This is a genomic window from Lentimicrobiaceae bacterium, assembly GCA_023227965.1.
Lineage (GTDB): Bacteria > Bacteroidota > Bacteroidia > Bacteroidales > JALOCA01 > JALOCA01.
In genome coordinates, this window is sequence record JALOCA010000030.1 from 1 (window position 1) to 45,296 (window position 45,296).

Consider the following 45,296-nt stretch of genomic DNA (forward strand, 5'->3'; position numbering starts at 1 on the left):
GCGCCTCCAGCGACAAAGTTCATCACCATTTGCCAGGTCACGTCTTTTGGAAATGGGCTGATGCCTTCATCAGTCAGTCCGTGATCGCCGGCAAAAACTAGTACAGTCGGATTCTTCAGCTCGGGGGTCAACGTGCCTTGAATCAGCCCGATTTGCAGGGCGAGGTCTTCAAGCAAACCAAGCGCTCCCAACGGTTTGGTCTTGAAATCGATTTTGTGTCTGAGTTGTTCTTTTAATGTCATAGTTGTTGCTTTTTTTTGAACACAATGACACGAAGAATTTTATTTCGTGTCTTCGTGTCATTGTGTTTAAATCATGTCTTTTATTTTCACTGGTATTCCGGATATCATCAGGAAAACTTCGCCGGACTGTTGGGCGATGTACTGGTTCATCCAACCCTGAAGGTCGGCAAATTTGCGTGCCGATTCTTCCACCGGATGAACCCCCATGCCCAGTTCGTTGCTTACCACAATCAGGTTCATTTCCTTTTGTACAAATCGGTCCCACTCGGATTTGGCCTCTTCGAGCGAACGGTCAGCATCGAACTGGTTATCGAAAAAGATGTTGGTCAGCCAAAGGGTGATGCAGTCGAGCAAAACGGTTTGGCCTTCCACGTCGCAGGCAGAAAGTACTTTCTCCTGTTCGATGTTGACCCAATGCGGGCCGCGGTCGTTCTGGTGGCGCTTGATGCGGCGGCGAAAATTCTCGTCCCAAACCCGTGCCGTTGCCAGGTAAACCGGGTTCTTGCTTCCCGCCTCGGCCATTTTCTGCGCGAAACTGCTTTTCCCTGAACGGGTGCCCCCGGTGATGAATGTAATTTGAGCCATTGATTGTGAATATTTAAACCATCCAGGTTTTTAAATCCTTGAAAGTATTGTAAATGAAATGAACCGTCAATTGATCATTAACTTGCCGCTAATTCAGGAAAATAGCCATTGTTGGAGATGCCCCAACAGCTTTTTCAGCAAAAGCTTTTCCATCTTCTGAATAAATCTTCATCAATCCGTTGCTGGTTGTTGACGGGCTTACAAAAACATAAATATTTCCATCAACCGGATTGACCGAAACTCCCTTTAATCCTGAAATTCCACTTACCAGACTGTTCTGCTCAAATTTTTTGGTGGCTACATTAAAGACTTGAATACCTCCAACCATCACCCAATTGGCATCATAGGAAGCAGCAGCGATATAAATTTTGGATTTGTCTTTACTGAAAGCCATGATTGAGGCATATTCGGTACTTACATTATCCAGGGGAGTAACTTTCAGTATATTGTTGTTTGTTGTAATATAGCCCAATCCGGTTTGTGTTGCAGGAGTTGAATAGGAACTGATTAAAGAAACATACAGGTTTCCGCTATTGTCTTTCAGAAAATAAGAACAAACGGCCGGCGTTTCGATGTAGCTGATCGCTTCTGTCGTTAAATCCATGACAGCTACTGCCTTTTTAAAATTAAGGGCGGCGTAAAGTTTTCCATTTGAAATTTCAAGTCCTTCAGGTCCGCCGGCCAATGCAATTTTTTTCTCCACCATACGGGTTTCGATGTTGTATTTGGCAATGTAACTGTTAGGCATTAAATTCCAATCGGGATTTTCGCCCCAGCACGATATGTAAAGGTATATGCCTTCGGCAACGCAATTACGAGGTTTGACAATTTTATCGGTTACCCCATTTTTTGCCTGAACAAAAAGAGGGTCAAGTGAAATCACCTGGTCAGGGGAATTGGCCATCAGGAAAATGTTATCGCCTGATTTGTAGATAAATTGAATATTTGAGGCCCAAACAGTTCCTTTGTTTTGTTGCTGATCGAAGAAATTAGTTACTTCTCTTTTTTCATAGTCGTATTTAGAAATACTCGAACCACCTTTGTCAAACGATCCATAATTTACGATGTAAGCGCCTTTAACAAGCTCGCTTGGGAATAACTCAGGTTCATCCTTTTTGCAAGAACTATAAATAGCCAGTGAAAAAAGGGAAAGCAATAAATAATTGAAGTACTTTTTCATGTTTATAAATTTTAATGTTTAGTGAATATTAATATTTGTTGAAATGCCTATCCGGAAATTGCGCCCGGGCATAGCGTAAAATCGCTCGTTTTGGTAATCGGTATTAAAAATATTATTGAGCACCAACGACAGAAAAACTGACTGTTTTAATAAGGTCAGCTTTCGCGATATTCCACAGTTCATCAGAAAGTAAGGGTCGAGTTCGTACCCATCGGGCATGGAATAAGACCCGGAGTAATCGGCAAATCGTTTTCCGGTGTAGCTGCCATCGGTAAAAAAATTCCACGACTGGTAATTCAACTTCAGGTAGAGATTGCCGATATGTTTTGGAACGTAGAGTAACTGGCGGCCGGTTACTCCGGTTGGCGATTCGTCCTTTATTGTTTCAACCGGATTAAAACTGTAATTTATCCTGGAATTGAAATTCAGCTTATTCATCGTCCAATCGGTGTTCGACTGAAATTCCAGGCCTTTGCTTTCAATCTCCATCACATTTTGGGCAGTCCATTCTACGGCTCCCAGGCGCCATTCGATCCAGTTTTTCACATCCATGTAAAACACGTTCAGCTTTACCTCTGACTGAATATTCTCTTTGCACAACGCGTAATTTAGTCCGAGTTCATAATTCATTCCATCTTCCGGCTTCAGGTTTGGATTGCCTTGTTTGCCCCAGTAGCGATCGTTAAACGTAGGGATCCTGTAAGAGCGCGAAATATTTCCGTTCACTTTAAAAACGGAATAATCATTGCTGAAAATCCGGTATTCCGAACCTATTGAAGGGGTAAACGGGGCCTCAAAATCGGTAACAAGCAATTGTCGCAGATTTAAAGTCAGTTTAAGCCGGTCCCAAGCGGTATAAAACGAAGAAAAATAGAAGTCGGCCTGTTGCTCCCGTTTAATTATTTCATCGGAATAAGCATAAACTTCAGGTTTGATGTATTGATATTTCACACCTATTTTGTACCCTAACCGGGTACTGATATCTTGTTTCCCTTCAATTTCGGTGATTAAACGATTGGACCCAATTTTTTGCTTTTTATCGCCGTCGTACACCTCCATATCATGCACAAAACCCAGTCCGCCCCTGATGTTTAGGGGATTTTTGCGATTTTCATATTCCGACCAGAAACGGATATGTTTATCGTCCAATGTTTCAGGGGTCATTGATGTGCTAATCTCTTTCGTTGTCAGTTGTATTTCGTGCCAGTCTTGCTCAAGCCACAAGGCCGATTTTAGGGTTTCTTTCTCATTAAAACGGTAGTTCAATTCCTGGATCATGCCTTTGTTTTCAATGGCAGCGCCACGTTGACGGTCGCGCACAGTTCCGGGATGTTCAATGTCGCCAATTTTCGGGTTGTTGAAGGGGAAATCATTTCGAAGACTAAAATAAAACAGGCGTGTGACCGACTCCAGGCGACCATTTCCGGCAAATAATTTGGCACCGTATAATTGTTCGCCGAAGGATCCTTCCGAGAGGATCGTTTTCAATTTCATCCCATTGGTCCAGTTGTTGGCCAACCCAAGGTGAAGTGCCCCGCCTATTGACCCCGAACCATTTATGGCCGATGAACTTCCGTATTGCAAATAGATCTCATCGAATAGAAAAACAGGAACTTCAGACATATTGGAATGCCCGAGCGTTAGTGAATTGATGTTGATCCCTCCAAAATTTACCGAGGTGTGATTGGGCGACGTGCCACGTAAATGAATGGTGGATAATCCTCCGGCATTTGATTTCAGGTAAACCGGGGTAAAACGCATCAATAACTGGTCGATGGAACCGGCCTGCCCAATAATAATCTGGTCGCCAGGGATAGAGACAATTTTGGCGCCGGCCTGATACTTCTTTAGAGGGGCATAGGTAACCACCTCAAGCAACATGATCGTGTCTGACAAACTGCTGTGTTGGGCAAATGCACCCGAGGCAATTATCAGGATTACCTGAATCAGAATAATTCTTCTCATTTCTTTAAACAGAATATGAGCTTTGGATAAAATTGTGAAATAGATTGAATTGTATTTCACCAGCTTTTTTCCCGAAGCTTTTGTTGATACTGATTGAAATTGGCAGGTCTTCTGGCTCGCCTTGCTTTTTGAGGCCTTCCCGTCCGTTGGTTGACAGACAGTGGCAGGAGTTTCAAAAAGTTTGTATTAAGGCTTACAGCTGCGGGTACAGCTCCGGTTTTTCACCGGATTCCCTATTAATCCATGTTGGCGTTAACCAACGTTGGAACCATTTCTAAATGCAAAAGTAACGAATAATTTAAGTGATAAAATGTTATATTAAATATTAATTCAGAATAAATGATAAATAAAAATTAACCCAATCATTACCAAACAACTGAAAAAATTGATCAGATAGGCCCGGTAAGAATCTTTGTTGGTAAATGTTCGCTCGGTTTTTCCGATGAAAGCTTTTTCGACCACAAAACCGTGATACACATTGGGTCCGCCAAAGCGGCAATTCAATATTCCGGCCATAGCGGCTTCAGGATAACCTGAGTTCGGGCTGCTATGGTGATGTCCAAACCGGAAAATAAAAGCCAGTCCGCGCGGACTTAAACTGAGAATGACCATCAGTAGTGCGGTTATCCGTGCCGGAATGAAGTTCAACACATCATCGGTCCGGGCGGAAAACCAGCCGAATTGCCGAAACGGCTCGTTTTTGTACCCAATCATCGAATCAAGCGTGTTGGCCATTTTGTAAGCCATCATTGCCGGAACTCCTCCCAGTGCATAGAAAAACAGTGGAGCAATCACCCCATCACTGAGGTTTTCTGCCAGGGTTTCGAGTACTGCTGTGCGTATCTGCTGTTCATTCAGGTTTTTCGTTTCACGGCCAACGATGTAACCCAGCTGCTTGCGACCGGCTTCCAGCCCTTTGGTTTCAAGAGTCCTGATGACTTTGTGTGCTTCCCGGATCAGGCTGCGATTGGCCAGTCCAAGGAAAACGCCCAGGCTCACCAATCCAATGTACAGCGGTTCGGAGGGTTTGGCCAGATGAAGCAATAACCAGATAATTCCAAAAGTCGAAGTAATTAACCCGGCAGCCATTGCAGCGCCTTTCAATTTTCGATATTTTCCTGAATTCAGCTTTTCAGTAAAAAAGGATATTAAATTACCGAAAAGACGAATTGGATGAGGCAGCCAGAGCGGATCGCCCAGAAGTGAATCGAGCAAAAAACCAATGAGTAATGGGATGAGAATAAGTAGTTCCGAATTCATGACATATTTGTTTTAGAATAATTCTTCAATGCCTCAAGCAAAAACCGGTTATCACTTTCATCCCGTGAGCAAATCCGAAAGTAGTTTGGGTTCAAGCCCCTGAAATTGGAGGCATCGCGTATCAAAATCCCATGTTTGTCAAGCAAAAACTGTTTCAGTGCGTCCGCAGTTCCCGATTGCATTTCGACCAAAAAGAATGGAGCATAGGATGGAATAACCCTTAATGTCTCTAATTGGTCGATTGACTGTTGCAGATCAAAAGAAAGTTTGCTGATAATTCGCGTGTTCAACGGATATTTTTCCATGTGTCCAATTAAAAATTTGCCAGCTTCCTGAGCCAATGCGTTCACCGACCAGGGTTGTTGAAATTTTCGCAACCGGTTGGCCTGCTTTTCCGAAGCGACCACATAGCCCAGCCGCAAACCGGGAATGGCGCAACATTTGGTTAACGAGCGAACCACGATCAGGTTCGGATAAACTTTGGTTAACGGAATAGAGGATTCAAATTCGGTAATAAATGCGGCGTAGGCTTCGTCAACAACAAACACTGTTTCAGGATAAGCCACAAGTGCTTTTTCGATTTGTGAAGTACAGAAGATAGTCCCATCCGGATTATTCGGATTACCAATCCAAAACAGTCCAGGTCCCGATTTCAGAACAGTTCTCCATTCATCTTTCCTGAAAAACTGAATTTGATGGTCGTGCATTTGGCAAGCATCTTCGTATTCGGCAAAAGCGGGTACCAAAATGGCCGAAACCGATTTGCGAAAAGCCAGCGCGATGGTATAAAACCCTTCAGTCGATCCGTTAAACGCCAGAACCTGATTTGTGTTTACCTTGTGCGAGTCTGCGATTTTCTGACAAAAACAGGTGGCGTCGGGTTCAGGATAATTCCCTATTAAATGCAGGTTTTGCCGTAAATGACTGATTAGTTCCGGAGATGTTCCGCCAAACCATACATTTGAGCTAAAGTCGGTCTGAATTGCTTGCTGATAGTGATGGCGGTCATCGCCGTGTCCAAAAATCATATCTCAGATGGATTTTCTTTGTAAATTAAGCGGATTATCTCTTCCAAAGCATCAACAAACAAAACAGGAGTTGGACTACAGGTTTTGTCTGAATCAAGAATATAAATCTGATTGTTTTTGCTGGCCGATAAAACCGGATATTTGAGCCATGCATCTTTTTCTTCCCGGGCAACCATGCCCATCGTGACAATAAAGATGAAATCCGGATTTTGTTTCAGTACATATTCGCGGGTAATGTTGCCGGTATTTAATTCAGCAGCAATATTTTTCCCTCCCGAAAACTGGATAAAATCATCAATGAACGTATTCGGAACCGCACAAAACAACGGTTTGGCTCCTATTTGTATAAATATCTTCGGATTTTTACCAGCCGGAACACTTGCTTTCAGCTTCGCCAGCCGCTCTTTTTGTTGAGTTACTATGGCTTTTGCTTTAGTACTTTGACCTACCAACTCACCAATCCGGATAAAATCGGTACAGATTTCATCAAACGATTTTGGGTAGGACATGTATTCGACTTTGAGGTTCAGCTTTTTCAGGTTGTCAATGGTTTCTGGTTTGATGAGCGACGAGGCAAAAACCAGATCGGGTTTCCTGGTCAGAACCTTTTCGATGTTGACACTTACTGCCGAAGCCACTACCGGAATCTTGTCGGCAACCGCTACCGGGCAATAATTGGTGCAGCCAACCAGCCTCTCCTGTTCGCCCATCAGGTATATGCTTCTGGTCATCCACGGAACCAATGATACAATACGTCTGGCTTCCTGTGCCTGGCTAACAAGTTGGATAAGAAGAAATATGACCAAACTCAAATGCGATTTTTTCATATACTTGAAACTAAATTATTTCCAGGAACCAATGGTTTTCGCGAAAACTCACTGCACCTTTTTGGAACGAAACCGGATGATTAAAATTGGGCCCATCATAAACAAACGAATGAAACTCGCCCAATTCGGCGCAAAGGTCAACTCCCTCTATTTGTGAAAGCTCTTCTATAAAAACAGCATCGTAAACCCGCCCGAGAAAATATTTGGACTGCCGGATGACATGGGAACGGGACAAATCTGAACTGGCATCGCACATGTTCAGCAGAACTTTTACCTGATGGGTTCCTGATTTTTGGATTCGGTACAGCGCCAGCATACAGTCCTTACCTCCACTCCATGATGAAAATAGTTGCATTGGATTAAATGTTATTCCGGAAAAAATGAAATGGGAACAGGATGTACCTTTCACTCGAATGTAAATCAGTTGCCAATTTCAACATCTTTACGTTCTTGTGGAACTCTCCCCGATAAACAGGGGTTCGTTTCACCGATCTTTTTTCCCGAAGATTCGACTACAATTTGTTTGTTTTGGCAGGTCTTCTGGCTCACCTCTCTTTTTGTGGCCTTCCCGTCAGTCAATAGACAGACAGTGGCAGGGATTACAAAAAGTTTTTACAAAGGCTTACAGCTGCGGGTACAGCTCCGGTTTCGCACCGGATTCCCTTTTCAGACGCTTCCCTTTTAGGGGGAGTTGGTCACCAACACAGGACAAAAATAGAAAAACTAATTCAGACAAAATCAATGGCGTGAATTTCACTGGGAATTATTTCTTTTACCATTAATCTTTATTTGAATCGAACTTACTTTCATCAATTTAGAAAGTAGTACAATAAGAATCTGCAATTAAGCAATGCACTTTTCAATTTGTTTGTTGAATTCTTCCTTTTGTATTGATTCATTTTTTCGGAAGATAATAACAATTTCATTCTGTTCTTTTGCCTGACAAGGCTCAAAATTGCATCCTGAAAGTGTATAATTAAATAGCGCCCAGCCGCTTGTGGTGTTTAAATGTCCTTTAGACCGGATGATGGAATGATATTTATTGATCAAACCGATAAGCTTTTCCGGATCAAAAATGTGTTCAATCCCAAATTGGAAAACCCTCCCCTGAAAATTTTCATCAGTCAGGTGAGGTGCAGGCAAAAAATTATTTTTAGAATTCAGCCCTTCCGCTTTTTTCTCGAGGTCAATCGAGCTTAAAACTGAGATTGTCAATTTTGTGCCAACAAAGCATGAATATTTATCAGGAAATGATGATTTGAATTTGACAACCAATTCATCTTGCCGTTCGGGAGAATCCAGCAGGTCGCATTTGCTGAAGATAATCATGTCCGACATTCTGATTTGGGCATTGTATATCGGAATCCGTTGAAATTTGGGATTTTCGAGACTGGTGATATCCACCATACAAATTACCGGCATCAGGCTGAGCTGAGGAATTAAGCCAACCATTTCTGAAACCATTTCAATGCCTCCCAATCCGCTGGGTTCGATGAGGATGCGGTCGAATTTTTCAGTTTCAACAATCTTTTCAAGATTCTCTTTCAGGTAGATTTTGGCCGAACAGCAAATACACCCACCCAAAATGTCGAAAACCGACCCTGCAACAGATTTTGATTGAAGGGTTTGCCCGTCGATGGAAACTTTCCCGAATTCGTTCACTACAATGGCCCAATATTCCTTCGGAGGTTTTTGCTCCAAAAGCCGTATGATTGTCGTTGTTTTTCCTGAACCCAGGAACCCTGAAATGATATTTACCGGAATTTTTCCCATAATGCTAAAAGAGCCGGTCAAATATTAGTCCGGCTTAATAGGTTATAATTTTATAGTCCGTATTCGGATGGAATGAATTTGCTCTGGTCAATAAGCGGAAGCATCATCTCCACAAAATCGCTTTCATTTTCAGGGATACTGTTGAGTTCGTCTCGCAGAATTGGCAGGTAACTGGTTTCTAATTCTGAAAGTTTCATCTTTCCGGAACGGAGTGCTTCTTCGATAATGTCGAGTGCCGCCAGCGCACCGTTTTTGGCATTTGCCACATACGAATCGCCTTTAACAAGCTCTTTCGAAATACGAATCACATTTTCGGGTGAAAGGATCAAGGCCTGAGGATCGGTATAGACATCAGAAGCAACCAGTAATTGCTGCAAAATACGACTGGGAACCGTTCCGGCGATTAATGCCTGGTTCATCAGTCGGGCATCGTATTCCAGCTGTTCCATGTAAGCTGTTGGCGCCATGCCGGATAATAATTTGATGTTCTGGACTGATTCGTTGCTCCACAAATCGCAGCAGGCTGAAGCAATATTTCCGATCGGGCTCAGATGGGCGCAGGCGGCTGTTTTGCCTTCCATTGAAATGGGGATGCCAGTAATGGCTTTCAGGAACGGGCCTTCATATCCACAATCTTTATCAGGGCCAACCGCGCCTTCTTCCATAGCGACAATTGAACGGACCACAGAGATTACCCTTACCAAGGAAGCAAATACCCTTGGAATATATTTTTTCTCAGCTAAAACCATGGCCGTGTTGGCAAATCCGCAGGCAGAGTCGCCTGCCGCAATTTTACCGTGGTTATTGGCCAATGCAACAATTTTTTTCCATAAAAACTGCATATCCCGTACACCTAAAACGGCCAGGGCAAACACCATGCCTTTTACGTCGCACATCATCAGTGCTTCGTCCGAAACTTCTTTTCCTCCGGTGCTTTCAATCGATAATAAGTCTCCGCCTTCAATCATGCCCTTTTCAAAAAGTTCCATCATGGGCTCTAAATAGGCAGAGGTACGTTGTTTTGCAGGTCTTTCAAATTCGCGCAAATCGTTAGGTGTCAGCCTGATTTCTGAAGCAAGACCGTGTTTTTGATAGTATTTTTCACAGATTTCGTTCATGATTTTCACGATTTCCACGCCGATATCTGGTGTCTTGGTCATCTCCAGAAGGGTTTCAAATTCGAGTACAACACCTTTAGAGTTCAGGTGGACAGCGCGTTCGAGTGCTCCTTCAGCGATTTCACGGTAATGTCCATATACCTCGTTTAAAGTGTTGCTATTAATGCTCATCATCGGTAAGGTGAAATTCAGTTCGGCATAGACCTGTCCACCGCCGATGACCAGTCCTCGGGGTGTTTTCACTGGATGAGGTGCCAAACCAAACATCAGGTCTTCTGCGTTGTTAATGATCAGACTTTTGTATTTCATAGCATTAAAATTTGTATATCAGTGTTTTGTGCATTTGTAAAATTGACATATTTCTTCCATTACCCTCATAAAGGGTCTATTTTTCTTTGATCAATGTTCAAAATAATCGGCTTATTAAGAAGCTAGCTTATTGAGGTATTCAACGGCCTTTTGCGGGTCCGGTGCATAAAAGTCAGCACCGATGCTGCGACAGAAATCCGCATTGACAGGAGCACCTCCGATCAGAATCTTCGTATCGGGCACAAAACCCCTTATTCCAGCTACTATATCGCCCATGTTCACCATAGTGGTAGTAAGCAGAGCCGAGAGTCCAACAACGGCACCTGGATTATTCTTCAATGCCTCAATAAAACGCTCTGAACCAACATCCACTCCAAGGTCGACGATTGTCCATCCGCCACCTTCCACCATCATGGCTACCAAGTTCTTGCCGATGTCGTGGAGGTCGCCCTTTACCGTTCCAATAATAAAAGTTCCCTTGGATTTCATCTGGCCGGATGCGAAAAATGGCTTCAGTTGAATCATGGAAGCGCCCATTGCTTTGGCAGACATCAGCATTTGCGGGACGAAAATCTTGTTTTCCGAAAACTTTTTCCCTACTCTGCCCATTGCAGGAATAAGTGCTTCTTCCAGAATTCTTTGCGGATTAATCCCTGTTTCGAGAGCCTTCTGGGTCAGCTCTTGTGAACCATCCATCCCCCGAAGCTGAGGAGGATAGGGAGATTTCAAATCAATTTTTCCAAATTCTACTGCTTCGAGTAGTTTTTCAATTAGTTCGCTCATTTTATTGTTGTTTAATGTTTGATTTAAAAATAATAGCAAATATAAGATCACACCATTTTTTTTTATACGTCAATATTTACTAATTATGATGCGATATTCACTTAAATCACTTATTTTGTGCGATAATTACCACTATTATTTTGTGCGATAATAACCACTATGTCGGCTAAATATGAACAAATAGTCTTACGGGAAGATGAATCTTTTTTCATCGGGATTTTCCAGGATAATCTGGATAAGAGCTCCTGGCACTATCACAATAACTATGAAATAAGCTTCATCACAGAAGGGATGGGCAAGCGGATTGTGGCCGATTCGATCGAGGAATTTCAGCCTGGCGACCTGGTATTTATTGGACCTAACCTACCGCATATTTGGATTGCAGAAAAGGAGCACAAGTTCATGTCTGAGCGGACCCTCGAAATGGTTTTTCTCCAGTTTTCTGCCAATATTTTCTTTTCCCAGATGTTGGCTCTGCCTGAATTCAAAAATGTACGCATAGCTCTCGAACTATCGGAAAGAGGGATTCAGATCGTTGGACAAACGCTTAATGAAGTAAGCGAGATTATGCTGCAGCTCCCGTACCTGAAGGGCTTCGATCGCATGAACAATTTCTTTAGGCTGATGGATATCATTGGGAAAAGTAGCTCCAACTGCAATCTGGCCAGTGACCAATACATGAGAAAGCGGTTCACTACAGGGAACAAACGCATAGCACTATTGCACGATTACCTGATGAACCACTACCGTGAAGAAATTGATCTGAAGAAGTTGGCAGATCTGGTCAGCATGGCGGAAGGATCTCTATGCAGGTTTTTCAAGAGTAATATGGGTACCTCCATTTTCGAATATCTGAACGAAATTAAGGTTGATTTTGCATGCAAACTACTAATGAACAATGAATTATCAATCGTGAATGCCTGCTATGACAGCGGGTTCAACAACCTAAGTCATTTCAATAAGCAGTTCAGAAAAAATACCGGAGTAACTCCATCAGAATACCGGAAACGGTTTAAGTGGTTGGTGTAGATCAGCATGTCTAGGATTTAGATGATGACTGATTCCCTCTGAATGTAAATTCTTCGATTTTCCCAAGGTCAATTTTTAAGTCTAAAAACAAAATGCTTCGGTAGGGTTACATTAGTAAATAAAAATGCTTCGATAAAATGCTGTATTTCTGATTATTATCTAATCTTCTTAGTACCCGTGGCGGGCCTACTTCTTAATTCCTTAACTATATTTGTAAAGACTGCTTGTGAATTCACTTATATCCATTTATGTGCTTGCAAAGTCTGCGATTTCCGAATGATTTATAGAAATACACGAATCTTTCCCTATTCATTCCCAATTAATAACAAAACCCACTGAAATTCAGTGGGTTTTGTATCATTGTGGTGCCCAGAACAAGACGCCAGCTTTTATTGTAAGTACAAAACATGATTCCTTAGATGATCGTGTCTGTATTGGAGCTGGATGCCGGAAAGAATCTCCGGGTTACGGGCAAAAAGAAAGCAAAGACAGCTTAATGCGTTAAAGTTTTGTCTTTGCATACTTTTTTCATGCGCGTAATCATATCACCTTTTGTTTGGTGATTTTCCGGTGATTTCCGGGTGATGACCAACACCGGCAATTCACCGGAAGGTATGGTCGTTATCCTTTTTCCTATACTTCCCGGTTTATACTTTCCTCCACATCAGTCTATGCGCCGGAAAGCGGTGCGGAGTTAACCGGTTTACAGAGGCGAAGGTATATCCGTGTTCTTCATGCCGCCGCAAGTTCAAGCCCTATGGGTTTTGCAAAAAATCTCCACGCCTTCGCTACGCTTCGGGTTGTTTTTTATTGCAAAAAAACCTGTCAGCAGCTAAACACGAACCTTCTTTTAGCCCCTGAAACACGATAACTCCGACCGGCTCCGATACGGCATAAAAAAAATGTCAGAAATTATGGAAAGGATAGAAAAAAATAGGAAACAACGATTCACATTTAAAATTTGCAGATATGACAAGATTAGTTTCATTATTCGGAGGTACTGTTTGGCGACTCTCCCCGTCAAATTACTATGAACCGCAGGGCATACGACAGAGGACAGTTTAGAGTATTTCATGTAATTTCCATGCCTGAATATGCCTGATACCTTTATTGGAAGGCAGTGAAATGTCATCGAGTGAAACAACAGCTTTTTCATAATTATCCGATATTGCTTCCAGCGGAGCATATTCGCGTTGTGTTGTTTGCTCGTCAACCAAAAGATAGGTGCTTTGAAGGTAGATAAGCCGATCCCCTTTTTTAGCGACAAAGTCCACTTCTTTATCACGCATCGCGCCAACATAAACCTCGTATCCTGCCCTGCGGAGTTCCAAATAAACAAGATTTTCCAACTTATAACCCACCCCATAACCGAATCCGGGATAAAGATAATTTTTGAATGACAAGTCGTTTATATAATATTTACAGTTGCCAGAGATTGTTTCCTTTCCTCTGATGTCATAGCGTTCAACTTTGTGTATCAAGAATGTATCTTCAATATAACCGATGTAATTAGCAACTGTATCATATGTGGTTTTTCTCCCGTTACTTTTGAAATAGTTCGCAATATTGGCTATTGAGACCAGGTTGGAAGCATTATTGACCAGGTAAATAAAAATATCTTCCAGCAGCTTTGGGTCTTTTATACTGTGCCGTTGTATAATATCGCGAAGCAATACGGTGTCTTTTATAGCAGATATATAATTGCGCTTTGTTTGGTCATTTGGCAATACGAACAACTCAGGCAATGCTCCGCTCTCCATATAGTCGATGTAACTTTGCTTTTTTAATTCTATTCGGGTTATTCCAGTGTATTCCGCATAACTAAAAGGGAATACCTCAAAATTGACATAACGACCGGAAAGTAGCGTAGCCAATTCCATTGAAAGCATTTTGGAATTGGAGCCACTGATGAATATTTCATAGCTGTCAACGAAATTCTGCGAATGAGAGTTCACAAAATGTTCCCATCCGCTGATATTTTGTACTTCGTCTATAAAAAGCCAGACTTTACCTTCAGGCTTAAGTTTTTCCCGATATAGCTTCAGCAGTACCTCAAGTTCTTTATAATTGCTGATAAAATCGAAATCAGTAAATTCTTTGTTGATATAAAAGATATTCCGGGGATTTACACCACCCTCGATCAGTCTGTGGGCTATCTGACGGAGAATATAGCTTTTACCCGTACGGCGCTGGCCTACCAGCACTTTGACAAGCCTACTGCCTGTATAGTCAAATATTTTGTCAGTATAATCTTTGCGGTAATATCCCAGTTCAGGAACATTGCCTTCCCAAAAATTATACTTCTTTAAGGCTGTGAAATTTTCTTCCATACTCGAATTCATTTACGCAAATGTATAAATATTCTTTCACACTCGAATATTTTAAAAAAACAAAAAGGTGAATAAACTGCATGAGGAGGCCGTCCCAATTTATGTTTCGAGACGGCTTTAATTTTTATTCAATTTCCCGATCCCCAAATTCAACGTCGGGTGAGGCATTTATTATCGAAAAGGCCATATATAACCAGCAAAGGATCTAAAGTACAATACAAGCTGAAGTCATTGGAAATTACATTCACTGTACTTTTAGTTTGCTTATGCTTTTTGCCCGCACCAGATCAGCATTTTCCACTACAAAAGATTGATGCCGCCCACCGTTTTTTTCGTTCAGCTCAACAAGCAGTTTTTTACCTTCCGCAACGGTAAACTGGGGCAGGGTAAACACTGTGCGTTCTGTTTTCCGGCCATTAATCACCATCATTTGGTTGTAAGCCCTTAGCGGTGAAATGGACTGTTCCTGAATGGCCGTGCGTTTGGCCACTTTCTTATCGACAATTTTGAATGAGATGTAATCCACATTAAACGGCACGTTCGAAGAGTTCTTGAGCTGCATGTGGAAATACAACAGGTTGTTGTGCGAGTAAATACCCTTCAGCGTATACTGGATACCAAACCGCTTGCAGCCAATATGTTTGATCTCCCGGCGGTCATTTTTGTAGATCGACTGCATAATCAGGTTGACAAGCAAAGGCGATTCATTACCCAGATCCGTCAGGAGAACTGACGTTGTGTTGTCCGGATGGTCCACTGTTTTGTTGTTACGAATAAAATCGGCCATTTCCACCGAAAGTTTGACAGGCTCATCGGCATATTTCACATTGAACGAATAGTAACTTCCATCTTCGGTAATTACGGATAAATTGCTTTCCCTTGAAAAATCCCGCTGGGCGGCTTTTACCCGCAATACATTTTCTGTACCGTCAGCTTTGGCAGCCAGCAGGTCGGCGCTACCCAAGTCCACATAGCGTATGGCCGCCGGGAAAATGATGTGCACCGTTTTGTCGAAGGTTACTTCAAGCGCATAAGGCGCAATCATTTTATCAAAAGTCAAAGGACGTGTCAGCCCCTGAAAATAATCACTGGTACTTGGCATTGTTTTTTGACTACTGCCGTTCGTTTTTTCCTGGGCACTGACAGCAAACGCTCCTGCCATAAAGGCAAGGATGATAAAAATTCTTTTCATTTGAAACTTGTTTTTAAATTGTTGATAAATGGATTTTTAGTGGCACGGTCACAGACCGTTTTTGTTATTTTCTTTACTGGTTTCCGGGCAGGAGCAGTACCTGGTAACCCGCTTTGATCGTTATCTTGACAGCACTCATCTTTTTACTGATATACTGAGAAGCCCCCTGGATAAGCCCTTTCCCTAAATCGGCCGCCAGTTGTGAACCCGCATTATCCGAAATCATAATGCCGGAACCGGTTGAAGAAGCCAAAGTAGAAGCAACTTCTTTTGCTGCTTTTATTGCATCATTGCCGGGTACGGATATTCCCGGTTGTCCGTCCATACCATATACCTGTAACTGAACGGGGATGATATTCCCGGCATATTGGATGGAAGTAATGGTAACGTTCATCCGTTCGCCCCCGATCCGGCAGGCACCTGTGATAAGCGTATTGGCGGGGATCAACACGTCACTAACCTGTATGGGTTCCATCAGCCGCAATTGCAGCTCTTTCCCGTTGGTCAGTGTTACAGTCTGGCTGATGCAGGCACGGATACTGTTTTTGCCCGTCACCTCTTCATTTCCGGCAACAGTCAGGAACCCTGAATTTCGAGGCTTTCTATCTTGTTCCGCATTTTCCCGGTCGTTCTCTGGGGTTGCGAGTAAAGACACCACGTTTTGCCTTACCTGCCGGACAGGATGGGCAACCACTTTTCCTGTGGAAGATGGAATTGATGAACCCTTATTGGCCTGTGGAGGCGAAGTATTAACTCCCGGAGCAGCAGTTCCCGGCATATACTTTGCTGCTAACTGGTATGATTTTTCAATCATTTCCAGTTGGTCGTCCCCTGTTTTTTTACGCAGCGCACCTTCTTCCTGTTTACGCTCCAGTTCCTGAATGCGGTTCTCCAGTTTCTCCCTTGATTGCTCATCCACCGCAGTGGCCGGTTGGTTGTTCCAATTGCCCAACTGCTTGTTGATGTTTTGATAGGCACTGGCAGAAGACCGGATAGCCGAAGTCTTGTCTGAAGACTGAAGCTGAACGCTGCTGCCTAAACTGGACGGATTCCGGTAATGATCCGATAGGTTGGACGTTGTTCCCGAACGTCGGTCCAGTCCCTTTTTTGATTGTTCTTCCTCCAGTAAATAAGCGAAATCCGACAAAGAGCGTTTCTTTTCTTTATCCTTTTGTCTGACGGCCTCCTGCTCATAGGCTTCCCGCTTGTTTTCCACCATACCTTTTTCTTTGGGCATTGGCAGGTCGGTATTCAATCCCGCCGGTTGTCCCGCCTTTTCCTTTTGGTCGGTCGATGGTGCAAAAATCAGCCACATCGATCCGGCAAAAAGCAGGACGAACAGCGGGTAAATGAGCAGCTTCATACGTTTTTGCCGTTGCTGTGGCGTGAGTTCTTTTTTCTCCTGGCCACTTTCCTTGTTTTGTTTATTCTCTGTCATACTAAAAATTGTTTAGTTGTTTTAAACTGTCCGTTTTATGCCGCATTTTCTTCAATTCAAATTGCAGCCTTTCGATATGATCCACCTTCATTTTTTCACCCCGGTCTTTACCCAGGTTGTAAATCGACGAAAAAGTCATGAAAATGGATAATCCGCTGAAGATCATCAACATGATCACGATAAGGATAACGCGGCGGTCGGGTGTAAGCCTGCCAAACAGGTTGCGCAGGCCATCTTCCCAATACTCGTTTACTTTGTTGATTAACTTTCTTATCATCGCGTATCTACCTTTCCATTACGCTGATGTCGCGGTTCTCCAGTATCTCGAAACGCTCCATGGTGAACCCTTGGGGGTTGTTGTCGGAGCGTACCGAGTTGATCAGGTCACAGCGCGTGACCAGGCTGCGCTGCGTAATGTTACTTTCGCGGATGATCATCTGCCGCGCATAGGTCACCACCTGGTATGGATAGTTGTTGAAGTTGCACGTTACACTGTCCACCCGGATAGCCTGGTTGATGTTCCCCGAGATAATCCGGTCGTAATACCCCTTTTCCTGCATATCCTTGTAATAGCGGAATGCGCTTTTATCCACCAGGAACAGGGCGCGGTTGATGTTGTTTTCAATCGCGTTTTTGTCCGGTGAAAGGGTGAAAAACAGTTCATGGAAACGGCGTACATGCTCTTTGGCCTCGACGGGACGGTTTTGCGACAAGTCCTGCGAGAGTGCCAGCATCAACGATTTTCCACCGTCCAGCACATATATTTTCTGACGTTGCTTTTCAGCAAAACTGTACGAACTCCATACCGAATAACCGGTTATGCCCGCACACAGGCAGATGAATACAATACCGAACAGCCGTATCTGTTTAAAAGATGTCTCGATTGTTTTTAATGATTTAAATTCCATTTTTTGTGATGTGTTAAGTTTATTTTCCCAGTAACCTTCCGGATACGTTACCAACAGCAGCTCCCGCCATTCCTCCGGCATATGCCCCGCCTTTGCCTGCGGCAGTATTTACATTACGGTTATAGCTACCCATACCTCCGGCCTGGATAATCCAGTTGGCCACTGTCGGGATGGTGAAATAACCGACGATGCCAATGATCATGAATACCACATACACACTGTTGCTACCATCCGGGATAAAATTCGGATCGCTCAGCTGTTCGATATCCTTTTGCAGCATCAGAACCTGGATGCGTGCCAGGATGGAACTGAATATGTCAGAAACAGGCAACCACAGGTACACCGATATGTAGCGCGTTATCCATTGGGTAAGTGTAGCTTGAAAACCGTCATACACGCTGATGGCAAAAGCTATCGGTCCCAGAATGGACAGTACCACAAGAAAGAAGGTGCGTAAAGTGTCAATGATAAGCGCAGCAGCCTGAAACAGGAGCTCCAGCAATTCCCGGAACCAGTTTTGAACAGTCTGTTTAAAGCTGTAGAAACCACGCTCGATGTACATTCCCGCAATCTGTGGAGCATCCAAAATGCCTAGTTCCTCCAGCCGTTGGTCAAAAGCCTGGTTGTCAACCAGCCAGGCTGTTTCAGTATTGCGCCGCATGGCCTCCTCCTCCAGCTTGTCCTTTTGCTCCCGGTACTTGTTCATATCGAAAGTCTGCGACTCAAGGATACTGTGCGTACCGGTAACGACAGGCGACATTACGGCGTTGATCGTACCCAGCACGAATGTTGGGAAAAACATGATGCACAATCCGATGGCAAATGGCCGCAGTAAAGGATACACATCGATGGGTTCAGCTCGTGCAAGCGCTTGCCACACACGGATGGCTACATAAAAGAGCGCCCCCAGCCCGGCTATTCCCTTTGCCACGCCGATCATATTGCTGCAAAGGGGCATCATCTCCGTATACAGGTTACGGAGGATCTGATGCAGGTTGTCAAAATCTATTGCCAGCAGTATCATCTTACCAATACCTTTCAGATGGTGAGCCGTACAAAGCCATGATCCGGTCGGTATCGTTTTTCTTTTTGGCCCGTAAATAGGATACCGAGATGTTTTTATTGGTATAATACTGAACCAGGTTTTTGTACTGGCGCACCTCATTGTATATCCGGTCAATCACCGACATTCGTTCGGCATCGCTCATCGAGAGCCCGGTGGCTGAAGTAATCGTTTTCAGTTCGGTCAGCACCGCACTGCTTTCCTCCAGCAGTTTGGCATAGCCCAAAGCAATGGCGCTTAATTCTTCGACCGAAAAATTTTCATCAGCTATCATTTTTTGGAAACTGTTGACATAGATGTCCGAAATATCACCTACCAGCAAAATCGTTTGCTGCACTTTCCGGGCGTCTTTCACCAAGTCGTGAACTGATTTTAGAGCATCATAGTATTGTTTCCCCTGAGTATAAACCTTCTGAACTTCCTGAAAGTTTTTCAGCATATTAGCCGCCGTCGAGGATGTTTGTATGACCTGGTTGGCCGTATTGACAATACTTTGCACAAAGTTGGTCGGGTCAGTTACGATAAATTGTGCTTTGCCTGAAAGGCTGCATATTGAAAGCATTGCAGCCAAAAGAAAGATTTTTGTTTTCATATTCTTATTATTTTAAAATGATTACTGTTTGCAGTGTTTGAAAGCCTTCCCTTTGGGAAGGTCCGCAGGAGCTTTTATCTTTTATTCTCTGCCAGTTGTTTGATGGCCAATTCGATGTTGCCGTCCAGCTTTTCGGACAGTTTCAGCACTTCCATTTTTTCGGTTTCTTCCGTGGTGTAGGTCATATACTCTTCCGGCGAAACTTCGGTAGCATATACGGCGCTTTGTACCCCGCCCAGTCCGATCCAGACCTCTTTGTACCGTCTCGACGGATGGTTGTTCATGTTGATCGAGAGGATTTGAGCCTTTTCCTTATCAGTCAGTCCCAGCAATGACTGTATGGAATCGAACTTGTTCATGTATTTGCGCTGGTCCAGCAGGATTTTACAATCGGAGTTGTTGATGATGCTTTCCTTGACCACAGGACTTGAAATAATGTCATCAACCTCCTGTGTAACCACTATGGCTTCCCCGAAATATTTACGCACTGTTTTATACATATATTTCAGATATTCAGCCATATTAGCAGAGGCAATGGCTTTCCAGGCTTCTTCAATTATCAATTGTTTACGAACCCCTTTTAACCGACGCATCTTGTTGATAAAAGCCTCCATGATGATGATGGTCACTACCGGAAAAAGCTCCTTGTTTTCCTTGATGGCATCAATTTCAAAGACGATGAACCGCTTGGAAAGAAGGTCTATATTCTTGTTGGAATTCAACAGAAAATCAAAACGCCCTCCACGATAATATTGCTTAAGGGTAGTAAGCAAATTGTCGATATTGAAATCCTCTTTGCTTACCTTAATTTCCCGTTGTTCCATCTTCTCTCGGTAAACATCCCGCATAAACTCATAAAAAGTATTGAAACAAGGCATTATACTTTTGTCTGCCTGTATCTGTCCGATATAGTCATTTACAGCACTACCCAGTTCGCCCGATTCAGTTTTAGAGGTTTTATCATCTTCACTTTTCCAAAGGGTCAGAAGCAGTGTTTTGATACTGTCCTTTTTTTCGACATCAAACTGGTAATCATCTGTGTAAAAAGGATTGAACGAGATAGGGTTATCCTCGGTATAGGTAAAATAAACACCATCTTCTCCTTTGGTTTTCCGGTTAATCAGGGTACAAAGCCCCTGATAAGAGTTTCCCGTATCTACCAGCAATACATGTGCACCCTGCTCGTAATATTGCCTGACCAGGTGGTTCATAAAGAAGGATTTTCCACTGCCGCTTGGTCCGAGTACAAACTTGTTGCGGTTGGTAATTATCCCTTTTTTCATCGGCAGGTCGGAAATATCCAGATGAATGGGTTTACCCGAAATACGGTCAACCATTTTAATACCGAACGGACTGGGCGAACTGCGGTAGTTGGTTTCTTGGGTAAAGAAACACAGCGCCGGTTCGATGAAGGTGTAAAAACTTTCTTCCGAAGGGAAATCTGCGGCATTACCGGGAATACCGGCCCAGTATAGGGTGGGCGCATCTACCGTATTGTGGCGGGGTTTACATTCCATCAGGGCAAGCTGCGACCCTACATCGTTTCGAATATGCTTCAACTCTTCAGAATCATCGCTCCATGCCATGACATTGAAATGGGCGCGAACAGAAGTCAGTCCGAATGAGTGCGCCTCATTCAAATACTTGTCAATCCATTCCTTGTTTATCTGGTTTCCGCGGCTGTAGCGTGAAAGCGACTGCATGTTACGGGCGGATTTTTCGAATTTCCGCAGGTTTTCGGCGCTGTCTTCCAGAAAAATGAACTGGTTATAAACATGGTCACATGAAAGCAGCAAACCAACAGGAGAAGCAAACGAGAGCAAACAATCGCTACGGTCTGTCGATAGTTTTTCGAACCTCCGGTCAGTAGCCACCCGTCCGGGCAGGTCTTCCACATCAGAAACCGTATGCAGGCATACGTGTTTATCCCCGATGCGAAGCCCCTGGGCGCCCAGTTCCATATCCTGTAAACAGGTGGTATCTGAAGGCGAGAGCGAAAAGTACTGTTCGATCAGCCCTGCAATGTTTTCCGTTCCGGTAATTTCGTCAGACGTTAAACGGGTCAGGGTAATAAACCCGCTGTCGTTCACAATCCTTTCGAATTGTCCCACAGCTTCAATGAATTTTACCGCCGTTTCCCTGTTTACCTCCTTGGGCAGGATAAAGCCACGGCACAAGGATGAGAAATTCGATTGCATCCGCATCCTCTCCTTCGTGGTCTTAGTCAGGAACAGAAAACAGGTATGGTTCAAAAAAGGGCGTTCGTTAAAGTGATGTTCAAACGAACGGGACAGGAAGCTCATATCTTCCCGGTCTGTTTCGGGTTCATATCGCTCTTTTACGAACCAATCCGCTTTGTGGACAATGCTGTAATCAGGCAAAACCTTAATGGCCTTTACCCATGACGAGTGAATGGCTCCGTACTCTGCACTTGTGACAGTAAAGAGTTCCGGCAAGTCAACTTTAAAGGCGACGGTAATGTCGGCATCTTTAGAGATGATACAGTCGTGTTCAACGGCCAGCAGCGGAAACTTGCTTTCAATGGTGGCAGCTTTTAACATATTCCTCATGGCGTTACCCCTTTCTTTTTCAAGAATAACAGGCGAAGTGGGACCTTCCGGTTGATCAGGTAGCGTGGGTGTTGCCGCCTGGCCATAAGCTTCATCAAGCCATGCTCTCCATACTTTGCATTAAGTGAAAAGGTCAGCCATACCAGCAACGAAGCGGCTATTACTCCGAAACCTATACAAATCCATTGGTTGGCGCCAGCCATGAACATCACTACGAAAATGATAAACACAGAGAGCAGCCCACCCGCGAAGATGAACAGGTATTGACTTTTAAGCCCCTGAAACTCCACGCTTTTTCCTATTCCTTTATTGATCATGTATTCCATAATTCTGATTAGATGTTTTGTATGGCAGATTAAAGGAAGAAAGAACGCAGAATGGTAGCCGCCACAATCAGGAAGATACAGGCGCCAAACCACGAGGCCGCGGTTTTCGAAGTATCGGGGTCGCCGCTCGAAAATTTTTGATAAACTTTCACTCCGCCGATAAGCCCAACGACGGCGCCAATGGCATAAATCAGTTTAGTGGCCGGATCGAAGTACGAGGTTACCATCTGTGTGGCTTCGGTGATACCGGCTGTTCCGTTGCCCTGGGCAAGTACGGATGATGCAGCGACCATCAGTACGGCCGCTGAAAAAAGAAATCTTTTCTTGTTCATAAAAACTGTTTTAAAGTGGTAAAAAGGGTAGATTGTCCTTTACTCCGGATGAATAATTGGATGATTTGAATTTTTAGTGGCGCGCTTATCCGTTTTACCCATAGTCATGTTGTTTCATTGCCTTGATTTTTTTATGGTTACACAAAATTTTTAATATCAAAATTACCGGGTACTTCGCCACCAGTGGTGTCATGTCCTACGATGATACTTTCATCCGACCGGCGGTGGTAAGCCGCCAGGTGCAGGTTTATCACCTCTCTGACAATATCCCTACGTCCGGGTTCGCTCTGTACCAACTGCTCGAACATATCCGTTTGCCGGATTTCCAGCAGCGTCCCTCCGGCCTCTTCCTTTTCGGGAATGGTGGCGGTTTGGTGATGCACTACGGTCCGCACGGCAGCTCCCATTTCCTCGAAAGTGGACCCTTCGGCCAGGGTAACGTTTCCGGGGATCCACGACTGCTCGTCCTCTTCTTCTGATAGGTTATCACCGTGACTATTGCTGTCATATTCCAGAGGCACACTGATGCCCATCGGTTGGTTGTCGGCCCTGTTGTGCCAGAAGGTTTCATCCAATTCTTTGTCAGGAACCCTTATCGGCGGTTTCACTTGTGAAGGCGCAGCAAAACTATCTTCCTTTTGTATCCCGTTTTTTTGATTTTCAGGCTTGGTAGCTTCTGGCAGTGAGTGGCGCAGGTCAAAAGTGCTTTTCCCCATAATATCGTCGTCATGGGAATTTCGGGAGGGTATTTCTGGCGATGCATGGTGCTGTTTGCCCGGTCTGCGGAAAAAGCGTTCCCATAGCAGGTACAGCACTACCCAAAGGATATAAATCATGAAGGCGGTAATAAAAATGCTTTTCATAACCTTATGTGCTAAAATATCCCTTCATTTTTCTTGTTGTACAGCGTGGTAATCTCCTGTTGAAACAAGGCAAAATGATGTTCCAGAACGTTGTCCAGATAGCTAAACAGGGAGAGATCATTACCGCCGATAACCCGCACGATTTTCAGGATGCGGTCATGGTACTGCTTTCGGATGTAAACCGTTTTTCCTTCCCGTGCCGTGATACCGCCTGCCTCGCGAATAAACAGGCTTTCGTAGTCCTGCGGTTTTCCCCGGCGGCGACGGTTTTCTTCTTTCAGGGATTCCGGGTTTATCATTGCCGGAGTTTCCATTTCCTGTGTCTGTTGTGAATCTTTGACATCTTTGTCTTTTTCACTGCCAACGTCTTTGGCATCTTTCACCATTTGCAGGTGATCCGTTGTGCGAAACGAATGGATGATGCTTTCTGCATCTATTCCATCCAGGTTTACGAGTTCATTTTTCTTTGCCATAGCCCAGTTAGTTGATTAGTGTAAGGATTTCGTCAGAGAGAGTATCGAGGTTACTGCCTTTAATCAGCAATTTATCGGCAGGGAAAAGGGTGGAACGGAACACTGCTTTGTGCGCGGCAGATTGTTCGCGTCTAAACCGTTTACTGTCAGGTATGAAAGTCTTCAGAACCTGCAATTGCAGGTCTTCGATCACCTGTTCGTACACGTGGTAGAGTTCCGTTTTTTCACGTCCGTCCACCATGTTCCATAGCAGGTACAGTCCTTTGATTTTTGCCTTTCCGGTAGTGATAAGTTGTTGGGTTAATACCACGGCAAAGCGCAGGGTACTTTCCAATACTACCCTATCGGCGCTGACGGGCGAAAAGATATAGTCCATCTGTGAAAGGGTCCGGATAACATCGGCATTGTTCACCGTTCCGGGCAAGTCGAAGAAAATAAAATCGAACTCGCCGGTTTCTGCCAGTTGCGAAGCCACCTGCATGGCATCTTCCGGAGTACTGCTTACCACAGGGTAGGCTTTGCGTCCCAGGGTGGTAAACTGCCGGTAAGCCATAAGCTTGTAATGATCATCTTCCATGACTGTTTTTAGGTCGCGCTCCCGCATTTCCACGATGCTGTATTGCGGGTAGTCGCAATCGACCACAGCCACGCTGTACCCTTTCACATAGTGCAGGTAGCTTGCCACCAACACGGTCAGCGTTGTCTTTCCGACACCTCCCTTTTGCGTGGAGAATGCCACGTACTTACTTTCTTTTTTCATTACTTGATTTTTTTAATGGTTTGTATATTTCTATCTGGGTATCTTTTCATGTATCTGCCTGCATACGGACTTATCTGCCTGGCTACCTAAGTACCTGCTTGCTTACTTTTGTCCGCAGGGATGTAAGTTGGTACGGAAATACGTTGGGATGTAGGTGTGTTGGTATGTTGTTACATCCTTACGTTTGTCTGTTTTTACCTGTTTCCGCACATTGGTTTATCCGTATTGTTCTACCTGCATACCTGAGCAGGTATTCCCGTTTGTCTGTCCCAATGTCCATACGTAAATAAGGCCGTATTGCAGTACCTGCCAACATCCTTGTGTGCATACCGACATTGCAAATAAATGGCTTTGTGGCAGCCCGTTTTTACTATTCGAGGGCTTGACGATAAGTGGCACCGATTTGATCATTTGTGGCATAATGCGCTACTGCATGAGTGTTTGGCCGGTCATCTACCTTTGAGCCGGGAAGCATCCTGAGCATTGAAAATGCCATTCTCCGTTCAGGCAACTTTTATGATCTGCCAGTAAAAGGCAGATTTTATTTGCTTCGGCAAATAGCAAGCTGTGTTTCGGGTTACCCGAAACCATTCCGGTAACCCGGAACTGCTTGCCCCACAAGGGGGGTAAAGCAACCTCCGAAGTCGGTTGCTTTCAGGAAGATTAAAGACAGGTTTAAACCCTGTGCCGGATGCCCTACTGTAAATATCAATGAAATGAAAGAGGAAAAGAAAACATCCCGCAATCGGGGAAAAGGAGGACGGCCGCAGGAGGACGATCCCGCTACAAATTGTGTAATGGTACGTTTTACCAATGTAGAGAACGCACAATTCCTGACCTTGTTCGAAGAGTCGGGTATGCACGCCAAAGCGCTTTTTATCAAGGCCCGGGTGTTCGATCAAACGTTCCGTGTGGTGAAAACAGACCGCGCGGCACTCGAATACGTGACCAAACTGACTTCGTTTTACGCGCAATACCGTGCGCTGGGCGTCAATTATAATCAAGTGGTAAAGGAGCTGCATTCGCATTTTTCGGAGAAAAAGACGCTGGCATTGCTGTATAGATTGGAAAGTATTACAAAGGAACTAGTGGTACTTAGCGAGCAAATTGTAAAGCTTTCTCAGGATTTTAAAGAGCAGTTTATGATGAAATAAATCCGGGAAAAATCATTCAGAATCAACAATAATTGAAAAATGATAGCCAAAATAAACACCGGGAATAGCCTTTACGGGGCATTGGCTTACAACCAGGAGAAGGTGGACGAAGGAATGGGAAAAGTCCTTGCCACGAACCTTGTTTGTGAGCCGATAGATGGACACTTCAGCGTACAGGGATGTGCTGCGGATTTTGCACGCTGGATGCCATCGCCAGAACATTTGCCGACTAAAAAACCGGTAATACACATTTCGCTTAACCCGCACCCAGATGATAAACTGACAGATAACCAACTGGCGGCAATCGGGTGTGAGTATCTGGAGCAGTTGGGCTACGGCAGTCAACCATACCTTATTTTCAAGCATGAGGATATCGGGCGCGAGCACATTCACATTGTTTCCTTGCGGGTGGATTGCGAGGGCAAGTTGATCAGGAGCAGTTTCGAGCATAAACGCAGTAAGGAGATTACCGAACTGCTGGAACAGAAATACGGGTTGATTCCGGCACAGGGGCAAAAGCAACCGGAACTATGGCAACTTACAACGGTAGATCCGGCGCAAGGCAACCTGAAAAAACAGATTTCTGCGGTAATAAAACCGTTGGCAGCCATGTATAAGTTCCAATCGCTGGGAGAATACCGCGCTTTGCTTTCTCTTTATAATATCGGATTGGAAGAAGTCAAAGGAGAAGTAAGGGGAAAACCATACCGGGGATTGGTGTATTCAGCACTGGATAAGGATGGGAATAAAGTCGGCACACCGCTTAAATCTTCCTTGTTTGGTAAATCGGTTGGTTACGACGGGTTGGAAAAACAGATGGTGAAATCCAGAGAACAGATAAAACAGCAAGGCCTCAGGGAACGCACACGGACGGTAGTTATAGGTGCTGTGAATACCGCCGCTAGTGAAAGTGAGTTACGGGCGAAATTGCGGGTAGTAAACATTGATCTGGTACTGCGCCGTAACGATCAGAGGCGTATTTATGGGGTTACCTTTATCGACCACAATGACCGCTGTGTATTTAATGGCTCCCGCCTTGGAAAAGAGTTTTCTGCCAATGCGTTTAATGATCGATTTGGTGGGCCGCAGTATGCGCCTGCCGATTTGCAGAAAACTTTAATCCTGGACGATACCTTCCGCATTGAAAAAACAACCGTCTCCGACATCGGGGATTCGGTAAGTGGTCTGTTTGCTTTTCTGTCTCCTGAAGTTACAGGTAATACCGATGACAATTACCGTCAGTTGAAGAAGAAACGGAAGAAGAAACGGCGGTATGGGAGGCAGGATGGGAGTCTTACATAGTGCATGTAAAATTTGATCAGACAGACAACACTTTTATGATTCTGATTTGTCTGATGATTTTTCAGATATCCTTACTTAGTCCCTGATCTTATCCATTGCTGTTTGAATGGTACTGCTTGTTTCCCTGGTAATACCATATTCATGGGCAATTGTGTTCCACTGGTTTATAGCCTCCTGAACCTCTTCGATAATGGAGCCCGGATTTTTCAACCCAAAATGTGTGGACAGTTTCATAAGCTCTTTTCGTCCCGGATTTTTACTTTCCCCCCCTATCATGGTACTGTGAAACCCGTAGCCGGAATATGAAAAGGTCAGGTCGTAGGCCGGGGCAAACTGCCATTCCCCTTTGGCATTCATCAGAAAGGAGAAGTTCTTGCTGTGATCGTCCCGGTTATGCGAATACACATTGAATGCTGCCAGCCTGAAAACTTTTTCATAAGCTTTCACGTGTTTTTCCAGCCGGAAAGCGCAATCCATCAAATGCCCGTAATCCATCGTACTCATTTTGAAGTTGTCATGCATAAGGCCGGACGCGGTGTGTGTATGCAGACGTTTATCAGCTATCCGGTCAAACCGCTTGGTTCCAAAATATACCTGTCCTGATTTTCCTTTAAAAAGGCGGCATTCGCTCATTTCGATGCCTGCCAACAGCGCCATTTTGTGATAGGCAAATTCAATATTTGCAATCTCCCTGTTATCAGATGATGACGGGAATTTGATGATCCATTCTTCATAACCTTCAGGGATGTTGTCCACACCGTGTACCAAATCGTCGGTAAGCGGGCTGTATGCGGCAAGAATCTTTGGCCTGGCACCACCGGATGATCCTCCCAGGATAAATAATTCTTCAATGATCTCAGAACTGGTCCCCTGGAGTACGTGGTTCATTTCAGCGGCAAGGATGTCCAGTTCAGGAACAAGGTCTGCTGTCTTTTCAGGTTCAATTTCCGGTGTGTACACAAGGGCTCCCATTCCCCGGATGCCGACATAAGCCAACCGGTCCAAAGGTGTTATGCTTGCAATTTCAATCCCTTTGGCAGATAAGGAGCGATCCAGTAACAGCCTGCCCCAGCCGTCAGGCAAGGAGTCGTTGAACACTCCGAACAATCCGTCGAAAGGTTGTTTCTCTGCACTTGCTATTTCCTCTGAAAAGGGGAGTTTTATGGGCGAAAGATTAAGCCCGGTTTTAAGAAAGTCAGAGTTGTACCTGAAATAGATCTTTTGGCCGGAAAGCACCAGTTCCCCAACTTCAAACCTGTTCCCTTCGAGAAGCAGTGATACGAATAATTTATTGATACCGGCCATTGGTAATTGCTTATTCTGTAAATAGTTTTTTAACCTCATCAAGGTTTTCTTTTACAAGCAGGAGGTTGTCAAATTCATTCAACCGTCCTAAAAGGTGCGTCAGTTTCAGCAGCGAATCCAACGATATTTTACCGGTGACCTCAAAACGCTTTAAACTGCCCAGGGAAACGCCCGAACGTTCGGCCATTTCTTCCTGCGACATTTTTAGCTGTTTTCGCAGGATGCGGTGTCTTTCGGCCAGGGCTTTACTTACCTCCGACGGTGTTGGCTCTAATGAATACATCATGTATGGTTAAAATATTATCCAAATATAATTAAAAATAACAAAAATAACTAATATATTATCTATTAATATTTTCCTGTTTGTTTTTAGGCTGAATTCTATATTTTGTCTGAATCCCTTTATTCCCCGGAACATTTGCCTAACTCGCCCGGCACATTTACCCACATAGTCTTAAAATGGTATTTGATCTGACAAATAGCTCCTTAATATTTGGATTTGTCTAACGGAAGTTTTTCATTAATAATGCGTTGTTCCAGAATGTAAATCAATCTATATTTTGTATCAATTGAGCATTGTGAATATTGTACATCTCATTCCAATAAAAGAAAGCTTCCACATTGGTCTTTTTAAGTTTGTTTAATTTTGTAGGCATAGGTTCTCGAATAACTGCTTCCCGCAGACGCTCCACGTTTTGAGGGTCAAAATGAGCTATTTTTGTTATTTCATTGTTTATTAAAACTGAAAGATACGCTGCTTTAGAAGCATTGACAATGGCATTATCGATATTGTATTTTTCGCTATGAATAAAGCTTTGTATTCTTTTTATTCCGGTCTGAAGTATTTTGAAATTATCGGGTTCTATCTGACCTTTCAGGCATATACAAAGGGAGGTCTGATAAATATCGGCGAATACCTGGGCAAGATTTTCCGGGTCAAGATTCCGATATTGCAGTTCAACCTTAGCAAACTTTTTAAAAGTCTTGGAAGTAACAGCTAAATTGTCTGTTACATCAAATAGCGAGGCAACGTCAAACAGTTGCTTTATGATTTCCATTGAGCAGTCTTTCTGTCCCTTGAAATATGGAATGCCCGTGGTGCTTGGAGCAAAAGCGGTTAATTTATCTCCTAACATATCAGCCTTGCTAGGTACATTTACCATTACCGGCTCTCCTTCCAATCTTAGGAAACGACTTTGAATGGGCACTTTTTCTATTTCGTAATAATGAATATCCTCGAATAATACATCAAGAAGAATAAATTCTGTTTCGGTATTGGTAACGTAGGATACCAGGTAAAAGAATTTAGCATGTGTTTTTGGAACATTATGAGCATTAATTCGCCCGACCAATTTTACATCACCAAATCCGTATTCATGGGCATATTTATGTAAGTATTTCTCCAGGTTTGTTCCTGGGGGACAGATAATGTCAATATCGATGGAAAGTCGTTTAGCGCTATCCAGATGAAGCATTAAAGCAGTTCCTCCTTTGAAGACAAACGGGCACCCGGATATCACTAACGATTCCAGTAATGAAAAGGCTCTTATCGACTTTTCAATAAGAACAATGTCGGAAAATTTATTCTCAACAGCTACCTGCTTCATCCATTCTATAGTTCGACTATCGGGGTGGATCATAATTTATTGGTCTTTAACAGTTCCTCTACTAACTGCTTTCTTCCCCGTCGGGCAGCATAGCGTAATAGTTTGTTTTTATTAATACTGTGTTTTTCAAAAATTGTGGTATAAACATAGTTTATTTCTACTCCCTGCAAAAAAGAAAATTCTACATCTCCAACAATATCTACAAGAATCTTTTCAATAGTGGGAGTGTTTATTCCTTCAACCAGTTGTAATGGGGATTCTGATATTAACGGGCGAATAATAATAGCCTGGTTGGTATTAATATATCTTTCAAAATCGGTTAATGACGGCATGAGATAGACCCTTTGGATGCTATTAGAATTTAAAAGATTAAAAACAGATTCAGCAACCTCACGTTCTACATCCACAAGCACAAAACTCAAACTGGGAATGTGGTGCATGTATGACAAAAGAGCTGAACCCGGCCAAATGCAGTAATCAGCAAAAGGAAACTGTGTTTTTATTTGCTTATTAATATTTTTGATTTCTTCGGAACAAACAATCGAAAAATCTTTCTTTGCATTATCCGGGAATGTATAAATACCACGCTCAAGCCTAATTATTAATCCGGATTTTAAAAGACGGTTTAGTTGCTCGGAAAGTGAGCTCGGATATCCAATCTGATTATGAATCTTCAGATTAGTAATCAAATCTTTTCGAGAAAACACTTTATGAGTGAAGGCAAAGTTTAAAATGTCATTAGTTGTAACCATGTGAAATTTATCTACGGACAAATATATCACAATTTTGGCAATGAATAGACATCATTGCCAAAATTGTGATATAATCTATTTGCAATTCGTCTATATGTCAGCTAAGTTAGAACGATTACAAACATTTAATCATTTCAGGCTAAAACGGGAATATAACAACCGATACTTGTGAATAATACGGTAGATGACGAAATCGACTTTCGAGGTGCTCCGGTGGTTCGAAATACATTTTTATCAAGATAAAACAGTAAAATATCAACACTTTTATCAGGATAAAACTATAATAACTTTCCTGATTTATTTTCCAATATTCACGGCCACAAGTGCCCACCTCAATGCCAGAAGCTGCCAGATCGCTGTAAATCCCCAACTGCACCGGATCATCTTCTACTTTCGCATCCCAAACAGTTAAGACAAGATCATTATGCAACAGGAAGACGATTTAAGAGGTTTGGCAAAGGTTATGGAGTTTATGCGGGCCATCAGCATTTTACTGGTGATTATCCATATTTACTGGTTTTGTTACCGTTCAGTTCATGAGTGGAACATCAATATTGGGGTGGTCGATAAAATCCTTTTGAATTTCAACCGGACCACGGGACTGTTTACCACCATCCTTTGGACAAAACTGTTTTCAATAGTTTTCCTTGCACTATCATGTTTAGGTACTAAAGGTATTAAAGAGGAAAAAATTACCTGGAACAAAATTTATGTGTTCCTAACCATTGGGTTTATCCTCTTTTTTATGAACGGATGGCTACCTGATCTGCCCTTACCTGCAACGGTTTGTACTGCGTTTTATATCCTAACGATAAGTGTGGGCTACCTTTGCCTGTTGACCGCAGGTATATGGATGTCGCGCCTGTTGAAGAACAACCTGATGGAGGATGTTTTCAATACGGAAAATGAATCATTCATGCAGGAAACCCGGTTAATCGAAAATGAGTATTCGGTCAACCTGCCAACCCGTTTCTATTACCGCAAGAAATGGAACAATGGATGGGTCAATGTAGTAAACCCCTTTCGTGCATCAATTGTACTTGGCACACCTGGTTCCGGTAAGAGTTACGCGGTGGTAAACCAGTTCATCAAACAGCAGATCGAAAAAGGCTTTTCCCTATATATTTACGATTTTAAATTCCCGGATTTATCAACTATTGCTTATAACCACCTGCTGAACCATCGTAAAGGCTATAAAAAGGTGCCGAAATTCTATGTCATCAACTTCGACGACCCTTCACGTTCACACAGGTGTAACCCGATCAACCCGTCGTTTATGAGTGATATATCGGATGCTTACGAAAGCGCCTACACCATCATGCTCAACCTGAACAAAACATGGGTACAGAAACAGGGCGACTTCTTTGTGGAATCCCCAATTATCCTGTTTGCTGCCATTATCTGGTACCTGCGAATTTACAAAGACGGTCGGTATTGCACGTTCCCTCATGCCATCGAATTTTTAAATAAACGCTACGAGGATATTTTCCCAATTTTGACTTCGTACCCTGAACTTGAAAACTACCTGTCGCCTTTTATGGATGCCTGGTTGAGTGGAGCGCAAGACCAGTTGCAGGGGCAGATTGCAAGTGCTAAAATCCCGTTATCCCGGATGATTAGCCCGCAACTGTACTGGGTAATGAGCGGTGACGAGTTTACCCTCGACATCAACAATCCCGATGATCCGAAAGTGTTGGTGGTAGGCAATAATCCCGACCGGCAGAATATTTATGGTGCTGCCTTGGGCTTGTATAATTCCCGTATCGTTAAGCTGATAAATAAAAAAGGGCAGTTAAAGAGTAGCATTATCATCGATGAGTTACCGACGATTTACTTCAAAGGTTTGGACAACCTGATTGCCACCGCCCGGAGCAATAAAGTTGCCGTATTGTTGGGCTTTCAGGATTTCTCGCAGCTTAAACGGGACTATGGGGATAAAGAGGCTGCCGTGGTGATGAACACCGTTGGAAATATTTTCTCCGGTCAGGTTGTTGGTGAAACAGCTAAAACGTTGAGCGACCGTTTTGGAAAAGTTTTGCAAAAACGCCAGTCGATGACCATTAACCAGCGGGAAAAGTCAACATCGATAAGCACGCAAATGGATTCGTTGATCCCACCAAGTAAAATATCGAACCTTACACAGGGAATGTTTGTAGGTGCTGTGGCCGACAATTTTGATGAACGTATCGAACAGAAGATTTTTCACGCCGAAATGGTGGTCGATACCGCAAAGGTAGATGCTGAAACCAAAGCCTATAAAAAGATTCCGGTAATTACCAGCTTTATTGATGGGCAGGGCAATGACCGCATGAAGGAAATGATTCAGGAAAACTACAACCGCATAAAAGCAGAAACCAAACAGATGGTCAAAGATGAACTGAAACGAATAAAGAACGACCCCGAGCTGGCACACCTGTTGCAACAACAAGAGTAAGTACAGCTTTATCAGCCTTATTCCAGAGAAGTTTTCATTGATTAAAATCAAAACGGTATTGACAATTCTTCGGATTCGACAGGTTTAATCCTAATTATTTCCCCTTTCGGTGCATGACATCTTTGTTATCGTCCTTATCCATTTTATTCTCAAGAGAACTTTTCAGTTCGTCAAGGAACAGAGTCCGGCTGTTGGCCCGGATACGCATCACACCGTAAGTTGAGAAGAAATTGCCCGGTTTCATGTCAAACAGGTTGAAAAAAAAATTTACCATTGCGGTAATGGATACCTCTCCGTTATTGATCGCATGTCGTTCGTGCAGGGCCATGGCCATTTCCAAAAGGCCTATTCCATCTGCTGTCCATTGCAGTGAAAAGTCGGTTTTTGCCTTTTCTGGCATATGGGATTTGTGATCGGTTTGATGAACCCGCAACCATTCGATAGAGCTTTCAACAGCCAAAACAGCTTTGAACAAATAGTGTCCGACGGGTACTTTTTTTTTCACACCCCTTGCCTTATACTCCTCTTTTAATGCCATCAGTTCCACATGTGTATAATTAAGGGTGAAAAATGCCGGGATGTCTCTCGTTACATTGGTACAGACATGTACCAACTGAGACATGAATTTTTTATATGCCTGTGACAATGCCTCTATTGTCGACGTGTCATTTTTCTTCAAAATCATACAGAAAAACGGTGTTCTGGTTAATGATTCCATAGGCTCTCATTTTTATTAGAATATTTTTATAAATGGTAAAAATGGTAAATACAACAACGCTTAACAATTGAATTATATTTCAAAATGAACAAAATATTTTTAAGTATAAAATAACTACAAAGGTAATAGGCACTGAATTAAGATTATGAAAAATAAAACATAAAGTTTCTTAAAAAATAGTACTCCGAAAAGTTGGATTACAACATAGAAGAAAATGACTACGATTTGGACAGCCCAAACAATATCCTATTTCTGAAACCGTAAATTTTTTGAACCGTGTATTTGCTTTGGAAGATTCATTCTTTCTGTGAATGAACAAAAGAAGTACCCCAAACAGTATTTAAATGCAATTGTACTTTCAGCTTCCGAGAAAATTTTCCTGAAAATACGTTTTGGTGCCACAAGCTGTCAGGTTAGTGCCTTAAATAGCCAACGCCTTGAAATCCTATAAATTACCTTTTCGTTATTCCTATTTTCATCTCTGCATTAATAGTGATGCAAGAATCCTTAAAACATTTGAAATATGGATGAAAAGTTAACCGACAGCAAAAAACGAGTGCTGCTTACAACCGATGCCGCCAATCCACAGGCATTAAAAGCCGTTACCGGTATGGACCAAAACGGCATTCCACGGACAGTCAGCCCTGATGGAGCAAATATTGCTGATTTTCTGGCCATTGACAAAAATGGCAATGCACTTGAAAACTTTTTCAAAAAGTTCCTTGAACAGACTAAAAACCCTGCGCACACGGGATTTTTCCTGATGACGCAAGACGTACTGGGTAAGATCATTGAGATGCAACCCGTTAATGCAAAAACGTTGGAACCTTACCGTATCGACCCGCAACAGTTCCTTGACCAGCGGCAAGAGCAAAAACAAGGACAGGCACAGGAACCTGGAGGTGCAGCGTCCGGACAGAAGAACGATTTTCAGCCCATCGATGAAAACAAAATCAACTGGTCTCAGGCTGCAACCATGGGTATCAACAGGCAGTTATTGGAAGATACAGGTCAGCTTAAAGCCATTCTATACGGCCACAAGTCCCCGGCGTTGAACCACCTTGTTTTTACCCTTGAAGGGATCACCTTTGATACCCAGGCGCGGCTGTCCCTGAAAGAAATGCCCGATGGAATGTACAACATCCAGCCCCACAGTTACCTCAAAGCTCCTGACCTGGACAGGCCTTTTCTCGGGGCTATGCTTACCGGCAAGGATAAAGAAAACTTGTTGGCTTCTGGCAATGCCGGACGGGTGGTTGATCTTGAACAAAGTCCGGGACAAAAAATTCCAGCACTCATTTCGCTCGACAAAATCACCAACCGCCTCGAAGCTGTTCCGGTTGAAAAGCTCAACATTCCACAATCGCTCAAAGGGGTAGAGTTTACTCACCAGCAGGTAAAAGACCTTAAAGAAGGCAAGGTGGTACTGGTCGAAGGGATGATCACTAAAAAGAGCCAGGACACGGATAATCCTAAAAAGTTCGATGCCTACATCCAGTTTAATGCGGCTAAAGGCAGCTTCGATTTCAGTTACGGAGGATTAGACCAAAACCGCAACCTTCAGGAGAACAAACAGCAGCAGTCCCATGAAAACGAACCCAACAATGTCCGCATTCCGCAAAAACTGTTGGGCGTGGAACTTACACCCAAACAACAGGAAGACCTGCGGGAAGATAAAACTATTTACGTCAAAGGAATGCTGAAAGACGGACAGGACCAGCCGTTCAATGCCTACGTGAAGATAAACCAGAGGGAAGGTAAACTCGACTTCTACAAGTTTAATCCTGAGAAGGCAAGGAAACAGGGTGCCGAAATTACTCCCGCCAGTGAAAGCCAGACACAGGTTGCAGTCAATTCTGAAGGCAAAACCAACGAAGCAACCAAAAAGGTAAATGAACCCCTGAAACAGGGGCAAACTCAACCTACAGGGAATCAGGGCAAGCAAATCCATAAAGGCAAAGACATGAAAATGTAGCTTTTATGGATTTGATAAGGGGATTCAGACAGTATCCGGTTTTCAACTAAAAATCGGCACATAGCGAAAATCCCAATAAATAAAGTTGTTATTTTTTGCCACTGAAAGTTCCTGTAACAGAAAATTGTTTGAACACAATTGGATGATGAATTTTTAGTGGCGGCGCCTGGGTGGGATACCCGGGCGCCATTTTTTACTTAACCGCTAAAAATTTATAATTATGTCCCAGGAACTTTCTTATTTCAGGTTGTCCCTTTTATCTTACCTCAGGGACAGCCATCCCCATTTAGCTAACAATAACGCTTTTATTGCTGCCCGGGGCGATGCCGCCGCCAATGCCTATAGTACAGCTGTTAAAAACGGGCAAGCCCATGATCAGGCAGGCGAAATTGCTAACGAAGTCCTTTATGCGGGCTTGCTGTTTTCCCCATACCGCACTATTGTCCGAATCCTTTGGAACGAATTTGAGAAAGAAGTCACTCCCATGCTGGCAGAAAGTGTGGCGATGGAATTGTTGCCGAAGCTGGTCAGCGTCTTTAACAAATACGACCTGTCCGACGGTTTTGATACCACTGAGGAATACGACCAGTTTTACACTGAACTGACGGGCGCCATTCAAATCCTTCTCGAAGATGGCATTTAACAAGCGTACGCATCTGCGCGGCAACATTGATGCGATAAAAACCATATTCCTTTTGGAAAAGGAGAACCGTACAGCCACCCCGGAAGAACGGGCCGTACTGGAAAATTATTCGGGATTCGGCGGTATCAAAGCCGTATTAAACCCTGTCGGTCATCCGGGCGATGAACGCTACTGGACCAAAAGTGATCTTGACCTTTTTCCGTTAGTTACTGAACTGCACGAAGTATTGCGAGAAGGCGCCGGTGATGAAGCACAGTACAAACGCTACGTCAGTTCGCTGAAAAATTCCATCCTCACCGCTTTTTACACGCCGCCGGAAGTAGTTAATGTACTGGTGGAAACCCTTCACAAACGAGGCATTGCACCCATGCGCCTGTTGGACCCTTCAGCGGGAACGGGCGCTTTTGCATCCGCCTTCAGACAACAATTCCCAGACTGTGAAAATACTTGCTTTGAAAAAGATTTATTGACAGGTAAAATCCTCTCTCAACTGTATCCAAAGGATAACGTTCGGACTGAAGGTTTTGAAAACATTGAAAGCCGTTATTCCAATCATTACGACATTGTTACCTCGAACATTCCCTTTGGCGATGTGGCTGTATATGATCCTGTCTTTACTGCGAACAACGACCCAATGCGGCGCATGGCTGCACGATCCGTCCACAATTATTTCTTTCTCAAATCAGTCGATATGGTGCGTGATGGTGGTATCGTGGCTTTTATCACTTCACAGGGTGTACTCAATGCCGAACAGAACCGTCCGGTACGCCAGTGGTTGATGGAACATTGCCAGCCGGTTTCCGCTGTTCGCCTGCCCAATAACCTTTTTACCGACCATGCCGGAACTGAAGTGGGCAGTGACCTTGTTATCCTGCAACGCAAGACCCGTGGGGCCAATCTGACACAGCGCCAGCACGATTTTATCGAATCCCGCCGACTGTCCAACGGTATCCTGGTAAACAACCTCTTTCAGGCCTTTGACCGGGTGGTACATACGACCTCAAAAGTCGATACCGACCCTTATGGCAAGCCCGCATTGATATTCCTGCACGATGGCGGTGTGAGCGGCATCGCTGCCGGGTTAAAAGGCATGTTGCGCGAAGATTTTTTACAACACCTTGACTTGGAACGCTATCTTTCCCAAACACCACAAACACAGGAGCAGTCCGGGCAAACTGTTTCACAACCGGTGCCAGCTTTGGGAGCAGCCCCTAAAATGAACACGATTCCGGTTCCTGAAACCGGTTCGCCCCGACCATCTGTTTCTTTTAATGAGTTTACCGGCTCCCTGTTTGGAAATGAGGAATTATCAAAAGCAACGGTCAGGATACCGACTTCGGAGGTTTCCGGTAAAGAAACGCCGCTCTCTGTTTCCCAGCAGCCGCTTATCTCCCTGTACGATCTTTTTGGTCTTCCCGAAACAGAACGTTCCCAAGTTAAAAAGCCACGTACCCGCAGCAAACAGGCAAAACCCGTTGAACAGGCGTCCCTTGATTGGCGCGAGCTTTTACAGATCAGGAATGCCTCTTCCCCACTGCCTGAAACCGTCGCGGATAAAGAAGCCCGGATAAAACGAGAAGAAGAAAAGCGGCAGGAACGGCTCCAGCCTGTTCCTTTTACTGCTGAACGCTTGAAACATTACCGGGAAGGTTCATTGGTATCCGAAGGTGACAACCGCATCGGCTACCTGCGTGGCATTGACAACTTGCAGCCGATGTTCCACCCGCTGGAACTGGCATCTTCCCAACGGCAAAGGGCCTCGCTCTATATTGAAATTAGGGACACCTACCATCACCTTTATATCAACGAGGCCGAACGTCTGCGGGCCAATCCTTCGCTTCGTAATATGCTCAACCGCCTGTACGATGATTTTACGGGAAGCTTTGGCAACCTGAATGACGCCAAAAACCTTGGTCTGATTAAAATGGATGCCGGCGGGCGCGAAATCCTTTCCCTTGAACGATATATAAATGGGCAGTCGGTTAAAGCCGATATTTTCAACCGTCCCGTAGCTTTTAATCCTGATGAGATAACCCACGCCGAAAATGCCCGCGAAGCCCTGACTGCTTCACTGAATAAACATGCGGGCGTAAATCTCGGTTACATGGCTTCCCTTACCGGAAATAAACAGAACGAGATACTGGAAGAACTTAAAGGAGCCGTGTATTTCAATCCGCTGGTAGGCCTCTATGAGGTGGCTGATAAATTCATTGCAGGCAACGTAATAGATAAAGCCGGACAGGTGGAACACTTTTTGGAAAGTAATCCCGGGCATGAAGCTGCCGGCGCTTCGCTCAAAGCCCTGCGGGAAGCTACGCCCAAGCCGATTGCTTTCGACGATCTTGACGTCAACTTCGGCGAGCGTTGGATACCAACAGGTATTTATGAAAAATACGCCTCGTGGCTTTTTGAAACAGGCGTCAACATTCACTATGCACAAAGTCGCGATGAGTATAGTGTCACGGCTTTCAGGAGTAACGCCAAGATCTCTGACCAGTATGCGGTCAAATCGCAAAGCCGCACTTTCGACGGAGTGGCGTTGATTAAACACGCCTTGCACAATACCTCCCCAGACATCACAAAAAAGATTATGGTAGACGGAGAAGAAGTAAAGGTTCGTGATGCCGATGCCATCCAATTGGCCAATTCGAAAATCGACGAGATGCGTAAGGGGTTCTCGGATTGGTTGCGCGAGCAATCGCCGGAGTTTAAAGACCGGTTGGCCGGGCTTTATAACCACACGTTTAACTGCTTTGTACGACCGGCTTACGATGGTTCGCACCAGACTTTTCCCGGACTGGATTTGAAAGGTTTAGGTATTGACGACCTTTACAAAAGCCAGAAAGATGCCGTATGGATGCAGAAACTGAACGGAGGAGGTATTTGCGACCATGAAGTGGGCGGAGGGAAAACGCTGATCATGTGTTGTGCCGCCATGGAAATGAAACGGCTGGGATTGGTAAACAAGCCGATGATAACAGGATTAAAAGCCAATATTCACGAAATAGCGCAGACCTTTTGTACGGCTTATCCCAATGCCCGCGTTTTGTATCCAGGCAAGGAAGATTTCACACCTGTCAACCGGATGAAAATCTTCAACGAGATCAAGAACAACAACTGGGATGCTGTTATCCTTACGCATGAACAATTCGGGATGATCCCGCAGTCTCCCGATATACAACGCGACATTTTACAAAAAGAACTGGATAGTGTTGAAGAAAACCTGGAAGTATTGCGCGGGCAGGGAAAAGAAGTTTCGCGGGCCATGCTAAAAGGTTGCCTTAAAAGGCAACAAAACCTGGAGGCCAAATTAAAGAATATTGCCTACCAGATTGAAACCCGGAAGGACGATACAGTGGATTTTCGTTTGATGGGTATTGATCACTTGTTTGTTGATGAAAGCCATAAATTTAAAAACCTGACCTTTACCACCCGGCACGACAGGGTGGCAGGACTGGGTAATGCCGATGGTTCGCAGCGGGCATTGAATATGCTGTTTGCCCTGCGTACCATACAGGGACGCACAGGTAAGGATTTAGGGGCGACTTTCCTGTCGGGTACGACCATTTCCAATTCACTCACAGAATTGTACCTGTTGTTCAAATACCTGCGCCCGAACGAACTGGAACGGCAGGGGATTACCACCTTTGATGCCTGGGCGGCGATATTCGCAAAAAAGAGCATTGACTACGAATTTTCGGTAACCAACGAAATTGTGCAGAAAGAGCGGTTCCGGTACTTTATCAAAGTTCCGGAACTGGCAGCTTTTTATGCTGAAATAACAGATTTTCGCACGGCAGCAAACATCGGTATTGATCGCCCTGAGAAAAACGAAATACTGCACAATATTCCGCCCACACCCGACCAACAGGAGTTTATTGAACGGCTGGTTGCCTTTGCCAAAAACGGCGATGCTACGCTTTTATTCAGGGAACCGCTTTCTGACAATGAAAAGACAGCCAAGATGCTCATTGCAACCGATTATGCGCGGAAAATGTCGCTGGATATGCGCATGATTGCACCCGAGCGGTACGGTGACCACATCGACAACAAGGCCAGCCATGTCGCCCGCCGTATAACGGATTATTACCGGGATTTCGACAGGCACAAGGGCACGCAGTTTGTCTTTTCCGACCTCGGAACGTACCGTCTCGGTCATTGGAATGTGTACAGCGAAATAAAACGTAAGTTGGTTGAAGACCACGGTATTCCGGCACGCGAGGTGCGTTTTATACAGGAAGCCAAAACTGAAAACGCCCGTAAAACGATGATTGCCGGGATGAATGATGGGAAAATACGTGTACTGTTTGGTAGTACCGAAATGCTTGGAACCGGCATTAATGCCCAGAAACGGTGTGTTGCTATTCATCACCTCGATTGCCCATGGCGACCGTCCGACCTGGAACAGCGCGATGGTCGCGGTATTCGGAAAGGTAACGAGGTTGCCAAACTCTATGCAAACAACAAAGTCGATGTTATCCTGTATGCGGTCGAAAAATCGCTCGATGCCTACAAATTTGGGTTGCTGCATAACAAGCAACTCTTTATCCGGCAACTCAAAACCAATTCGCTTGGTTGTCGCACCATCGACGAAGGCAGCTTGGACGAAAAAGGGGGCATGAACTTTTCCGAGTATGTGGCTATCCTCTCGGGTAATACCGAATTGTTGGAGAAAGCCCGTCTGGAAAAGAAAATTGCAGCATTGGAAAGTGAACGGCAGGCTTTTGCAAGGGGTAAATCGTCGTCCCGCTACAAATTGGAAAACATCTTGCAGAGCGCAGAAAAGAACAATGACCTGATTACACGTATTTCCAAAGATATGGAAGCCTTTAATGATAGGGTACAAACAGCGCCTGATGGAACAAGGCTTAATCCGGTTCAGCTGGATGGCTTGCAGGGAAGTAACCAGAAGGAAGTAGGTCTCAGTCTGAACGAGATAAGCGCCAATGCCCGTACGCATGGTGTGCATGAACCCATTGGTACATTATACGGCTTCACTCTTTTGGTAAAAACTGAAACCACGCTGAAAGAAGGTTTTGATATGGTTCAAAACCGCTTCTTTGTTAAGGGCGCGGGTGAAATCCTGTACAATTACAACAACGGGCTGATGGCTACAGACCCTATAATTGCTGCGCAAAACTTTATCCATGCTTTGGATAGTATGCCCCGCCTGTTGGAGAAGTACCGGGCGGAGAACGAGAGGATATCGAAAGATATTCCGGTGCTGAAAGAGGTAGTTGAAGCGGTGTGGCGAAAGGAAGATGAGCTAAAAGGATTGAAAACCGAATTGAACAACCTCGAACGACAGATAAAGCTATCGCTGAAACCTATCGAACAAATGGAAGGACAATCATCGGAGATTGTGGCTGACAATCAACTGCACCCAACTCCCTTAAAACTCACCCAATCGAAGCAAACAGTCAAATAATTTCTGAACGATCCAATATCTCTCGACCTGAAACAACTGAAAGAAGAGACCCGGCTCAATTTGGTCTGCCCAAAATTTAACGTAACGGCGGGCCAGATTTCCTATTCTGATCTACACGGCAGACTGTATAGAGCATGGGCGAAACTCTGCCTTCACCCTGGGAAGCAGTAAGTCCACGCTGTTCGAAATATCCAGGCTTCAGCTCCGAATTCTGATGGGCCGGTACCCGGAGGTAGATAAATACTTCGATCTATCCCTTCTTACCATCATCCAGATAGAATACCTGCTCAAGTTTAATTCCATCAAAAATCTGAATGTGCTCTATTCCCAACATCATCATCAGAAGCAATTTTATTGATGATTCGTTTATGAAACTTCAGAAGAAATGTAGGGGTGTATCAATTTAATATTTGTTCGAACAATTTTAAAAGATCACTCTTAACTGTTTCATAATCTATAAATAGCATTGGTGGAAGCTGATGGGCAAGACTGCTTTTCCAGGCAGCTTTCAGGCTCTTATCGTTTGATGAGTTGATCAACTGATTAATACCTGTGAATGATAAGCCTTTGAATTGCATCTTGCGGTGGAATGCATCAACAACCAGTGAATAATTGATATCAGGATGGTTACGGGAAAGGTACCAAATGTCGAAGAAATCGCGGGGTGCAGTGTAGGATCGTTGTATAAGTGCACGAATCTTCTCCGAAAGAACTTCTTCAATGGAATAACAAGGTATAAGATTGGGATCTATGGCTATTTGATCAGAATAGCCGTGATGTAAGGTTTTCAAGACCGGCGGGAAAATCAATGTCTCGTAAAGTATGATTTCAATTTTAATACTGGTGAGCCAACGATCGGGAGACGGGGGATTCTCACTGCGGGAATGATCGGCGCCCCAGAATTTGACGATGGCTGCATACCCAGTTAATTTATCATTGAATTTTAATTGCTTAAGTGAAGAGATGTGGGTAAAAAGTCCAGCATTACTTTTCACATGAAGACAAATTGATTCCAAATGTTTCCGGGTGAACTGAAACGAGGATGATCGGCTGGTGAAGTCCAAATCCTCGGAAAATCGATATTCTGGAAACCAGCATTTACGTAGGCAAGTTCCTCCCTTGAAAACCAATATATCTCTGAGCGTTTGGTCGGAATAAATAGCTGCCAGGAAGTGGCCCAAAGCCCAATCTTTATCAATGGTGCTTTTCGGGATTTTCTGTGCTTCGGCTTTTGTGGAAATCTCTTTTTGTAAGATCATTATAATGAGACGTTACTGGCAGTTAATATTTGAGGGATGGTCATATTCAGGCGTAATTTCCATGTTCCTAATGGTTCTCCAACCCGTTCGCCCATTGGATCAAATGCATCATAGGAAGTATTAATTTCAGATTTTGCATAGCGTATAAATGACTTCAACCCTTTTTTCTCTGTAAGTTCGGCAAGGAAGCCCATCCGCTTTAACGCCGCCTTGTTGTGAACGGCTTTACTGTATTCTATTAGCTTCTCAGCGGAAAGATTTGCTGAGGAAAAAGCAGAAAGAAGCTCTTCGAGTCCACCGGAATAGGCAGGTAAATCGAAACAATCAACAATTGTTTTTTCTATATCTGTGATGCGAAAAGCGTTGTTGCCGTAGCCTTCGGTTGAAATCCCTGTCATTTTGCCGGAAGGTATCTGGATGAAATTATAGGAAGTACCCAATACATTCTTTTTCTGCTTATTATGGGTCGTCTGAATAAAAATACTATTGGGGAATCTGGTTGTAAGTCCGTGACTGTTTAAAGCGGACCAATAAGCAACAGCACCATCTTTTGCCAAAAAACAGCCAATCACGTTTTCGTTACGAAAGTTTGAACGGCAGTATTTACCTCTTTCTATACGAGTCAGAAAGCTTTTGGAAGCGAGGTTCTCAAGGATTGAATTAATGTTGGGAGACTTTTCATTAATCAACGATTCGATCTCAGCAAGATTGAAAATCTGTATTTCAAAATCATCAAGCAACCTGATAAATCGTTGTTGTTCTTCTGAAATGTTATGCGACTGATAAATTCTTGACATTGTTTTATGTTTAAGGATAAGGGGTAATTATTGCCCCTTATATTGAGACGAAAAGCAATACAAATATATGGATATTTTGGTTTAAAACAAAACCCGTGAATTTTTATTTTTTAGAATCATCGTCATTATAAAAATCATCACTCGTATCCTTTTTCTCTCTTATTTTCTGACTGTAATTGGCTCTCGAACTGCTTTCTCTTGCAAACATTGCCTTCATATTTGCCTCATTCTTTTGAAAATGAATCGTGTTGGTGATCGAAATGGATGCCGCGAATTTTTCAACATCATGGTCAGCTCCAATATAGGTAAACGTCCATCGGTTTAATTTCAATTCATCAATCATCTTTTTAATTGCAATCCTAATGTACCTGACAAAAAGCACTAAATAACCAAACTTATCGATTCTGGTCAATCATTAGTACCTTTCTCAAATATTTTCAATGCTTCCTGTTCAGTCTTAATTATCCGGCAGCCACCCAGTATAGCGCCACTTTCAACCAGTTCCTTATCCATTGAAACTTTCATCTTGTATACATCTGACCGTTTGTAATGATATGCCTCTTTTATTCGACAGTAAAACAACATATTGTTTTTTCGCAGTGCACTTAAAAGTCCTTGAGAGATATTCAGGAACTCACATACCTTTTTGCCGTTCATCCAATAGTCTGTTTCGGAGAAACGGTAATTTACATCTGTTGCCTGATTCAATATTCGCCCCATCAGCGAACGAAACAAGCTTTCTTCCATCAATATATAACTCATAATCAATAACTTTTATATTAATTATTCCGGATTACTTTACATCTTAATTTCTGTCTAATATTATCGTAGACGGCTTTGAACGACTGCTCCTTCAATTCGTACACCCGTCCGTACTCATTACGCCGGACATTGACGAATTTGTCCTTATTCATTTTGAACACTTTGATTTCATCCGCCGACAGGTTCCTTTCGCAAACCTGTTTGTATCCTTCAG

Annotated in this window: 42 protein-coding genes and 2 riboswitches; of the genes, 7 read left to right on the plus strand and 35 right to left on the minus strand. The window is 43.7% G+C overall.

The annotated features are described in order from the left end of the window. From M0R21_10035 to M0R21_10085, 11 genes are all read right to left on the minus strand, one after another. Positions 1–242, minus strand: a 242-nt coding sequence (locus M0R21_10035) for a nicotinate-nucleotide--dimethylbenzimidazole phosphoribosyltransferase (protein MCK9618159.1), incomplete at its 3' end; no start/stop codon positions are given. Positions 243–308: 66 nt separating this feature from the next. Next, a complete protein-coding gene (gene cobU, locus M0R21_10040) occupies positions 309–827 on the minus strand; it encodes a bifunctional adenosylcobinamide kinase/adenosylcobinamide-phosphate guanylyltransferase (protein ID MCK9618160.1) in 519 nt (172 codons plus the stop codon). An 88-nt stretch (positions 828–915) separates the two neighbouring features. Further along, positions 916–2,007: a hypothetical protein gene (locus M0R21_10045; GenBank protein MCK9618161.1), complete on the minus strand. Its 1,092-nt coding sequence runs from the start codon at positions 2,005–2,007 to the stop codon at positions 916–918. A gap of 18 nt (positions 2,008–2,025) precedes the next feature. Next, a complete protein-coding gene (locus M0R21_10050; GenBank protein MCK9618162.1) occupies positions 2,026–3,972 on the minus strand; it encodes a TonB-dependent receptor in 1,947 nt (648 codons plus the stop codon). A gap of 83 nt (positions 3,973–4,055) precedes the next feature. Then, positions 4,056–4,260: riboswitch (cobalamin riboswitch) on the minus strand. Positions 4,261–4,302: 42 nt separating this feature from the next. Next, positions 4,303–5,232 (minus strand): adenosylcobinamide-phosphate synthase CbiB, encoded by a 930-nt coding sequence (gene cbiB, locus M0R21_10055; GenBank protein ID MCK9618163.1) that lies wholly within the window; start codon positions 5,230–5,232, stop codon positions 4,303–4,305. Then, positions 5,229–6,260: a histidinol-phosphate aminotransferase family protein gene (locus tag M0R21_10060; GenBank protein ID MCK9618164.1), complete on the minus strand. Its 1,032-nt coding sequence runs from the start codon at positions 6,258–6,260 to the stop codon at positions 5,229–5,231. The genes cbiB and M0R21_10060 overlap by 4 nt, the downstream gene beginning before the upstream one ends. Then, complete coding sequence (locus M0R21_10065; GenBank protein MCK9618165.1) at positions 6,257–7,087, minus strand: helical backbone metal receptor; 831 nt, start codon at positions 7,085–7,087, stop codon at positions 6,257–6,259. Before M0R21_10065 ends, M0R21_10060 begins: the two co-directional genes overlap by 4 nt. Positions 7,088–7,097: 10 nt before the next feature. Next, a complete protein-coding gene (locus M0R21_10070; protein MCK9618166.1) occupies positions 7,098–7,442 on the minus strand; it encodes a hypothetical protein in 345 nt (114 codons plus the stop codon). 157 nt (positions 7,443–7,599) lie between these two features. Further along, positions 7,600–7,805: riboswitch (cobalamin riboswitch) on the minus strand. A 125-nt stretch (positions 7,806–7,930) separates the two neighbouring features. After that, a complete protein-coding gene (locus M0R21_10075) occupies positions 7,931–8,860 on the minus strand; it encodes a GTP-binding protein (GenBank protein ID MCK9618167.1) in 930 nt (309 codons plus the stop codon). 50 nt (positions 8,861–8,910) lie between these two features. Next, complete coding sequence (locus tag M0R21_10080) at positions 8,911–10,245, minus strand: hypothetical protein (GenBank protein ID MCK9618168.1); 1,335 nt, start codon at positions 10,243–10,245, stop codon at positions 8,911–8,913. Positions 10,246–10,401: 156 nt separating this feature from the next. Further along, positions 10,402–11,121 (minus strand): corrinoid protein, encoded by a 720-nt coding sequence (locus tag M0R21_10085; protein ID MCK9618169.1) that lies wholly within the window; start codon positions 11,119–11,121, stop codon positions 10,402–10,404. 108 nt (positions 11,122–11,229) lie between these two features. Between M0R21_10085 and M0R21_10090 the strand changes: the two genes are divergently transcribed. Beyond that, positions 11,230–12,099, plus strand: a complete 870-nt coding sequence (locus M0R21_10090) for an AraC family transcriptional regulator (protein ID MCK9618170.1) — start codon at positions 11,230–11,232, stop codon at positions 12,097–12,099. A 1,061-nt stretch (positions 12,100–13,160) separates the two neighbouring features. Here M0R21_10090 and M0R21_10095 read toward each other — a convergent pair. The 14 genes from M0R21_10095 to M0R21_10160 form a co-directional block, all read right to left on the minus strand. Continuing rightward, a complete protein-coding gene (locus M0R21_10095; GenBank protein MCK9618171.1) occupies positions 13,161–14,429 on the minus strand; it encodes an ATP-binding protein in 1,269 nt (422 codons plus the stop codon). A gap of 244 nt (positions 14,430–14,673) precedes the next feature. Beyond that, entirely contained in the window at positions 14,674–15,621 is a 948-nt protein-coding gene (gene traN, locus M0R21_10100; GenBank protein ID MCK9618172.1) for a conjugative transposon protein TraN, read from the minus strand. 73 nt (positions 15,622–15,694) lie between these two features. After that, the gene (gene traM, locus M0R21_10105; GenBank protein ID MCK9618173.1) at positions 15,695–17,059 is read right to left on the minus strand and encodes a conjugative transposon protein TraM; all 1,365 of its coding nucleotides are present in this window, start codon (positions 17,057–17,059) and stop codon (positions 15,695–15,697) included. A 1-nt stretch (position 17,060) separates the two neighbouring features. Beyond that, the gene (locus tag M0R21_10110) at positions 17,061–17,336 is read right to left on the minus strand and encodes a TraL conjugative transposon family protein (protein MCK9618174.1); all 276 of its coding nucleotides are present in this window, start codon (positions 17,334–17,336) and stop codon (positions 17,061–17,063) included. A gap of 7 nt (positions 17,337–17,343) precedes the next feature. Then, the gene (gene traK, locus M0R21_10115) at positions 17,344–17,967 is read right to left on the minus strand and encodes a conjugative transposon protein TraK (GenBank protein ID MCK9618175.1); all 624 of its coding nucleotides are present in this window, start codon (positions 17,965–17,967) and stop codon (positions 17,344–17,346) included. 19 nt (positions 17,968–17,986) lie between these two features. Continuing rightward, positions 17,987–18,991 carry a conjugative transposon protein TraJ gene (traJ, locus tag M0R21_10120; GenBank protein ID MCK9618176.1) on the minus strand — a complete coding sequence of 335 codons (1,005 nt, stop codon included), beginning with the start codon at positions 18,989–18,991 and terminating at the stop codon, positions 17,987–17,989. Position 18,992: 1 nt separating this feature from the next. After that, positions 18,993–19,622, minus strand: coding sequence for a DUF4141 domain-containing protein (locus tag M0R21_10125; protein MCK9618177.1), 630 nt, complete (start codon positions 19,620–19,622; stop codon positions 18,993–18,995). A 74-nt stretch (positions 19,623–19,696) separates the two neighbouring features. Further along, positions 19,697–22,192: a TraG family conjugative transposon ATPase gene (locus tag M0R21_10130; protein MCK9618178.1), complete on the minus strand. Its 2,496-nt coding sequence runs from the start codon at positions 22,190–22,192 to the stop codon at positions 19,697–19,699. Beyond that, positions 22,189–22,518, minus strand: coding sequence for a DUF4133 domain-containing protein (locus M0R21_10135; protein ID MCK9618179.1), 330 nt, complete (start codon positions 22,516–22,518; stop codon positions 22,189–22,191). Before M0R21_10135 ends, M0R21_10130 begins: the two co-directional genes overlap by 4 nt. A 29-nt stretch (positions 22,519–22,547) precedes the next feature. Next, entirely contained in the window at positions 22,548–22,850 is a 303-nt protein-coding gene (locus M0R21_10140; GenBank protein ID MCK9618180.1) for a DUF4134 domain-containing protein, read from the minus strand. A gap of 137 nt (positions 22,851–22,987) precedes the next feature. Beyond that, a complete protein-coding gene (locus M0R21_10145; GenBank protein ID MCK9618181.1) occupies positions 22,988–23,713 on the minus strand; it encodes a hypothetical protein in 726 nt (241 codons plus the stop codon). Between the two features lie 11 nt (positions 23,714–23,724). Further along, entirely contained in the window at positions 23,725–24,186 is a 462-nt protein-coding gene (locus M0R21_10150; protein ID MCK9618182.1) for a DUF3408 domain-containing protein, read from the minus strand. A gap of 7 nt (positions 24,187–24,193) precedes the next feature. Next, positions 24,194–24,946, minus strand: coding sequence for a ParA family protein (locus tag M0R21_10155; GenBank protein ID MCK9618183.1), 753 nt, complete (start codon positions 24,944–24,946; stop codon positions 24,194–24,196). Positions 24,947–25,162: 216 nt separating this feature from the next. Further along, positions 25,163–25,357, minus strand: a complete 195-nt coding sequence (locus tag M0R21_10160; GenBank protein MCK9618184.1) for a hypothetical protein — start codon at positions 25,355–25,357, stop codon at positions 25,163–25,165. Positions 25,358–25,662: 305 nt separating this feature from the next. Between M0R21_10160 and M0R21_10165 the strand changes: the two genes are divergently transcribed. Both M0R21_10165 and M0R21_10170 read left to right on the plus strand, forming a co-directional pair. After that, positions 25,663–26,100 carry a MobA protein gene (locus tag M0R21_10165; protein ID MCK9618185.1) on the plus strand — a complete coding sequence of 146 codons (438 nt, stop codon included), beginning with the start codon at positions 25,663–25,665 and terminating at the stop codon, positions 26,098–26,100. 39 nt (positions 26,101–26,139) lie between these two features. Next, complete coding sequence (locus M0R21_10170; protein ID MCK9618186.1) at positions 26,140–27,402, plus strand: relaxase/mobilization nuclease domain-containing protein; 1,263 nt, start codon at positions 26,140–26,142, stop codon at positions 27,400–27,402. A 75-nt stretch (positions 27,403–27,477) separates the two neighbouring features. Here M0R21_10170 and M0R21_10175 read toward each other — a convergent pair whose 3' ends face one another. From M0R21_10175 to M0R21_10190, 4 genes are all read right to left on the minus strand, one after another. Then, positions 27,478–28,707 (minus strand): type II toxin-antitoxin system HipA family toxin, encoded by a 1,230-nt coding sequence (locus M0R21_10175; protein MCK9618187.1) that lies wholly within the window; start codon positions 28,705–28,707, stop codon positions 27,478–27,480. 10 nt (positions 28,708–28,717) lie between these two features. Continuing rightward, positions 28,718–28,993 (minus strand): helix-turn-helix transcriptional regulator, encoded by a 276-nt coding sequence (locus M0R21_10180; protein ID MCK9618188.1) that lies wholly within the window; start codon positions 28,991–28,993, stop codon positions 28,718–28,720. A 262-nt stretch (positions 28,994–29,255) separates the two neighbouring features. Continuing rightward, complete coding sequence (locus tag M0R21_10185) at positions 29,256–30,347, minus strand: nucleotidyl transferase AbiEii/AbiGii toxin family protein (GenBank protein MCK9618189.1); 1,092 nt, start codon at positions 30,345–30,347, stop codon at positions 29,256–29,258. Continuing rightward, positions 30,344–31,066, minus strand: coding sequence for a type IV toxin-antitoxin system AbiEi family antitoxin domain-containing protein (locus tag M0R21_10190; protein ID MCK9618190.1), 723 nt, complete (start codon positions 31,064–31,066; stop codon positions 30,344–30,346). Before M0R21_10190 ends, M0R21_10185 begins: the two co-directional genes overlap by 4 nt. Positions 31,067–31,490: 424 nt before the next feature. Between M0R21_10190 and M0R21_10195 the strand changes: the two genes are divergently transcribed. Further along, a complete protein-coding gene (locus M0R21_10195; protein ID MCK9618191.1) occupies positions 31,491–33,500 on the plus strand; it encodes a YWFCY domain-containing protein in 2,010 nt (669 codons plus the stop codon). 94 nt (positions 33,501–33,594) lie between these two features. Here the strand turns inward: M0R21_10195 and M0R21_10200 are convergent, their stop codons facing one another. Next, positions 33,595–34,122: an RteC domain-containing protein gene (locus M0R21_10200; GenBank protein MCK9618192.1), complete on the minus strand. Its 528-nt coding sequence runs from the start codon at positions 34,120–34,122 to the stop codon at positions 33,595–33,597. A gap of 619 nt (positions 34,123–34,741) precedes the next feature. Between M0R21_10200 and M0R21_10205 the strand changes: the two genes are divergently transcribed. From M0R21_10205 to M0R21_10215, 3 genes are all read left to right on the plus strand, one after another. Further along, positions 34,742–36,193 (plus strand): DUF3945 domain-containing protein, encoded by a 1,452-nt coding sequence (locus tag M0R21_10205; protein MCK9618193.1) that lies wholly within the window; start codon positions 34,742–34,744, stop codon positions 36,191–36,193. 220 nt (positions 36,194–36,413) lie between these two features. Then, positions 36,414–36,836, plus strand: coding sequence for a DUF1896 domain-containing protein (locus M0R21_10210; GenBank protein MCK9618194.1), 423 nt, complete (start codon positions 36,414–36,416; stop codon positions 36,834–36,836). Beyond that, positions 36,826–42,264 (plus strand): N-6 DNA methylase, encoded by a 5,439-nt coding sequence (locus M0R21_10215; protein MCK9618195.1) that lies wholly within the window; start codon positions 36,826–36,828, stop codon positions 42,262–42,264. The genes M0R21_10210 and M0R21_10215 overlap by 11 nt, the downstream gene beginning before the upstream one ends. A gap of 398 nt (positions 42,265–42,662) precedes the next feature. Here M0R21_10215 and M0R21_10220 read toward each other — a convergent pair whose 3' ends face one another. The 5 genes from M0R21_10220 to M0R21_10240 all read right to left on the minus strand — a co-directional run. Continuing rightward, positions 42,663–43,523: a nucleotidyl transferase AbiEii/AbiGii toxin family protein gene (locus M0R21_10220; GenBank protein ID MCK9618196.1), complete on the minus strand. Its 861-nt coding sequence runs from the start codon at positions 43,521–43,523 to the stop codon at positions 42,663–42,665. Further along, positions 43,523–44,320: a hypothetical protein gene (locus M0R21_10225; protein MCK9618197.1), complete on the minus strand. Its 798-nt coding sequence runs from the start codon at positions 44,318–44,320 to the stop codon at positions 43,523–43,525. Before M0R21_10225 ends, M0R21_10220 begins: the two co-directional genes overlap by 1 nt. A gap of 103 nt (positions 44,321–44,423) precedes the next feature. Beyond that, entirely contained in the window at positions 44,424–44,663 is a 240-nt protein-coding gene (locus M0R21_10230) for a hypothetical protein (protein ID MCK9618198.1), read from the minus strand. Between the two features lie 65 nt (positions 44,664–44,728). Then, entirely contained in the window at positions 44,729–45,082 is a 354-nt protein-coding gene (locus tag M0R21_10235) for a hypothetical protein (protein MCK9618199.1), read from the minus strand. Positions 45,083–45,099: 17 nt separating this feature from the next. Further along, positions 45,100–45,296 (minus strand): hypothetical protein (locus tag M0R21_10240; GenBank protein MCK9618200.1); only part of this gene is annotated, 197 nt, incomplete at its 5' end.

Coding starts and splice junctions, on each gene's coding strand:
- cobU (MCK9618160.1), bottom strand. CDS start 827: ATGGCTCAAATTACATTCATCACCGGGGGCACCCGTTCAGGGAAAAGC.
- M0R21_10045 (MCK9618161.1), bottom strand. CDS start 2,007: ATGAAAAAGTACTTCAATTATTTATTGCTTTCCCTTTTTTCACTGGCT.
- M0R21_10050 (MCK9618162.1), bottom strand. CDS start 3,972: ATGAGAAGAATTATTCTGATTCAGGTAATCCTGATAATTGCCTCGGGT.
- cbiB (MCK9618163.1), bottom strand. CDS start 5,232: ATGAATTCGGAACTACTTATTCTCATCCCATTACTCATTGGTTTTTTG.
- M0R21_10060 (MCK9618164.1), bottom strand. CDS start 6,260: ATGATTTTTGGACACGGCGATGACCGCCATCACTATCAGCAAGCAATT.
- M0R21_10065 (MCK9618165.1), bottom strand. CDS start 7,087: ATGAAAAAATCGCATTTGAGTTTGGTCATATTTCTTCTTATCCAACTT.
- M0R21_10070 (MCK9618166.1), bottom strand. CDS start 7,442: ATGCAACTATTTTCATCATGGAGTGGAGGTAAGGACTGTATGCTGGCG.
- M0R21_10075 (MCK9618167.1), bottom strand. CDS start 8,860: ATGGGAAAAATTCCGGTAAATATCATTTCAGGGTTCCTGGGTTCAGGA.
- M0R21_10080 (MCK9618168.1), bottom strand. CDS start 10,245: ATGTTTGGTTTGGCACCTCATCCAGTGAAAACACCCCGAGGACTGGTC.
- M0R21_10090 (MCK9618170.1), top strand. CDS start 11,230: ATGTCGGCTAAATATGAACAAATAGTCTTACGGGAAGATGAATCTTTT.
- M0R21_10095 (MCK9618171.1), bottom strand. CDS start 14,429: ATGGAAGAAAATTTCACAGCCTTAAAGAAGTATAATTTTTGGGAAGGC.
- traN (MCK9618172.1), bottom strand. CDS start 15,621: ATGAAAAGAATTTTTATCATCCTTGCCTTTATGGCAGGAGCGTTTGCT.
- traM (MCK9618173.1), bottom strand. CDS start 17,059: ATGACAGAGAATAAACAAAACAAGGAAAGTGGCCAGGAGAAAAAAGAA.
- M0R21_10110 (MCK9618174.1), bottom strand. CDS start 17,336: ATGATAAGAAAGTTAATCAACAAAGTAAACGAGTATTGGGAAGATGGC.
- traK (MCK9618175.1), bottom strand. CDS start 17,967: ATGGAATTTAAATCATTAAAAACAATCGAGACATCTTTTAAACAGATA.
- traJ (MCK9618176.1), bottom strand. CDS start 18,991: ATGATACTGCTGGCAATAGATTTTGACAACCTGCATCAGATCCTCCGT.
- M0R21_10125 (MCK9618177.1), bottom strand. CDS start 19,622: ATGAAAACAAAAATCTTTCTTTTGGCTGCAATGCTTTCAATATGCAGC.
- M0R21_10130 (MCK9618178.1), bottom strand. CDS start 22,192: ATGAGGAATATGTTAAAAGCTGCCACCATTGAAAGCAAGTTTCCGCTG.
- M0R21_10135 (MCK9618179.1), bottom strand. CDS start 22,518: ATGGAATACATGATCAATAAAGGAATAGGAAAAAGCGTGGAGTTTCAG.
- M0R21_10140 (MCK9618180.1), bottom strand. CDS start 22,850: ATGAACAAGAAAAGATTTCTTTTTTCAGCGGCCGTACTGATGGTCGCT.
- M0R21_10145 (MCK9618181.1), bottom strand. CDS start 23,713: ATGAAAAGCATTTTTATTACCGCCTTCATGATTTATATCCTTTGGGTA.
- M0R21_10150 (MCK9618182.1), bottom strand. CDS start 24,186: ATGGCAAAGAAAAATGAACTCGTAAACCTGGATGGAATAGATGCAGAA.
- M0R21_10155 (MCK9618183.1), bottom strand. CDS start 24,946: ATGAAAAAAGAAAGTAAGTACGTGGCATTCTCCACGCAAAAGGGAGGT.
- M0R21_10160 (MCK9618184.1), bottom strand. CDS start 25,357: ATGATCAAATCGGTGCCACTTATCGTCAAGCCCTCGAATAGTAAAAAC.
- M0R21_10165 (MCK9618185.1), top strand. CDS start 25,663: ATGAAAGAGGAAAAGAAAACATCCCGCAATCGGGGAAAAGGAGGACGG.
- M0R21_10170 (MCK9618186.1), top strand. CDS start 26,140: ATGATAGCCAAAATAAACACCGGGAATAGCCTTTACGGGGCATTGGCT.
- M0R21_10175 (MCK9618187.1), bottom strand. CDS start 28,707: ATGGCCGGTATCAATAAATTATTCGTATCACTGCTTCTCGAAGGGAAC.
- M0R21_10180 (MCK9618188.1), bottom strand. CDS start 28,993: ATGATGTATTCATTAGAGCCAACACCGTCGGAGGTAAGTAAAGCCCTG.
- M0R21_10185 (MCK9618189.1), bottom strand. CDS start 30,347: ATGATCCACCCCGATAGTCGAACTATAGAATGGATGAAGCAGGTAGCT.
- M0R21_10190 (MCK9618190.1), bottom strand. CDS start 31,066: ATGGTTACAACTAATGACATTTTAAACTTTGCCTTCACTCATAAAGTG.
- M0R21_10195 (MCK9618191.1), top strand. CDS start 31,491: ATGCAACAGGAAGACGATTTAAGAGGTTTGGCAAAGGTTATGGAGTTT.
- M0R21_10200 (MCK9618192.1), bottom strand. CDS start 34,122: ATGTCTCAGTTGGTACATGTCTGTACCAATGTAACGAGAGACATCCCG.
- M0R21_10205 (MCK9618193.1), top strand. CDS start 34,742: ATGGATGAAAAGTTAACCGACAGCAAAAAACGAGTGCTGCTTACAACC.
- M0R21_10210 (MCK9618194.1), top strand. CDS start 36,414: ATGTCCCAGGAACTTTCTTATTTCAGGTTGTCCCTTTTATCTTACCTC.
- M0R21_10215 (MCK9618195.1), top strand. CDS start 36,826: ATGGCATTTAACAAGCGTACGCATCTGCGCGGCAACATTGATGCGATA.
- M0R21_10220 (MCK9618196.1), bottom strand. CDS start 43,523: ATGATCTTACAAAAAGAGATTTCCACAAAAGCCGAAGCACAGAAAATC.
- M0R21_10225 (MCK9618197.1), bottom strand. CDS start 44,320: ATGTCAAGAATTTATCAGTCGCATAACATTTCAGAAGAACAACAACGA.
- M0R21_10230 (MCK9618198.1), bottom strand. CDS start 44,663: ATGATTGATGAATTGAAATTAAACCGATGGACGTTTACCTATATTGGA.
- M0R21_10235 (MCK9618199.1), bottom strand. CDS start 45,082: ATGAGTTATATATTGATGGAAGAAAGCTTGTTTCGTTCGCTGATGGGG.